Genomic DNA, 57,671 nt, shown 5'->3' with positions numbered 1-57,671 from the left:
TCAAGAGATATTAATCGGTTTTTTATATCGTCTAGTGAAAACCCCAAAAACTTCATAGATAAAATCTGATGAAGCTTAACCATATCTTTATTGCTATAAAGCCTCCTACCACCTTCACTTTGTGCAGATGGTTTTAACACCCCTTCTTTGTCGTAGTATTGCAAGGTACGAACGGTGGTATCCATTTTTTTTGCAAGTTCGCCCACCGTCATAAGCTCTTTATTTTGCATTATAAATCACCTCTACATAAATTGTACTATATGACGCTGCGTAACAAACAAGTAGTTTTGACTAAATTAATTTGTATAATTATATTTTAAAAAGTTAAATTGTTAACTTTTCCTGTATTTGAACCAATATCAGCAATAATTGTATTATATTCCTAATAGATATACTATAGAATCATAGACAATATTAAACTTGATGTCATATTGATAAGTATATGAGAAATCATAACTGGAATAATGCTTCCATTACTTTTTCTATCCATAATATATCCAAATGTGTATCCTAACAAAAAAGCATTTATAATTCGTACAATGATATCTAATAATGATGCTGAACCTCGTATTACGAAATGTGGTAAAGCAAACACGACAGCCTGAACAACATTTCCCTTTGAAAATCCAAGATTTTTAATAAGTTTCTTTGCAACAAATCCCCTAAAAAAAACTTCTTCAGCTATACCTGTTTTCAAGCCATAGAGCAAAAGATATATGAAAAATGATAATAATGTGAATTCATGTGTATTAACAATACTTCTTCCACTATACCCTAATTTAATTACCAAAACATTAGCTAATAATGTTACTAAGTATACTGCAGCAATAATAATAATCATCGCGAAAAGATTCATTTTCTGAGGCTTATAAATACCTATTGAATAGAAAAATCCCTTTGATGATTTTTCTCTAATTATATACCAAACAAGTGGTATAACTGAGAACAACAAAACATTAGATGTAACACCAATAAATTCATTAATGAGTGTATTGATTACATTCATATTCATCCTCTTTCCTACATATTTAATTACAGTTTTTCACTAATACCATTATACATCAACAGCATAATTTTCCATATGCTTACTTTAGCTGCGTGCGATAATTACATCTTATTAGTTATATAAAAAGAGCAGATAAAGCCTTCAATTACGCTTTGCCTGCAGATATGTTTCCATCTATTTCACCTATCCAAATAGTAATTAGGTTAATCTCTGGTTTCATCATTGTGTATGGTTATTAGCAATATACTTTCTAAGAGCATTAATGTGCATAGGATAAAATTTTTCAGGTTTTGCTATAAGCATGGCTTCTAGGTCCGACAATAACGCCCATCGAATGTTGCTTGTCTCGTTTGTTTTCTTTAATAATTCACCTTCTGCATGGCAAATAAATGTCTGCAATATTATAGAATACCCGCCTGATAAGTTTTGTGTGGAACAAAAGGGCATGTAGCTAATTGTTTCATAACCGGTGTCAAATGAAACTATTTTCTCTTCTTCTCCTTCTATTTCAACTACCTTTAAGCCAGTTTCTTCTGAAACCTCACGCCTTAAAGCATCAAATATATTCTCATACTCTCTTACCTTCCCTGCTGGAATTTCAATCATTCCAGTTTCAACAGTTTCATTACCCTTGTTCCTGTCTTGAATTAAAATATATTTTCTATCATTAACTGTTTTTTCAATTATTGCACCTGCTGCTGGTTTAGCAAATATTTCTTTCATATATATTACACTCCTTATAAACACTATAGAGATAAATTCTAATTTTCAAGAGTAATAGACCATTCCTTATCATTATCTTTAGAAATATTAATATTTTTTGCTCCGTTCCTATTATGATTGAAGCTAGCAGTAATTTGTTTGCTGCGAATAATCTGTTTATTTGCGTCCTCAAACTCTACTACAAAGGTATAGTTATCCTGTACCCCCATATCAAAATAACATTTTTGGTTTGATTCTAATTTACTTCCCATAACATCTGTTTGATTCCCTCTTTGAATAGCTAAGCTGTTAATAATTTCTGAACTCTTATTTGTAATAATTAGATTATTAGTATTCTTCTTAGTGCAACCAGTTAATAAAACTGTGATGCTTAATATTGCTAAAACAATTAAACACAATACTTTTTTCATCATAAATGCTTCCCTCCAAATTATAACATTTTACTATAATGAACTTTTGATATTTCAAAAGTTACTAGTTGCAGAATTACTATACAAGTTAAAGCAATAACTATTCCGCTTTTATCCTTTAAAAGATAATATAAAATGCATAGATTAATTGCAAATAAAGTAATATCATAGGTTAAAGCCTTTGCTTTCACTTTAATTAATATAGTTCGTTCATCTTTATTATCAATGCTATTTGTTTTTTTGTACGTTTGATCAACTGCTTCTCTGGCTTTAACAATTAAGTTATATAAGCCAACCACCATCAATATGGCACCAACACAAAACCATACAATTCCTTTGCCTCTTGTAAAAACATTTAAAAATATAAACATCCCTGTCAATGTAACTCCAATATGTATGTAATTTAATCTCTTCATCTTATTCCTCCTCGTAAATAAAAATGTCTTCTATGGCTAAGTTAAAGTATTTTGCAATTTTAAAAGCGAGTACAATTGAAGGGTTGTATCTTCCGTTTTCAAGTGAGCCTATTGTCTGCCTTGAAACTTCTAAAGCCTCTGCCAATTCTTCCTGCTTAATTCCTCTTATCTTTCTTAACTCTTCTAATCTGTTTTTCAAACCATATTACTCCTTTTTATAACTTATGGAAAGTTTACTTTCCATAGATAATATAACTCCATTTTTTGCATATGTCAAGTTCACTTTCCATTTTTCCAATGATATATATTTGAATTTGTGCAATACGATAAAAAACACCGTAAAATTCATATCTGAATAATACGATGTTTTATAAACTATTCGGTTTGCATTTCTAAAGGCTAGGAAATTGATATCCGTCTCTGCAGCTTTAGTTATCTTATCTTACATTCCACTTCAATCAAGTATTTACTTTTCAAACCTCTTATTTGTATTAGCATAAATTACCCCACAAATTATAGTAACAATAAATAATATATTTACGCATACCAGGATACTTCTAAAGTTTTCAAAGCCTAAGAGTCTAGAAACTGGGATAATTAATTGAATTAAGCCTAACACGAAAAGAAACTTACCCATAAACTTAGATAGCGCTTTTTCATCTGTTTTATCTTTTTCTTCCTGTGTAGCAGTATTGTAGCCTGCTATTAGGAAATTTGCTTTTCCCGTATTAATTATTAGAGCCACCATCCATAACAATATAGGTGTCACAAATGACATAATCGTCTCCATAATCCTCCTCCTAATTCTGATTAATATCTGAATCATTTTTCAACTATTTAATTTTATATTGCACATTTTTATCAATAGGTCTTATCTGAGTCTTGTTCATTAAGAATTCTTTTTAATATAAATTCTTAATGCCTTAATTAACAAGTAAATTATATATGGAAGTAGACCAATTAGAGCTAACCAAATCATCAACTTGAATATTCTTGTAAAAGCCATTAAAAACACTATTTCTCCCCCTTTTTATAACACACATAATTGCCCTAGATTACAATTCCTAATTAAATATATTATACATCAACAGTATAATTTTCCATATACTTACTTTAGCCATATGCGTTAATTTCATTTCATTAATTATATAAAAAAAGCAGTCAAGGCCTTCAATTACGACTTGACTGCTGCTGTGAGAGAAAATTCTCATCAACTTCATTGATTATAAATTATTTATCTCTCGGTTTAAAACACTTTTGAATATTATTTCTTTATGCTTATACCATGAATTATTTCATGAATACCTTTCTTCTTTTACATATTCTTCTGTTGTTTTAAAAATCTTTTTTATTTACTCATCATTTCATGATAGCAGATTTATATATAATACCTCTACTAAGAACTCTTTATATTTCTATAAAATTTTATATTAAAATATAGTGCAAAGAATGCTAAAACAACAAAGGTTGCTATCTTTGTTACAGCAGCTGCAAGTGAAAGAGGGATTTCTGCTTTTAGCTGAAATACTGTTTGAATAGGAAGCATTATCCCAACAACAGTACATACTGTAAGCAGCAGTGCTAGAAGAATATACCCTATTTTGCTTCGTTTCTTTAACTCATATATGCACATTAAAGCGGTTGGAGCAATTATACCCATATCTAACACATAGGTTATTTGCGTTGTGTAGATTTCAATTAGTTCTAAAGATCGTCCTAGTGCTAAAGACTTAATTATGTCTGGTAGCCATGCCACAATAAGTGAAATGCCCGTTAGCAGTAAAAATACATATATGCCTTTAAATGGCAACTTATCTCCCGTGCTGTTTTCAATTTGCTCTTTATCTATAGTACTGATTGCAATAATCAGTCCAAAAAGGCTGGAGGAAAATAGCGCTATATATATCAAGTGTAACACATTGTAAGTTACTCCGAATGCAATGCCCGTAGAGTAATAAGTAAATAGAGAAATAATCGAGATTAAAAATATACGATGCTTTAGCCCTTTTCTTTTTATATCCAATACTAGTGCAGTAATTAAAATTGGTATAGCAAAAAATAAAATTGTAAAATCTGTTCCACGAAAGATAGGTGCCATGAAATACGAATCATGTGCGTATAATCCATCCCCATATATTTTTACTGTATCACCATATTGGTTCACAAAGTCATATGCTTTTCCTCCTGTTTTATATAGAAGGCCCATGGATGATGTTATAATGCTAAAAATAATAATTAATAGAGTTACTAAATGCAAACTCTTGTCTCTGTTTTTACTCATAAATATCCCCCATTATTTGTTTTACTTAGGCGCATCCTTTACCATTAATATTTTTTAGCAGCAAAATCATGCAATAGAATATAACCAAGCTAAACGTAGGGAACATAATTATCTCTACAATCCCCATTGAAACACCTGAAATGTATTGGCTTATTATCATAGCTGTCAGAGCTGCCCCCATAGTAAAACCTTTCATAATTACTACTGAAGAAAGAAGGTAGCCAAAGGGTTTCCTTTTAATTAACAGCACACCGGATAAAAGTGCTATAGGTACTATAAATCCCAAATCTAAGCCTTGGACAACAAGGGTTGTATAATGCTCTAAACCTACAGGTACAGTTCCTTTTGTTATTGTAGGTATTAACTTACCCATCCAAAGCAACCATAATGCCGCAGCAAAGAATATTTGAAAGCCGCCCAGAAATTTTACTGGCAGCTTTTTATTAAATGCTGAACTTAAATTTTTTATATCAAAGGACATCATTAATAAGGTAAATGCAAAGAAACTTGCTGACATCAGCATTACATACACTATAAACATTGGGTTGTACATCCATAAAAAAACATAAGAAATATAGGTGTATAAGAAATAACCTAATGTTCCTGTAAGCAGCAACCTACCTTTCAAAGAATCCTTTATTGCAAGATAAAGTGATGCAATTAATAGGGGAACACCTAACGCAACTGTTACTATATCTTGTGCTATACCCTGCGCTGCTACTGCTACTGAATCATTCCTATACAAACCTTTTCCATAAATTTTAATTGTTTCACCTCTAAATGATTCAATTTCTTTAACTCCCGAACCAGCATTAGAGAAAATGCCAACCACCGATGCAAACACTGATAATATGATAATAAACCCTATAAGCAAGCTAATTGGCTTTTTATATTTCATTTATAACCCCTCCACCTAATTAAACGACATTCATTTCCTGGGCAAACTTATGAATATTATCCTTTAATATATTTGATTTATCAGAGGATACCTTTGATACCATTTTTACTATCAGCTTTTCCATAAAGCTCATTTTATCAAGTATAAATTCCCCACCAAAATATCCCTTTGCTGCTGCAATATTTAAAAGCTCTGACGGAAAGTTCTGATTTAATTCAGTATTGATTGCCTCACTTTCCTGCATTCCACAAATAAATAATCCAATTCCTTTTGCTTTTAACTTATCTAAATTCTTTGAGCAAAATTCTGTAACTTCCTTTTGTATTCTACCAATATAAATTGATCCGCCAACAATAACCTTGTCATATTTTGAAATATCAATATCCCCTGCATTCTTTAAATTTTTTATGTCTACTTTATCATTAAGCTCCTTAACCAAAAGCCCTGCGCATTTCTCTGTACATCCATATTTGCTTGAATAAACTATCAAAGTATTCATTTAATTACCCCCATTTTAATTATTTAAAACATTTTTTAATGATTCCGAATTATCTCTTCTACCTATTTAATTGTATTATCCTTAGCTATTCTTAATACTATATCTTTTGAATAAAAATCAATTAACCTTTGTCTTTGTTCTTCACGTAGGTCTCTTTCTATAGTGAGCTTCATAATAAGACCTAAGGTTGCCACTGCAATCATCTGAGCAGTTAATTCAATTGTATTTTCATCTACCTCTTTATCTTTATATATCTCCTGCAAGCATTGGCATAGTGCAGCTAATGCAGGCTTTTCTTTTGAAGCTCCTTTAAATAGAGAGGATGTATGCTTTAAGGCTTCTTTTGATTTATTTAACTGAGCTGCCATAAATTCATCAGGCATATTTAGTGCCGCTTCTATATAATTTCTAGTCATTTCTACCAGTCTTTCTTCAGGCGAAGCATTTTTCATCTCCGATGAAGATACAGCTGATATTATTTTCTTATAGCCTCTTTGCATTACGTTGTTTAATATTTCTTCCTTATCATTAAAATAATGATAAATAATAGCTGGAGAGTATTCAATTTTTTTAGCTATCTTCCTAATTGATAATTTTTCAAACCCCTCTAAGGCTATAATATCTCTAGCTGCTGAAAGAATAAATTCCCTCATTTCTTCTATTTCTCGTTCTCTTCTTTTTTCCATAGTCATTTTGTTATCCCTCGCTTTATTGAACACTGTTTTATTATTAAACACTGTTCAATTTAACGATAGCACTTTGTGTTTTAAATGTCAATAAAAGGACTAAAAAATAAAAAACAGGCAAGATTTTTAATTAAATCTTGCCTGTAATTCATAAAATAACCAACTATTTCATTCAATAATAAATTTTTTCCCTAAAACTTAAAACAATCAGGATCTGGTCCTACTCTTTTAAATTGATTAAGTTCATTAATTTTCATCATATCCTCATAAGTTAGATTAAAATCAAATACTTCTGTATTAGATTTGATGCGCTCCTTATTTACTGACTTGGGTAATGGAATAACGTTTCTTTGTAAATGCCAACGGATTATTACTTGTGCGGCACTTTTATTGTATTTTTTTCCAATCTCATTTAAGCATTCATTCGATATTATATTTGTTCCATTGCCACCCAACGGGCTCCATGCTTGAACCGTTATTTTTTGACTTTGACAGTAGTCAATCAGCTCCTGATTATTAAACATAGGATGGGATTCTATTTGATTAATCATTGGTTTAATCGTAGCTACTTTATCTAAATCTTCCAAATGATTTTTATGAAAATTACTTACGCCAATTGCTTTTATTTTTTTCTCGAAATATAATTCCTCTAAAACCTTCCACGCTTCTGCATATCCATTTACAGGCCAATGAATCAAGTATAGATCCACATAATCAGTCTGCAGCTTTTCTAAGCTTTCATAAAATGCTTCTCTAACATTTCCAGCTCGTATATCATCATTCCATAATTTTGTGGTCAGAAAAATATCTTTTCTTGATAAACCACTGTTTAGAATTGCATTTCCAACACTTTGTTCATTTCCATAAATCTTAGCTGTATCAATATGTCTATATCCGCTTTCAAAGGCCCACTTTACAGCATTTTCTGTCTGTTCCCCGAGCTCTGCTTTAAATACCCCAAATCCTATCACTGGAATATTAACTTCATTACTTAGTTTTATTTTATCCATTTTAATTATCATTCCTTTCGCTTTTAGTATATCACCAGTTCCTATTGTTTACCAAAGTGGATAAGGGTCACACTATCCCCTTTCAAATTTACTATTTATTGAGTTCTTTTATATATTTCATACATCATATTTTTTTTACAAGTTCTCACTAATCTAATTATACATCAACAGTATATTTTCCCAAGTACTTACTTGAAATTTTCGTACAGTCATATTCATTAATTGTAAGCTTATCTTCTAAATAAAAAGGCAGTCAAGGTTTTAGTTGAACCTTGACTGCAGTTCAGTATAGAAGAAATATTTTTCTCAGCGCGACTATAATCTAGATGCACACTAATCTCTTAAAACGCCCCAAAGTCCTCGCAGTACGAAAAGTTAAATTTTAAAAAAGTTAACAAGTTACTTTTTTTCTTCTGCGAGGGAATAAGCTCACTTACTAATCAGCATTCCTAATGCTATAAAACATATAGCGGAAAAGCATCAAAGTTTTTGAGTTTAATATTCTTCATACAAACTCCCCATTCAATTTGCTAAATCTTTTCTCTAATTAAAGGCATGCTCATGCATCTTGGGCCGCCTCGACCTCTAGATAATTCATAGGATTCAAACTCTAACACTTCTATATTATTTTTCCTTAAGGTTTCGTTGGTTACATGATTTCGATTATAACAAATTACTTTGCCAGGTGCTACAGCAAGTGTATTACTTCCGTCATTCCATTGTTCTCTGCTTGCTGCAATACGATCGCCATTGCCGCACTTTATTAGGTTTACTGCGGTTAGGTTTAGATGTCTTTTCAATATGCTAGATAAATCCTCATGCTCATACTTTATTTTTATTTCATCATTTTTTCCTCTATAGATACTGTATACATCTAAAGGGTCCTCGATGCCTGAAAATATAGTAAACTGATCATAATCCACCATAGTAAATACTGTGTCTAAATGCATATAGGCTCTAGTTTTAGGAATATCAAAAGCTAAAACTGTTTCAAAAGTCTCCTCTGAGCTTAACAGCTTATGTGCTAATCTTTCAATTGCTATTGATTCTGTTCTGTCGCTTATTCCGATAGCTAAAACCTTGTCTGAAAGAACTAAAATATCTCCGCCCTCAATTGGATGGGTTTTGTTTCTGTTATACCACCTTGGCACATCCTTGAACCTAGGATGATTATCAAATATGTATTTTGCAAATATAGTTTCTCTATTTCGTGTCTCATTGGCCATAACATTTAAAGAAATACCCGACCCAATAGATGCAAAAGGGTCTCTTTGAAAATACATATTAGGAATAGGATCCAGGTAAAAAGGATATGGATTTTTAACCATATCGCCAAGAGACTTGGGTTTAATATGATGAAGCTCCTCTTTTCTAATACCAGCTATACATTTTCTTATTATTTCCTGTGGTGAACATTGGCTAAACAGCTCCAAAATAGCTTCCTGAAGCCCCTCTGTAACAACTTTTCCTTCCTCCATAAATTCTTTTAGAAATTCAGCTCTAACCTTAGGGTCTTCTAAAATATCTGCCATAAGCTCAGTAAGATAAAGAACTTCTACACCTTCCTTACGTAAAATATCTGCAAATTGATTATGCTCCCTTTTTGCCTGTTTTAAAAAGACAATTTCATCAAATAATAATCTTCTTAAATAATCCGGAACTATATTCTCAACCTCTTCTCCAGGGCTATGAAGAAGGACACACTTAAGATTTCCTATTTCACTGTAAACAGAAATATTAGAATTAGAAACCACAAAATTCATCCCTTCCTTTAGTAATCTAATCCTTAGTGTTCCGTTTTTCTTTAAAAATTATGTTTTTGAAGTACTTTATTTGTATAATGGTTAACCGTATAGAAACAACTTTACAAGGTGAGTTTCATTAAATTATCTGTCTGTTCATCATCACCTAATTTGAAAATGTGTGTATCAAATTTTTGAAATCCTAGTTTCTCATAAAATTTTATTGCATTTATATTGTTTTCCCATACACCTAGCCAAATGTAACTGATATTATTACTAAGACCAATTTCTATAGCCTTTTGTATCAATAATTTACCGATATGTTTACCCTTATATTCCTTTAGGACATAAATTCTTTGAACTTCTAATGAGTTATAATGTCCTGCCTCTGTTTGCGCCTTGTCAAAATTAAGCTTCATATAGGCTACTACTTCTTCCTTCTCTTCAACTATATAAAATCTTGAATAATCATTTCTTATTTCATGCTCTAACTTCTCAAATGAAAAATGGTCTCTAAGATAGTTGTCCATATCTTCTTTCGTATTCTCATTAGAAAAAGTTTCATAAAAAGTTTTTTCACTTATAAATTTAACTTTTTCTATATCCTTTAAGCTGCACTGCCTAACTACTAAATTGTCCATAGTTTTATCCCTCCTATTGCTCCCAAATCATGGTATAATTGTATTATAATACATTAAGTGAGGTGATATTATATGAGTATTTTAACAAGTTGTATCATTGGATTGCTTTTTGCCTTATTTGGATTGGTGTTAATGAAATATCCACCAGAGCATATAAATAATAGCTTGGGATATAGAACACCCTTTGCAATGAAAAATAAAGAAACCTGGAATGAAGGTAATCGTTTCTTTGGGAAGGCGCTGTTGATTTGCAGTATTGTTTTTACATCCTTCTCTATATTACTTAGATATTTATATAGCAATAACTTAGCTTTATCAATGAAAATATCATCATCGGGTGTGGCTATCATCGCTATAGGGTGTATTATCTTTACTGAAATACATTTAAGAACCATATTTGATAGGTCTGGAATAAGAAAATAAGGCCATTGATAATTATACTTCTTTGGCCTTTCATCAATTCCGATTAGTTTATTTTTATCTACATTTTTAAAGAAGTTTACTTATAAAGTTATATGCAACCTCATCTTCCCATTGAGATATCTTAACATGCCCCACTCCCAAAGCATTAAAGTTTAGAAGCTCCTTAAGAGAGCTGTAATGCCCTTCTCTGTCTATTGGAATTTTGCTTAATAAAAGTTTTTGAACACAGGGCTTACTGTTTGCATCTGAAGGCAGCATAAGCATCGCTAACCCTCCAAGATATCTATCTTTATTAACATTTGGTTTAATCATGCTTATACAAGCAGTACCATTGCTTTGACCCTGCAGATTAAAAAATATTAGCTTATCCGAAGTGCTATATCCTCCAGAGAAGCATTTAATCACCTCTCCATTAGCCAGTATCTTAAATACTACAGAATTATTAATAATCTCAACAACACCTTCATGTATAGCTCCTCCCCTGGCTATATTAGTCACCAAGAAATAAGCATAGTATTTTTCTTCAAAAACCTTGATATCTACATCCTGACTGTTTTCCATATTTTCAATATCTATTGTTGTTAAAGGCAATGCTACAAGCTTTTCCATGCTTATACCATATATCTCACATATGTAAATTAAAGTTTCTATTGATGGAAAAGCCTCTCCTGATTTGTACTTAGAAAGCAAATCCTCTGATACACCTATTTTCTTAGCAAGATCCTTTTGAGTTGCTTCAAGCTTGATAAGCCTCTTTAGGTTATATACAAAGGTTTTAGAAACTTTTTCATATATACTGTTTTTTAAAGCCTTTACTTTATTAACATCTTCAAGTGCGCTATTTGAACTGCTTTTGATAAAATCCAGTTTATTTTTTACCTTTTCCTCAATTTCTATAAGCTCATGTAACTCTCTTTTCATTCTCCCATCTCCCTTGTGTTTCTCTGGAGTTAGTTCGTATTTTTCTATAATAACGCTCAAGTTAGTTGAATAATATTCAACTAATTATTTGATATTTTTCAACTAAATTTGATACTTATACATACTTATTGAGTCCTTACAGTTAATATATTACCATAATCATGAAGCTTCCAAAATATTTAAACAAAAATAAGGCTGGTGTTCATATTGAGAAAAATTGTTTATGCTATTTTATTAGGTTTTTTATTGTCTTCCATTATTGGGACAATACTTATTCCATTATTTAAAAGATTAAAGCTAGGGCAGAATATTCGTGAGGAAGGTCCTAAGAGCCATTATAAAAAAGCCTCAACCCCTACCTTTGGCGGTATTGTATTTATTCTCTCATCTATAATCGCAATGTTATTTTTCATAAAGCAGTATAACAAGGAAATTCAGTTTGTTTTCTATTCCTTAATAGTCTTCGGTTTCATAGGTTTTCTCGATGACTTTTTAAAGAAGGTACATAAAAAGAATGAGGGATTAACCTCAAAACAGAAGATGCTGCTATTACTTTTTGCTTCAACAACTTTTGCAATCTATGCATATTACAATCCCAGAATCGGGTCAACAATTATCCTTCCCTTTGGCGGAAGAATGATAGACCTTGGATTATTGTACATACCATTTATTATATTTATTTATGCAGCCACAACCAATTCAGTAAACTTGACGGATGGGTTGGACGGTCTAGCTGCATCAGTTACCCTTCTGGTAATGGTGTTCTTTGCTTTAGTAGCTTTTAATCTTGGTTATTATACCTTGTCAATCTTCTGCGGGTGCATGTCAGGTGCATTACTAGGCTTTTTGAGATTCAACTCTTTTCCAGCCAAAATAATAATGGGAGATACCGGCGCCTTAGCCCTTGGTGGAATGGTAGCAACAATAGCTATAATCCTCAAAACTCCATTTATCATTGCAATAGTTGGAGGAATATATGTTTTAGAAGCATTGTCTGATCTTATTCAAGTTATTTCCTATAAGACTACAGGCAAGAGAGTTTTTAAAATGGCGCCCATCCATCACTCTTTTGAACTATCAGGATGGCATGAAGCTAAAATTGTTTCCTTATTTTCAATAATAACAACAATTTTATGTCTTATAGGATTTTTATCTTTCTAAAAAACCATTTACTATATTTATGTGATATATAGAAAGTAATAAAGAATAAAGTCCAAGTTAAAAACCAATTCCAGCGTATATATTCAATAACATTGGTATATCTTTCTTCAATTACTTCGATAATTGTCAAAGTAGTGCAGTAATAAAAATAATACTTTAATTTTTGAATAGCACTTTTCTTTTCCGGATAATTAACAACAAATATAGCACAAATAGCAGGATATAAAAAGAATTCAAATAGAAATGTTGCTCTTGTAGCATATGGAAAAAATCTGATAGGGTATTTGATGAATCCATACTCTACAACTACTAATCCAAATGACCATGTTATTACAAGCTTAAACAAATAAGCTACATGTGCTTCACGAATCTTTTCTTTGGGAATATACCGAAATAGCAAAAATATTACTAAAATAGACTCAAGGGCATATATAATATATTCTATTATCAAAAGTTCATCTCCACCTAACTTAATAAAAATATATTTTTATTAATTATTAACTGCGTCTAATTTTCTGACCCCAATGGCCTTATGTGTCCAAAGAATATACTTTATCATTTTTGTCTGACCCTCGTAATTACTTTGATAGCAGTAAATGTCCCATACTAGGAAAAGCTACCGACCAAGCAGCAATTACAAACGGATTTTTTAAATGTAGTTGTGTTGTTTCTAATAGGCTTAGATAGGCAACCGTTCTTCTTGTCGAGGTTTTACCATATTTTAAGCCACTCATATTTAACTCCCTTATTGGTGTACTCTCTTAGATTATTGACATATTTTTATAATTAAAACTTACTCCTATTATATTCTAATAGCAGCAGCTCCGAAGTTTTGTATCCAACAGGTATAAATTATTATTTCCTCTTATGCTTGACACCGTATTTAACACGTTGTATATTATACTTGTTGAATATATACAAAATGGAGGTGTTAAAATGTCACTTAAACATGGTTTGCTAGGACTTTTAAACTACGGCCCTATGACAGGATATGAACTTGATAAGGCCTTTAAGGCTTCTCTTTCATTTTTCTGGCAAGCAAAAACCAGCCAGATTTATCGCGAACTGGATGCTATGGAACAGTGCGGCTGGCTAACCAGTGAGCGAGTTATCCAGAGCGAAAAGCCAAACAAAAGAGTATATACCATTACAGACAGCGGAAAGGCGGAACTTACCAACTGGCTGTCCCTGCCAGAATCAGATATTGCCAATGCAATGAGCGTTAGAAGCGCATTTCTGATGCGCGTATTTTTCGCAGGAGAAACAAGTACCGAACAAGCACTGGAACTGCTTCGTGCCTACCGCGAAAAATGCCTTGAAAGAATTAAGGGAATGAGCACCGCTTATGAAGCAATCTCCGAATACGGAGCTGTTATTAGCGATAAGAAGAAAGCAAAATATTGGGAAATTACTGTGCTTTACGGAGATTTGTTTTTCGATGCAGGGCTTGCTTGGGCGGATAAAGCAATAGCTCTCTTAGAGGAGGAAAAGTGATGAAAGTCTTAGTTTTGAACGGTTCTCCTAAAAGTGAATACAGTAATACCATGCAGCTTACACATGCATTTTTGGACGGAACCCAATGGTCGGACACAGAAATTATAGATGCGGCAAAGACTGACGTGAAGAGCTGTTTGGGATGCTTCTCCTGTTGGAATAAAACGCCTGGAAAGTGCATCATAGATGATGAAATGAATGAAATTCTTGCTAAAATGATTGCTGCTGATGTGATTGTTTGGTCCTTTCCCCTATATTATTTCGGCATCCCCGGAGGGCTTAAAAATCTCATAGATAGGCAGCTTCCACTTGAACTGCCATTTATGGCAAAAGACGCTGAGACCGGAGGGCACCCACCTCGTTATGATTTGAAGCATCAAAAACATATTGTCATTTCTACTTGCGGCTTTTGGACTGCTAAAGGCAACTATGATGCTGTAATCCCCATGTTTGATCGCTTTTACGGAAAAGGCAATTACACGTCAATCCTTTGCGGACAGGGAGAACTGTTTCGCGTACCGGAGCTGAAAAGCGGCACGGACACCTATCTGGAAATTGTCCGCCGAGCGGGTGTAGAATATGCTGCCGGAAGAATTCAGCCCGAGACACAAGCACTTCTTGCAGAGCCCTTATATCCGCGTGAAGTATTTGAAAAAATGGCGGATGCTTCTTGGGGAATTGCCAAAGGCGAGGATATGGCAATTCAGGCAGACGATAGCCTTAGCTTTACAACGCAAATGGCAGCTTTATATAAACCAGACGGTAAGGAACGTGTGCTAGAGTTTTATTATAGCGACCTTGATAAGACCTATCAAATACTGCTGACCAAGCAAGGCTCTAAAGTTCTAGCCGACAGTTTCAAACCCTATACCACAAAAATTGAAACTCCTTACTCAATCTGGCGTTCCATCGCTCGCGGCGAAATCTCAGGGCAAGATGCGCTATTTCAACGACTTTATAAGGTTCTTGGCGATTTTAGCCTGATGCTTAAATGGGATGAGCTGTTTGGCGGGTGCGTTCCGCCAAAAGCGGCTGATGCAGCCCTTCAGCATAAAACCAACATGATGCTTCTTCTATTACCGTGGACAGTAATCTGGATAGCAATGTCGCTAAATCCTATTGTTGGTGCTTCATTGGGAATTGCTACGGCGGCATGCGTTCCATTATTATGGATCAAATTCCGTTCGGTAGCTTATGAGCAAATTAGCATCCCCATTGTAGCCGGGCTTTCATTGTTGGTTATATTGGGTGCGGATATAAGGCTTATCATTTCCAGCAGCTATCTACTCTTTGGTTTGATGTGGACAATAGGTGCATTTGTCAAAATACCACTGACTGCCCATTACAGTGCAGCGGGCTACGGCGAGGAAAGAGCCTTTGAAAATCCACTTTTTATAACTACAAATCGCATATTGACCGCCTCTTGGGGCGCACTATATCTTGTTACACCCATTTGGACTTATGTTCTGTTAGGCACCAGATTTTCTCCCTACATAGGTCTAATCAATTCCGTCCTGCCTGCGCTTATGGGCGGATTTACAGCATGGTTCCAAAAATGGTATCCACAACGATGGGCCAGAGGATAAAAGTCAGAATAAACGAGCAGAGAAAACTAATTTTCCCATGCTCGTTTTCTAAGAAAGTCAGAAACGTTTATGTATAGCTTTTAATTATAGTATTTAGTGCCATAATAATTGAAATCACATTTAAAGAGATAACTATAGCCAACAAAGCTATCCCAGCATCTCCGTAAGAAGGCAATGTTAAGAAGTACATATATCGCAGAAGGCACCCTAAAGGAAATGAGAAAAAACTAAGTAAGATGCTAGGTAATAATTTTTTCATTTTAAAATCCCCCCATTAAAATTCTCATTCTATTTCGCAAGTTCTCACTGATTTTATTATATATCATCAGCACGACTTTCCACATACTTACTTTCGTCCATATTAATTGATAAATCCTTATCTGGCAAACAAAAACAGACAAGGCTTTTAGTTAGCCTTGTCTCACATCCTGAAGGAATACCACGAATTAAATTAACTTCATATTACTCTTATAGCAGGAGGTTACTCTAAATCTTGAACATTCATTTTTTCAAGTTCATTGTTTCTGTTTATTTTTTCTCTACAAGCAAAGTAAATAGCTAAAAGAATAATGGTAGGTATATTTGTTACTAAGAATGTTGGAGTGGCCATAGCAACCATTTTTCCAACGCTTGGTTTAGCTATATTATCTTCAACTTGTGCCTCTTTAATTAATACCTTGTCAACAGTTTCTGTTCTACTAGTTTTAATTGTTGTATACATGGACATTGAAAGCACAAACATTATTGAAAACATAATACAAATCATAGGGGTAACTAAACCAAGCCATTTATTTTTCTTCTTCGATAAAAAGACTTGCAGCCAAACGATCCCTACTAAAATTAGCAAAAGTGTTAAGATGATAATCAACGCATAATTCATTTACTTTCGTCCTTTCTTGATTTTTTATATTCACTAATCAAAATTTTGGCAGTATCAAAATCAATTTTTTCATTTATTGCAAGCCGCTTAATCAAGGCTACATATGGTTCACTTGCAGTATCTTCAGTAATTTGGATTTTTTGAATCAGCTTATCAAGTCTAAGTCGTACAGTGGGATAAGTAACACCATATTCTTTTGCAATCTCTTTTAAAGATCCAGATGCCATTATAAATTTTTTCATAAATGAAATATCTTCGTCTTCAAGATTGACCATCCATTCAGGAACTACTTCTATTGACATACTAAAACCTCCTTTAATATTATTAATTATAACCTTTAATATTATTGAAGTAAATACTTAATTTTATCTTTAATAATATTATAATTTGACCAAAAAATTTAGGTGTCGCAAACTACTTAACATAGTTTTGCCACACCCTTCCCTGAAATTCTAATTTAATTTTTATTATATATAATACTATGAGCATATTTAACTGGCTTGTTATTATAAGTTGTATATCCAGATAATTTAGTTTTATCATACTTATAATTTTTTGTTTCTGTAATTTTATCTATGGTAGTAACCTTCCACTCATTGTCTTGCTTTAAAAATGAAAATCTTTTATATGTGGTAATTTCTTCGTTTCCAATCTCTATAATACATTTTGCAAAAACATATTTAAATTGAAATGGATCCTTTTTGCTATAGTATGCATTAGATATACTAACGGAGCTGCTTTTAATCTCTGCTGACCCACCAGGTTTGTTAAGTGCCTTTTCACCAAGCTCTTTATATTCCTTTAAAGACATACCTACTAAATCTTTAACTTTATATAATTTCCCATTATATACAAGCATGTCATCATCATCTTTATTAAAATATGAAGTCACAAATTTTTGTGTATTTTTCTTGTAATCATCATAGATAATTTGAAAGGTATTTAACTTGTAATCATAGGTTTCTATCTGTTTTCTGAATTTACAAGTTTACTATTATCCTTATCACTTGTCTTTAAAGAACATGCTGTTAAAATTATGCATATCCCTAGTACTATTCCAAGTATTGACCAATTTTTAATTTGGCCACCCTCCATTTATTTCATAACCTCCAGATAATAGATTATAACTAAATTATTATATTATATGGTGCTACATTGCATATAGTACCTCCTTGCCCATTAGTACTGCACTATATTTAAACTCTCCTTTATTAGAGCCATATTAATTCGATAGAGCCTTATCTTTTAAATAAAAAAGCAGACACAGCTTTTAATTAGCCTTGTCTGCAGTTAAATAGAGAAGCAAATATTTTTTTCAGTACAGCTGTTAGCCGGTTCCATCCAAATACTTTACGAAGCTCAAAATCTCTCGCAGAGAAAAAGTTAACTTTTTCTCTGCGAGAGAATAATGTCCTTGAGTTGGTTCGAACGACTATAAACTACTGTTGCTTGGTGTTTTACTATTTCATACTAGATGAATATTATATCTTATTTTATATTCTCATTCAATTTCAAGGCTAATCTTTGAATTCCAAAGAGTTCTGTGAAAGTATGACTCCCAATGATAAGATTTATCCCTTTAAACTGAGCATATCTTATACAATAAAAAGTGCCGCCAAAGCTTTAATTTACGCCTTAGCATCAGCTAATATTGTAGTAAATATTTTTCAGTACGCCTAAGCTATTCATATAGTTGATAACCGTTTCCGGCACCTTTTGGGCATATTAACATTCCATACACCCATAAATTTATATATTAATGCATTTTTTCTCAGCAAATGTAGGTTTATCTATTATCAAAAGCAATACCGTCGTCAACCCAAACAACAAAATTTCTACTACAAATAATTTTATGTTAAATCGATTCCAAAGAAAAATATGTGAGAATAAATTAAAACAAAAATGTTCAAGAACCATCAAAGTCATATTTTTATCAGTTTTATTAAAAATCCAAGTCATAATTGCGGAAACAAATACAATACTTATTGTATATAAAATAAACCCGAAAATTCCTCCAGTGAAGTTTAGATGCCAAGCCCCCCATAATACTCCAACTATAATGGAACTCTTAAACAAAGGATATTTTTCTTCTACAAGCGGAAGTAAGAGCCCTCTCCATCCAACTTCTTCAGCTGCACAACAAATAAGCATAGCAATTGCTTCAACAATATAAAAAATAACCATTCCTTGCCATGGTATAAATGGCTCACCCCATAGAGCAAGGAGAAAACTGCAAAGAAAAATAATTACAAATGTGTAAATAATCATGCAAATAACCCAGTTCATAAATTTTTTAACTCTAAAGCGACTACGAATATCCTCCAAAATATATTTTTCTTTTGTAATTCCGCACCAAATAAGCAATCCACATGCTGGTCCAAATTGAGTCAGAGAGAATGAAGGAGTTAAAATCACTCCAAATATAAGATGCGGTATTAACAGCAGGATACTAGCAATCATTGTTGTTAAAAAATATGCAATGATTGGATATCGCTTAAACGTCATTTTCACAGTCTAGCCTCCTTTACATCATTTTAATAATCTTTGTTGCACAATATTTGACTATACTGCATCATGCCTTTAATAACAAGGCTGCAATTCATTTTCTTCTGTAATTATAGGTATTACATTTGACATTATATTTTTCACTCTAATCGCCCTTTCTGCACCTGTGGCTAATATATCCTGTTTTTCAAATTTTCACTAACTACATTATATAGTATCAACATAGTTTTTCAAATACTTAATTGAGAATAAGCTCATCGACTTGAGCTAGTATAAATTGTTACTTCCTGTGTTAAAAGAACAAGAAATTGATAACCGTCCTTGGCCCTGGCACCTTTAAAGTATTTTTACTTTCATCCATATTAATTGTATATATCCTTATCCGTTAAACAAAAAAAGACAAGACTTTTAATTAGCCTTGCTTCAGTTCAGTAGAGAAGCAAATATTTTTTTCAGTACAGCTGTTAGCCGGTTCCATCCAAATACTTTACGCAGCTCAAAATCTGTTGCTGAGAAAAAGTTAACTTTTTATATTTTTAAATTTTTAAAAAGTTAACTTTTTCTTCTGAGAGATAATATGCTCATCGAATTGATTCGAACAGGTATAGATTACTGATGCTTGATGATTTACTATTTTATTCTCAAAGAAGATTACCAACTATTTCGAATTATAAACAAATAGCCAACTTATACCTTTTGTAAATATTTATTCAAGCTAGATCTACTGCTTTCAATAAATCTTTTATAAATAATGTATCCAATGTATGCCCCGATAGTATTAAGTAAAATATCATCTACGTCGAAAGCTCTTCCAGCATTTCCAATATAAAAAGAAATAAGTTGCAGGACTTCAATACTTAAAGATAAACAAAAGGAAACGAAAACTGTTTTAACCGCACTGTTAAACCTACTCCATAATATTGGTATTAGTATACCTAAAGGAAGTAAGAGAATTAGATTACCTCCTATGTTTTTAATCCAAAATTTTATCATAAAGCTATACATATTAGGATTATCTGTTATATTTATTATATCTTTTATTGTACGCATAAATGGTATTGCATTTACTGAAACCCAAATATAATCTCTATCAAAATTTATCCTCAATGGAAATAAAGTAACGCCTATTAAGCAAAGTATGTATATGAAAAATACATTTAGAACAACTTCTCTTTTTAATGAAAAGTTGCCTCTAGCCCTACATAATCGAAATGCAATCAGTCTTATTACTATCCAAATTGGTAATAACAAAATAAATAAAATCTTACTTTCTAAACAAATACCCATTTTAAAATACTCCCATTACTAACCTAAGTTAGTTATTTTTACAACTCTTCATCAGGTCTTTAAGTAAGCGGTTAATAACTTGTCACCATGACAAGTTATTAACCGCTTATTCTTCTACTAATTGACTCCATTCTTCCTTTGATCTTCTTTTCATCATAAAAATTACCCCCTATATTTCTATAGGATGATTATATCACTAATTTACAGAGTGTTTACAAACCCCGTATAGATTTATTTATGCGGGGTAAAATTTTACCTTTAGGATTATGCGGTAGCATGAAACATTGGAATTTATGATAAAACAAGGATTGGCTTCAATTTGAAAAGAGACAAAAAAAGTGCGATAGCACTGAGACTATCTTTTTCATATTCTGAACTGCTGCTGTAAGTAAGCAATGTTCGCTTACTTTGGACAAACCACGCATGCGGTAATAGCGAAGTCCATGCAGTTCTTTTGAATCAGCAAGGCTTCGTTCTATTGTTTCTTTTCTTCTTTTTTAGCTACATATTTCTTATACCCCTGTCTTGTTGTTGTTTTATAGTACATTGGTCTTAAATCTGGACAGACATATAAGTCTTTTTCCTTAACATATTGAAATCTAAACTTTGTATACTTTCCTTTTTCATAAGGTCCCAAGCGATAGGCAATTACTCCTTGAAGTTTTTTTACAGCATTTTAGCATTTATGTGTAATATCGCAATGAACAATGGAACAAGTAAGTTGAAGATAAAATATTAATTCATCTCCCTTAAAGAATGCAGAATGAGGCATAAGCAGTTTGATTCAGAAAATATCTGACATAAGTAATCTGTAAAATGTGATATAATGTAGAATTAGCAATATCATTTGAAGCTATAATAACAAGATAGAAACTGTAGTAAGGCAGGTGTTAATAGTGACAAGAAACATGAAAATCATTCTATGCTTAGCGGCAGTGCTGGTTTTACTGATTACACAGTGGGGGACTAGCTCTAAGAATTTAGCATATATAGATTTCAGTGCAGAGGATTCTTCAGACAGTGTTGAGATAAGAAGCTTGCAGACTGACGAAGGAGAAAGACCTTTACGTATAGCAGTATGCCCCATTATATCCAGGAGCAATACGATTGAATCCTATCGTGTGATTACCGATTATATCAGCCAAAAATTGAAAAGAGAGAATGTTTTAATCCAGCGGGAAAGCTATGCAGAGATAAGCTCATTACTTGCAAATGGAGGTGCAGACATTGCATTTTTTGCAAGTGGAGCATATAACTCCTATGAAGGTTCAGAGAAAATAGAGCCCCTGGTAATGCAGGTTCGTTTTGGAGTTCCATACTATTATTCCTATATTATCGTTTCAAAGGACAGCAATATCGAAACACTGGAGGATTTGAAGGGAAAAACCTTTGCTTTTACTGATCCTCTCAGTTTTTCAGGTTATCTTGCTCCTACACAAATGCTGAGACAAATAAACCAAAAGCCCGAAAACTTCTTCAGAAATTATACCTATACCTACAGTCATGAAAAAGCCTTGCAGGCTGTTGCAAATAAAGTTATAGACGGTGCTGCTATTGGAAGCTACGTGTACAATTACTCAAAGGAGAATAAGGATGGTCTCACGGAAATGGTAAAAATAGTGGCAACTTCTGAAAAGAACGGTACTGGTCCTGTGGTGGTAAGAAAGAGTCTTGGTGAAAATCAAATCAAAGCTCTAAGGGATATTTTTCTTAACATGCACAAGGAAACTGAAGTGCAGGCTGCCTTGGAAAACCTGCTTGTAGACCGATATGTTGAACCGGAGCCAGATTTGTATGAGTATCAACGAAGTATAATAAATGAAATGGGAACAGAAGAATGAAATGGTTTGCAGAATTGAACATCTATAATAAAATAATAAGGATATTCATTTTAATACTTGTGCTATTCAGCGTACTTGTGGGGGGTCTCATGTGGAATTCTCTTAATACAGCTATGTCTGAACAATTTGAAAAGCGGGGTATTGAAATAACAAAGCGAATAGCGTCTTCGTGTGCAGGGTATATACTTGTAAACGACCTTATTTCACTTCATGAAGTGGCAAATGAAATGAAAAATAGTAATAAGGATATCAGATATGTTTTAGTTACAGACCATAAAGGAGGTCTTTTGGCTCATACCTTCACAAATGGCATACCTAAGGGACTATTGAACATAAACTCAAGGCTTAATGTTTCAAATTACAACATAGAAGAAATAAATACTAATGAGGGGTTGATGCTGGATATTATTGTACCTATAGAGGGTGGTAAGGTCGGCTTTGCCAGGGCAGGTATCATGGAGGAATATATAAGAAGCCTGATTAAGGAAAAGCTGAGAGCAATTATTCTCATTACCCTACTAGTATGTGCAGTTGCGGCCATAATGACGGCAAGACTTACGGCAATGTTCACAAAACCAATCCAGGACTTGGTGAAGGCCTCAAGGGAGATTGCCTGCGGCAACTTAAGCAGCCGGGTAGAGGTAACCACAAATGATGAAATAGGAGAGCTTGCTACGGATTTTAATATTATGGCAGAAAGCCTTATAAAGATAAACGAAGACAGGGATAAACTGGTGGAGGCTTTACAGGAAAAGGAGCGAATGAGGGATATGCTTCTGAATAAGCTGATTACTGTCCAGGAGAATGAACGAAAGCGCATATCTAGGGAACTTCATGATGAGACAAGCCAGGCATTAACGTCCCTTATAGTGTCCATGCGGCTGCTTGCAGATAGTGAGACCGACAGTGAAAAAAGGGAAATGATACTTGGAGTCAGGGATGTGGTAGCAGATATCATAAGAGGGGTTCGCAATCTTGCTGTTGAATTGAGGCCCCCTGTTTTAGATGATTTGGGACTTGTGGCAGCCATGGGAAAATATATTTCCAAATATCAGGAGCATTTCGGGATTGCAGTAGATTTTACACACAATGTTTCCGATTATCCTATGGATAACCAAATTGTATTGGCTTTATATAGAATTATGCAAGAATGTCTGACAAATATTGTTAAGCATTCAGGAGCAAGAAACGTAAGAATAAACCTAGAAAACAGTGGAGAGCACATTGTTCTTGTTGTTTCAGATGACGGCAAGGGTATCAATAATGAAGCCTTAAGAAGGACTAAAGAAGAAAATCGAATAGGCATATACGGAATGCAGGAGCGGGCAGAGCTTTTCGGGGGCACCTTCAATATGGTATCTGACAAGGTTGGCACTACCATCAAAATAACAATCCCCACTATAGTTCCTGCTGGAAGGGAGAACAAGTTTTATGATTAGAGAGACTACAATAGTACTTGCTGATGATCATGTATTGCTTAGGTCTGGTCTCAAGCTGCTTTTGGAGAGAGAGCCCTCTTTCAAGGTGGTGGGTGAGGCATCAGATGGTGAAGAAGCTCTCTTGATCCTTCAGGAAAAAAGACCTGATATTATCATTCTTGACATATCTATGCCTAATATGGATGGGTTAGAATGTATAAAAGAGATAAAAAGCCGTGGTTTTAAAACCAAGATAATTGTGCTTACCATGCATGACGATGAAAACTATATCAAGGAGGTTATGCGTGCAGGTGCTGTGGCATATGTGCAGAAGGGTTCTGTTGATACTGAGCTGTTTCTTGCCATAAGTGAAGTGAACAAGGGAATGATTTATCTAAGCCCTAAAGACTCCATGAGCCTTTTGAATATGCTGATTACAGAACCAATGAAGGAAGTGCAGGAAGATGATCCATACACCCTTCTAAGCTCAAGAGAAAGAGAAGTACTTAAGCTTTTGGCATGGGGCTATTCTCTTAAGGAAATAGGTGATAAGCTTTATTTAAGTATAAAAACCATTGATACCTACAAGACCCGGATAATGGAAAAGTTGAACTTCACAAAAAAGAGCCAGATAGTCAGTTATGCATTGAAGTACGGGTTTATTTCAGAGGATAAAAATACTAAATAAATACAAAACAGTAAAGTATAGCTTCTAAGCCATAATAAATTTTTATCTATTACACCCATTTTGGGTGTTTTTTCTTACCTTTTTATAGGAATTTATCTGACAAAGGAAGTAATAAAATCTTACTTTAAATTAAGGAGAATACCGACATAAAAACTTTCGGTATTTAGCTACAATGTAAGTACAGACAGCTAATAGGCTGTATGGGTAAGGTTTACATAAACTTTTAAAAAGCGGGGGGAAAGAAAATGGAACAAAAAGACATTTATCAAAGAAGCAATCCTGAGAAATTTGCTACGTTTTTGAAGAGACAAAGAATGGTATTCGTAGTTGCCTTTATTGGTTATATTTGTGCTTATTTAGTAAGAAATAACTTTAAGCTAATGTCTAAAGTTATAATGGTTACAAACAACTGGACTAAACAAGATATATCAGCTTTACTTTCTTGTTTGACAATATCTTATGGATTATCTAAATTTTTTATGGGAGCATTAGGGGACAAGGTTAATCTCAGAAAACTATATGCTGGATGTCTATTTTTAAGCGCAATTATTTGTATAATTATAGGCTTTTATCATACATCAGCCATAGCATTAGCAATTTTATTAGTACTTTGTGGAGTGGTTCAAGGAGCACTTGCACCGTCATCGCAAAATATGATAGCTAATTATTTTCCTAATAAAACCAGAGGTGGAGCTATAGCAGGATGGAATGTTTCACAAAATGTTGGAGGTGCTTTGTTACCTTTAATAATAGCATCATTGACTAGTATGGGGTTAGTTGTACCTAAAACTGGAAACGTATTATTGGCATTTTTAGTACCAGCTATTTTTGTTATTTTAGTTTCTTTATTTTGTTGGAAATATGGTGGGGATAGCCCAGAAGATGAAGGGTTAGATTCACTTAGAACAATGTATGGTGATAAGGGTGAATCCAATATCGCAACTGAAGAAGAAAAGGTTAATTTATCTTATGGACAATTAATTTGGAAATATGTATTCTGCAATAAAGCATTACTTTTAGTTGCAGCAGTTAATATAGCATTGTATTTTGTAAGATTTGCAATAGAAGATTGGATGCCAATCTATTTGCATGAAGTTGCAATGATTCCAGATGCACAAGCACAGCTAGCTGTTTCAATATTGGAATGGATAGCAATTCCAGGATCTTTACTATTTGCTTATTTTGCAGTTAAGTTCCCTAATAAAATGGCAAAAATAGGAGCAATAGGCTTATTCTCTATGAGTGCATTTATTTTAATATATGAAAGGTTAACATCAAGTGGTGCACCAAATTACTTTGCTTTCTTGGTTATCTGTGGTGTGCTAGGTGCTTTGATTTATGGACCTCAACTTATAGTAAATATATTGACAATAGACTTCGTACCACTTAATGTTGCTGGTACAGCAATTGGATTTGTTGGAGTAACAGCTTATTTAATTGGTAACCTTGGAGCAAACTGGTTAATGCCAATAATTGCAGATAATTTCGGTTGGTTCTGGTCTTATATAATAGTTGCTATACTTTCAGCCTTTTCTGCAATAGGATATTTAATCCTTTCTAAGAAAGAAGAAAAGGTTATTAAGGCTTAATTGTTAGTAATTTATCTCAAAGCCTAGGGTGGTGGACCTTCTTTTATCCATTCTATAGCGAAGCAGTTTTATAAGCAAGCGGTTAATATCTCGTCACCTTGACAAGTTATTAACCGCTTATTCTTTAATCTCAATGACCTTTCTCTAACTTCTTTATGTGCTTTAGGCTGGTCTATTGATAGTCCATCAATAGATTTTCTTAAATCCGTTGATCCGCAAGCTAGATATGTTTGGTTGGAATTAAATAGGTTTAGCATAAATTCATCACTACACTTAAGATTTCTGATAGAGTCTTTGTATCGAATCCATTTTTTATATGAATTACAATAGTTCCTATCTTTAATAAAATTGTTGATAATTCATTCATTTTAGGAATTGTTATTTCACCCCATTTGGGTTCACTTACTGACGTCACACCGGATTTATAGTATTTTTTTATATAAGCATAAATAGAACTTTTGCTTATGTTTTTTTCCTTATACCATACAACTAAAGTTAAGCCACTTAATATGTATTCTTCTACTAATTGACTCCTTTTCATTCTAAAAAGTACCCCATAAATTTCTATAGAATGATTATCTCACTAATTTATTGACTATTGTAGGTGATGAATTATTTTACGTTTACGTCTTTAATAACAAGGCAATAATTTCAATTTCTGTGCTTATGGCTAATATAAATTGTTACATCCTCTCTTAAAAGAATAAGAACTTAATGGCAAAAAGAAAAATCACCCATCCGGCAAAGAATAGTGCTTTAGACTCTTAAATTTATATAATAAATTTTATTCAATAGCCCTAAAACAAAATAAATATTCTAAGCTTTTCTTATTTATATTTATTATTTAGCCTTGGAGACCAGCGGATTGTCGTTCCATATTTTCTACAACAATATCATGAATATCGCCTAATGAAGCACAATACTCAAGTACTTTCCATGGAGTATTTGTGTGATAATGAATTTTAATCAATTCTTCATCACCAACTGCAAGTAAACAATCACCTTCAATGTTTTTTGTAATATACTCGTTTATATTATCTTCTGAAAGATTTTCCCCTTCAATTAATAATTGCGTGTCAAATCTGTATTCAATCATAACTATTCTCCTTTTCCCTTATCAAATTGCTATTTGTCTAACATTTAAAAATTATTTTCATTTTTATTATAACATACTTTGTTAATTAATAATTACTTGTGATACCGTATTTTCACCTATAGTTGTTTATGTAATTAGATTAATTCTAAACCATAGTCTTTTTATACATCATTTAAAAATTTTTAATCTCAATAATATAAATTGGAATTTGTTATTTCCTGTTTGGTTTTCTCGTTAGAAACAATAGTGGATAGGCAGTCGACTTTGTCTACTTTCGAACTGGTCTGATATACTTCCAAAACCGCGCTGGATCATGATAAAAGTAAATTATTCTACCGGGGAAAGTATCAAAGCAGTAACCGGTGCCTGCAAAATCAAAAGTTATCATTGCCTTTTCAATCTTTTCCTCCACACTTCGGTTTTCCTGCTCGTAATTGAATGGCCCATGTTCAAAAACAATGTACTCGGCTTCGGGAACATCAATCATAAGCATTTGTTGTGGTACTTCACCTTTATAATCAAAAGGAAGACGTACACCATAACACTCTGTACGTGGAATCCCCCAATCGCAGAGTCTGCCGTCCAGGTCATTAATGTACGCCATAATCTGACCGCTGCTGCTATTAGATTCGCTCCCACCATCATCATCCAATTTGCCCTTGATACTATCGAGTAAGCCGCAAATTGTTTCACAGTCCTGTCCCGGAATAAGGCTTTGTTTTTGCCAAAAATCCCAATACCCATTACTCTCATAGTTTTTAATGTGCAAAAACTTGTGTGCGGGAATGGTTACAAAATAAATCTTAAGATCATCTGTAGATTTCATCATATCAATCTCTCCAAATCCTAAAAAGTAGCGGTGGAAAGGGTTTATTTTTGTACGAAGAATGACAGGATTAGGCTTTTTCCGGTATTCACTTGGATAGAATAGTGAATAAAAGATTACCCTTGCGACTCAAAACAAGAGGCTTATACCCTAATCCATTATGTCATTCTATACTATAAGTCACATTCTATTTTAATACTCCCAAAATTCTTTTAAAACATAATTATACACTTCTTGTTTTTTAGCCAAGTCATTATACAAGTCAAGTTTATGCTCTGCACCTACTAGAACAACCAACTTCTTCCCAGGAAAGTCATTGATATACTTTAAAATGTTATTTACCATAGCATTGTTTCTAATAGTCCATATATCAGAAACAGATTTTTTAAAATTTGAATAAGCTGATAATTCTGGTGTAAGCTCAATTATTTTTTCTGTACATTTGAACCAGTAGTAATGTTCGATAGACACAAACTGCATTGACAGATTAGAGTTTACAACTTGTGGTGTTTCCTTTACCATCGCCAGTTTTGCTTCAAATAACTTTATCCATAATTCATAATAAAACTTACACTCATCAGTAAATTTATTTTCTTTATACAACTTTTCCATTGCAGCTTCAACTTCACGTTGAGTATCTAAATATCCTACTTCTTTATAAATCTCATTTCTACCTTCTAAATCGAAAGGTCTGAATTGAACATTTCCGCTGATATTTTTATACTCTAGAGCGGCTTTAAATTCCTGCCAATTATTTAATACATCTCTGTCCAAGGCAATATTATTATTCTCATCCATATATTTTGAGTATATTTCTAATAAGATAACATCAGGTTTTATAGACTTCAGCATGTTTACTATATCGTCACTACAATACATATTCGTATCATGATGTACAGCCCCAATAATACACAATTCTGTTTTCATAAAAACTCCCCCTTTATCTTACAACTCTGCAATTGATTTTCTTCTATAATCACAATCCTATTTCTAACCTTTAAGCCTCCAGCAATGTACATAACCCCTAGCAAAAGCAAATCTTACAATTAGAAAATAAAACTTTCAAGCTAAAGTTTAATCACTTATTTAGCTATTCTATTACGATATAGAAGCAAATTAATTGAATTTAAAATAATGCTGACAATTAGAAATACTGATACAACAAATACTAAAGCTCCTGTTGTATCTATAAGAGCGGTCCAATCACTAATTTTAACCAAATGATAGTTATAAAAAATCTGAAAGCATATTGAAATGGCACAAGCACTCATACTAATGAAGGAGAGATTGACCCAATTTCTATTATTATGCTTCTTATATTTTATAAGGTTAATGACAGGGCATATCCAAGCAATTAAACCAAGCAAAAGACTTCCAAGATTAAGTAATCCAAACATAACCTACTCCTTTATTAAAGATAAATATTTCGGTATAAATTTATTGTGCCTCCACACTGCAGCCTTTAAAGTAAATTTGCAAAAAACTCTACTATCACTTTAATTGGATTTTTAGACCTATACAGTAAACCTGTAACTATTAGCAGTACGCCTATTGTCGTCAATGCCCATCCTAATATTCCGTCAAGTTTCAAAAGATTGGTTTCTAGCAGCAGAACTATCACTCCTAGAATCATAAACATTACATTTGCCCTTATTTGCTTCATTATAATCTCCCCTTTCGCATTTATGTCTAATATATCCTGGTTTACAATTTTTCACTAATTACATTATACAGTATCAACATAGTTTTTCAAATACTTGGTCAAGAATGAATTCATTGACTAGAACTGATATAAATTGCTATCCCTCCAAATATACCCTATAATTTGATATAATATATATCAAACAAGTTAGGCAGGTGTTTTTATGAAAGCACAAAAACGAATAAGAGATTATGGCATATCAATTGGCAGAATGAAGACAGGCAAGCTAAATGCTATTACGGACATTAAAGGCGTTAAAGTTGGTCATGTTACACTTAATGAAGGTGAAATCAAAACCGGCGTCACTGCTCTGCTTCCACAGGGAGGCAACCTTTTTAGGGAAAAGGTCATGGCTTCCTGCTATGTGATAAACGGTTTTGGAAAATCTATGGGATTAATTCAATTAGAAGAACTGGGTACTGTTGAAAGCCCTATAGTCTTAACAAATACCTTTAGCATTGGCACTGCTTTTGACGGGGTTTTAGATTATATGCTGGAGAAAAATGAAGACATTGGTGACACCACAGGAACTATAAACCCTATAGTTTGCGAGTGCAACGATGGTTATTTAAACAATATCAGAAAAAGAAAAGTGGAAAAGTCTCATGTAATAACTGCAATTAAAAACGCAGAAACAGATTTTGAAGAAGGCTCTGTTGGTGCTGGAACAGGCATGTCTTGTCTTGGACTTAAAGGCGGCATAGGCACGGCTTCAAGAGTTGTAACCCTTGATGGTAATGGCTATATTGTTGGAAGTCTTGTTTTATCAAACTTTGGAGCCTTGGAAAATTTCATGCTGGATGGTGTTAAAGCTGGCGAAAGTATAAAAGCCTTGCTTTCAGAAAGTTCCCAGGAAAAAGATAAGGGTTCTATTATCATGATAATAGCTACTGACGCTCCCCTTAGTGAAAGGCAGCTTAAGAGGGTGTGCAAACGTGCAGTAATTGGTCTTTCAAGGACAGGCTCCTTTATTGGAAATGGCAGCGGAGATATTGCTATTGCTTTTACCACCGCCAACAGAATCAAGCATTATGAAGAAAAGGATATCTGTGAAATAAGGGTTTTAAGCGACAATAAAATAGATGAGGTTTTTAAAGCAGCTGCTGAGTGCATAGAAGAGTCTATTTTAAATTCTCTTATTTGTGCTGATACCACTGTCGGTAGGGATGGACATACAAGACATTCTCTTAAGGAATTTATTGATGCTATTGTTTCAAACCACTAGTTTATATTTAGAAGGAAGGTTAATAGCTATGGAGTATGAAATTGTACATTTGCCAAAAGATAAATGGGCTGGAACCATAATTCCAATAAGATACACAACAGATAAATATTATGATGTTATAGTAAATAAAACAGATAAAGGCTTTGCAATTGACATAGAAAAGAAGGCTTTTAGCGTGCCTGTAACCCATTCACCAGAGGAATATGATTTTCCAGATAAGCTATATGAAGAGCACAGAGAAAATGCTTATGCCTGGGGGGTGCTAGTTAATGAGGAATTGGCTGCTGCAATTGAAACGGATCAGGAATTATGGTCTAATCGTTTAAGAATTACAGAGCTTTGGGTAGCAGAAAAATATCAAAAGCAAGGAATAGGACATGCATTGCTTGAAATGGCAAAGGAACAGGCAAGGAGAGAACGCAGACGTGCCATTATACTTGAAACACAATCTTGTAATGTTAATGCAGTAGATTTTTATCAGCATGAAGGCTTTACACTGATTGGTATGGATACTTGCTGCTACAAAAACAATGATATGCAAAGAAAAGAAGTAAGGCTGGAATTTGGTTGGTTTCCAAAAGAAAAAAAGAGATTAAAGCGTGAAGAAGTAGAAATCAGAATGGAAACAAAAGAGGATTGGTACAAGGTAGAGCTAATGACTCAGCATGCATTTTGGAACAAGCACCATCTTGGCTGCGATGAGCATTACCTTGTTCATAAATTGCGCCAGGATAAGGACTACCTTCCGGAATTAAGCAGAATAGCAGTTAAGGATGGAGAGGTAATAGGCTGTATAATGTATTCAAAGGCACGAGTTGTTGATGGTACACATGCGCATGAAATTGTAACCTTTGGGCCTCTTTGTGTTGCGCCTGCGTGGCAAGGCTGTGGAGTTGGCGAGCTGCTGCTTAAAGAAACCATGAAGCAAGCTTTAGATAACGGCTACAAGTGTATTGTGATTTATGGAGAACCAGATTACTATCCTCGAATAGGCTTTAAAACCTGCGACAATTTTAATATTACAACCCCTGATGGCAAAAATTTTGATGCGTTTATGGGAATTGAATTAGCAGAAGGAAGTATAAAAGGAATAGAAGGGAAATTCTACGAGTCTGAGGTTTTTACAAAGCTTCCAAAGGAAGAAGTGGAAGAATACAATAAGAAATTTCCAAAGCTTAAGAAATTAAGATTTCCTGGGCAATGGGATTAATTAATAGTGTTTTGCTTCTCGATATGTTACAAGTCCTCGCAGTGCAAAAAGTTAAATTGTTAAAAAGTTAACTTGTTAACTTTTTCTGCTGCGAGAGAAGTAGCACACTGAAAGTAAATTTATCTTTCCAGATTAGTCTTTATATTTTTTTCAAAACAGTCTTCATATACTCTACTATTAGTTTATCAAGATATTGACTGATAAAAAGCTTAATTTCTTCTTCATCAGTTGTTACACTAATCTCATTAAGGATTTCCTTAAGTTCGATAATACGCTTATCTAATTTTTTCAATCTGTCCTGTATTTCGTCCATGCTACACCACCGTTAATAGATTAATCGTCTTTCTGCGTGAAATAATTTGAAATGACAACCTTGTTTCTTCCTGTACGTTTTGCCTTATAGAGATTTTTATCAGCACAATTTATTAAGCTCTCTGCGCAAACTTCCTCTCCCTCTTCATTTAGGCAGCACACGCCTAAACTCACAGACAATTTCACTTTATTGCCATTTAGGCAAAATTCATAATTTTCCACTATAGTTCTTATTTTTTCTGCTGCTACCCTTGCCTTCTCTATGCTGGTATTGTTTAAAGCTATTAGAAATTCTTCTCCACCGTACCTAGCCACCCAATCTGTGGAGCTTCTAACTGAGGAAATCAATAATGTTCCCAGTTCCTTTAATATTTTATCTCCAGCAACATGCCCATAGTTATCATTAATATTTTTAAAAAAGTCAATGTCCCCCATTATTACAGTAATAGGTTCTGACTGAGTATAGCTTGAATGAATATCCGCAGGCAGCCTTTCATTTATATATCGCTTATTATATAGCCCTGTTAGTTCATCAGTTATCACCAGACAATTTAGCTTATCTAATATTTTATTTGTTTTTGCTATATCACTAACCTTAGTATCAATTAGTGAATTATTTTTTGTAATATCCTTTAAAAGTTCAACAATATAGGTCCTGTCATTTAGAGTAAAAGGACTTGCAGTAATAAGGTATATCTTGCCACCTTTATATTCTAGCTTTACAAAGGTATCATTTTCATTAAAAGCTCTTACCGAAACACAATTACTGCACATCATGTCTTTTTCCCATAGACCATAGCACAAGCTTTTAACTTCGCTGCCTTCTAACTTATCCACTTGCCATGCTGTCTTATTTATTGGATCTACAATTCTAAGATAATCATAGAAATTTTTAAAGCTTGCTAGTCTATTAGTTATATCTTCTATTACTTGCCTGTTCATATAATTACCTCCTCCATATATGTTTTTAATAAGCTTAATTAAAACTACGGTTTTAAAGCTTAAGAACTCTCTTTTCTAGTTCATTTATGCATGAAGGCTTGCCTAGATAATAGCCTTGCAAATAATCACAGCCCATAAGAGTCAATTCTTCCAGTTGTTCTTTTGTTTCTATGCCTTCTACAGTAACCTTCATGTTTATCTCGCTTGCCAGCTTAATAATCCCATTAACAATAGCTCTGCTGTTGCTATTTGTACATATATCATCTATTAGAGTTTTATCTAACTTAAGGTTGTTGCATGGAAGCATTTTTAAATATCTTATTGAAGAGTAGCCTGTCCCAAAATCATCAAAAGCAATATGTATTCCCATGTCCTTCAATATATTTAACGTTTCTATATTCTTTTCGTAAGAATCCATAAGTGTGCTTTCTGTTATTTCAAGCTCCAAATATTCAGGGGACATTTTTGATATATTCAATGCCTCCTTTACTGTAGCTATGAAATTATCGTTTTGAAACTGCAAAGGAGATACGTTAACACAAACTACATTCTTTATTCCTTTATTAATCCATTTAGAATTTTGAAGGCAAGCATTTATTAGTACCCATTTACCTATTAAGTCTATTTGATTAGTTTTTTCAGCTATATTTATAAATTCATCCGGCCTAACAGATCCAATTTCTTTACTATTCCACCTAAGAAGAGCTTCATAGCCCCTCAGTTCTAAAGTTTCCGTAATATATTGCGGCTGGTAATACAGTTCGAACTCATTGTTAGAAATAGCAGTCCTTAGCTCTCTTTCAATTTCAGTTCTCCTGTAAACCTCGTTTGCAATATTCTTATCAAAGAATAAAAACTTGTTTTTTCCTAGCTCCTTAGCTTTATACATGACTGTATCGGCATTTTTTATAAGAATGTTTATATCCACTCCATCATTAGGAATTAAAACAATACCCATGCTGGCAGTTATATTTACCTTTTTATCAAGAATTTCAATTGGATTATTAAGAGAGCTTAACACACGGCTGCAAGTTTCTAAAATTATCGACTCATCAATCAATTCAGGCATAAATATTATAAATTCATCTCCGCCGAATCTTGCAACAACATCTTCTTCTCTAAAGCTTGCTTTTAATATCTGCGAAAAAGCCTTTAATAGTATATCACCGTAATTATGACCCCAAGTATCATTTACTTTTTTGAAATCATCTAAATCAATAAATATAATTGCTGCTCTCTTGTTAAGAATATCTAAGCTGCTTAAGTATATATTTGTTTTTGTAATAAATAAGTTTTTGTTTGGAAGGCCTGTCAAGGTATCGTAATAGGCAATTAGCTCTATCTGCTCTTCGTGTTTCTTTCTCTCAGTAATATCTGTAATAACGCCTAATAATCGTCTTATTTTTCCCTCTGGGTTTCTTAAGCCCTTTCCCCTAATATAAAACCATTTAAGTTCACCGGTGCTGGTTATTATTTTGAAATCGCAGCTTAAGCTGGAGGTTATCTGATTATCATATTTATCAAAAGCTTCCATTATAATGTTTAAATCTGAGCTTTTTAAAATCGAACTAAAAACTTCCTCAATTTTATCGACACTATTTAAATTATAGCCGGTTAGCTTCAGCCATTTATCAGATAAGAATAAACTATTGTTCTCCAAGTCAAATTTCCATACTATATCATTTGAACCGTCAATAAATAATTCGTATTCATTATTCTTTTCCAAAAGCTGCATTTTTACCTTATTTAGCTCTTCAATAAGGTTGTTCTTCTTGTTTTCTCTTGCTTGTTTTGCGATAAAAATATTCCATATTATATTTAGGAGAATCAATACTAAAAAACTAATAACATAAATGCTGTTTTCTCTTTTTTCATTAGAAATTCTAATTTTCCAGTTAGTATCTTCTATATTAGCTGCCATAATGGTTGATATTTTTGATTTTTTAGTTTTACTACTGCTGAAAAAAGTTTTGTCATTGGAATCCATAAGGTTAAAGCTATATGTTTCATATTCGTTTTTTGAAAAATATTGCTGCATGGTTTTATCAAGATTAACTACAGCTACAAAAAAGCCTTGAAAATCGTCTCCTTCAAATATGGGTTTCCTAATTATTACCCCATTAACATCTTCACCCACATTTCTTAAGATATAGGGGTCATTCACCGTAACTTTTCTTTCTCTAATTGCTGAACTTACTGCAGTGCTCACTTCATCTCTATCAATAAGTGATCTTCCTAAGGTTTTTTCATTTCCTTCTAAGGGGTATACCATATCTGTGTAGGTATATTTATCTTTATGCTGTAGAAAAAATATGTTTGGATTGCTTTCAATAATTTTCTTAGAAACTGCATTAAAACCTTCTATAGTAATGTTTTTATCTGAAAAGTGAATCATTAGTGTGTCTAAGGATGCTTTATTAGTTTCTATAACTTTTTCTAAATCTCGGATTGCTTTATTCCCAATTATATTTATGTCTGCCTTTAATTTGTGAATTTGAACAAGCATTAGGATACCTGTTAAAAAAAATGAAACTAAAAACACATATATGTACTGAGATTTAAATTTTTCATTCCCACCGCTTTTCATACTTTTCCCCCATTTTTAAAAAATGTTATCTCATTTAACCTTACTTTTCAGCTGCATATCAAATATTAGAATTCCCTTTGCTTAGTCAAAATCCATGGGCATTTATATAACGTTCGTTATATACCTTATTAATAAAGGTATAATTGATTTTTTGCCTCACTATACTTTATTTACTCGTTCTAAATTAATAAAAACTTTATAAAACACATAAATATGTCATTTTATGTTATATAAAGTTTAGTTATACTAAGGCTGTTATTTAATTTAAAGAAACTATTTTACATTTAAAAAAAGTTTCCCATGTGCTTTCCAAGGTTTCACCAGCCATAAGATTCTTATAAAACGCTCGATTAGTAATTTGATTAAATATAAACATTTCATATCTTGTTAAACAGGTATCAAGGAGCTCTTCCTTAATAATATTTTCCTCACTAGCCTGTTTAAATACTTTCCTTATGACACACTTTCTTTGTCCATGATAATACAAGCTTTTATTGTCTAATTCTTCCTTTAATTCAATTGGTGGAAACATCATATATCTTAATTGAAATTTGAAATCTTCTTCATGATTTGATAGATATTCTACATCTTCTTTAAACAATAAAAATAATTTTAGATCAGCACTAATATCCATATTAAATACTTTTCTATTCTCAAAATTATTTAAATAACCTAACCAACTGTTATCATATAAACCGTAAAATAGCTTTTCTTTAGATTCAAAGTGATAATATAAGGTTGGAAGTCCTACTCCAACTTCTTTACATATATCTCTTATGTTTGTAGCTTCATATCCTCTTTCAAGAAATAACCTCCAGGAAACCTTAAATATTCTGTCTGCCGTATTCATCATAGCGCCTCTCTTTGTATAACCATCGTTACTGTGTGGTTATACACTGTTCGTCGATTATTAACAATTTCTTACAAATAACAACATATTTCTTGTATGTTCTGGATATATTGTATAATATTTTACACAAATTCACAATAATATTTTTGTATTTTATGTATATATTTTAATCATATCCAAAATCCCCACAAAACCAATAATTTATATTGTTAACTTTTTCTTCAGCGAAAGTAAAAGCCACAGGAACTATTAAAATCCCCATGGCTTATTATTAATCGGTCATATACTGGTTAACCAGCTCATAGCATCTTTTCTTAGTTGACTCGTATAAGGAAGAATAGTTTGCAACAAACTCAAAGGTTCCGCCTTTATACTTCTCTGCTGCCTTCTTTGCGTCAGCTTCCTTCTGCGCAATCCATTTAACCTGCTCAGCTTGCAGCTTTTTCATTGTTTCCTGGGATAGCTGCTTCTTTAGTAAAGCGTAAATTTCATTTAGAGCTTTATCATACTCTTCATAGGACTTTCCGTAATAGCTTCTCATAGCGTTTGTTACTCCTGCGTCAGAATCCTTCTTTACTGGTAGCGCATCCAGCTGCTTTTGTATATTGTCCAGCTTTCCTATAAATTCTTTTCTTTTTCCTTCTATTTTAGCTGCATTATTTACAGGCTTTGCTGCTGTAGCTTCCTGAGCACTTTTATCTTCTTTGGCATCCTTTGTTGATGCCTGTGAATCTGTTTTGCTTGTATTATCAGCTTTATCTTGATTAGCCTTCTCAGGCTGACTTTGTACTATTTTATTTGTAGAACCTTCATTTTCCTTACTGCCTTTTGTACATGCTGACAATGCAAATATTGATAATGCTGCAAGCATTAAAAGTACAATTTTTTTATTTTTCATTACTCTTCTCCTTTTGACTTTTTATAGTAATATTTGACTGGTTTTAAAACCCTGCCAAACACTCCTATCTTACCATAACAGTTATAAAACACCAACCCTAGTTCTTCATGTTTTATAACTGTTATTATATCATTTCTAATTTCCTCAATAACTTCTGCTACACCTTTACGAAATATGAAATGGCTTATCCAGCCTAAAATACCATTTATAAGCCGCCCTCACAAAGTAAATAAAAAGAATCATAGTAATAAAGGTTGTGTACCAAGCCCAGTGAAGGTACTCTATTATGTCTGTGTACTTTTCTGTGAAATATTCTGCCAAGGTGAAGGGTCCTAGTATAGTTATGTAATATGAAAGCTTTCTAAAAAGATTTTTATTTACAGGATAATAAAGATTAAAAAATATGCACATAAAGGGCAGCACTAAAAACTCAAAGCTGAAGCTGGTTGCATTAGCTCTGGACAGTTCTCTCACAGGGTAAGCAATAAGCCCTGCCTCTACAACCACCAAACCAAAAATCCAAGAAGGAAGCTGAGAAAACATGAAAATAAAATAGGCCTCGCGATACTTTTGCTTGGGTATGAAAAATGTTGAAATTAAGGTTATAACCCATACGCTGCTTATTATAAACTTTTCTCTTAAATGCATTTTTCATACCACCCTATGTTTGTTTTCTTTCTTCAAAAACCAAGTTACTAACAGATGACATAAGCCATACTGCAAAAAGTTTCTTATGTAGCCATTTCTAACAACTTTAAAATCACAAGTATTTAAGTAACGGTTTATCAAGGTATATTTATGAGCGAAACAAATAAACCATACCATAATTGATACAAAAATTACGTAGTGTATAACTTTCATTAAAAAGCTTCGGTCTTTTGGAAAAAGCAGTACAAACCACATGAAAATACAAGGAAAAAACATAAACTGAGGTATGAAATTTACATTTGTCGCCTTCGTAAACTCCCTTACAGGATAAGTAATTATTCCTGTTTGTACAAGCGTAATGGAGGTAGACCAGGTGGAGGCTTGAAAGGTTAAAAACGAAATAAGCGCCTTTCTGATGTCTTCCTTTTTAATGTATAAAGTTGATACTGCTGACATTAAAGCTATTGCAAGGTATATAAACTTTTCTATTGTCATATAGGCTCCTTGAAATGGAATTTTCTTGTTCTTATTATCTTCAAGAAAATGGAACTTATGCGGTGAAATTAGCTCCACACAAGCAAAAGCCACCCAAACATTCTATTTGCCTGGGTGACTCTCTTAAATCAATTTCTAATTTATACTGCACTCTTAATACTAGTTAGATAATCAAATATATCCTCTAAGCTATCATTTTCTACTCGTTTCATTAGTTCAGAGCCTATAATAACACCATCTGCTTTGCTTTCTGCTATCATTGCTGCATCCCTTGGAGTGCTTATTCCAAATCCAACCTGAATTAATATGTCGCTATGGCTTTTTATTTTTTCTATTGTTTTTAAATAGGCTTTTGGAATTTCGCCTTTGGCTCCTGTTTTCATAACTCCGGTCATAACATAGGCAAACACCTTGTTATATTTTAGCCTTTCAGCTATTTCAGCCTCTGTCAATTGTTCATTATATATCTGAATCCTATTTACTTTATTGTCCTTTATAAAGTTCTCCGGGCATAATATGCCATCATAGTAATCTTTATAATTATATAGATTATAATTTGCAATACCATCGCTATAGGTCATTAATATTAATTTAACTTCTGGCAGGTTCTTCTTAATATATAACAATATTTCCTGTAAATCCTCTTCTGTAAAGCCTCTTTTAGTTACGAGCTTATGCGCATTTGCAATAACTTCTCCATCCATAAAAGGATTTTCACAGGGGATGCCTAATTCCAAATAATCTACTTTAGCTTTTTTTACTTCCTCTAATACTTTATAAAACTTTTCCTTATTAGGGAAATTAGCAAGCAGGTATACAGTTATTAATTTTTTTACTTTGTTCAAAATATGCCTCCTTTAAAATAAACCTAGTAACCAACCAAATAGAGGACCAAAGAAAGCATAGTCAGTTTCACAGAGTACTCTCATTACAGGCTGAAAGCCTCCAACGTATTGAAGTAAAAATGCTTGACCAAAAATTAATATAAGTCCGTTTACAAAGGATCCAATAATAGCACCTCTTCTTCCACCTGTTGCATTACCGAATATAGCGGTTATTGCTCCTGTGAAAAAGGTTGGTATAAGTGCTGGGAACACAAAAGTAGGATATTTTATAAAACCTAATATAGTCATTCCAATTAAACTTGCAATTAAGCTTGATAAAAAGCCAACTATAACTGAGGTAGGGTACTTAGGGAATAATAATGGTATATCCAGACCAGGTTTTGCGTTTGGCACCAGCTTATCTGAAATACCATGGAAGGCTGGTACAATATCTGCCATCATCATTCTTACTCCAGTAATTATTACAGTTATCCACAAACCAAATTGTATTCCATTTAATATTGAAAAAGTAATTATATCTTTACCCTTGCTTACATTCTCCATTACAAAGGTTGGTCCTGCTATTAAAGCTACTATTGCAAAAACCAAGGTCATTACCACGGTTAAGGCTATAGTTATTTCCCTTAGGAACTCAAAGCCCTTTGGAAGCTTCAGCTCTTCAAGGTCCTTGTCTTTATTGCCAAGAAGCTTTCCAAGCCCGGCTGATATTAAGCAGCCGATAGAGCTTGAATGAGCTATAGTAAAGCCTTCGCCGCCTTTAACATGTTTCATTAAAGGGTTCATATAGGCACAAGTAAAGGTCATATATATTCCTAAAAGCATAGAGCCTATTACTACTATCATTACAGTTGACAAGCTTGTCATAGTTCCAAGAATTGCAGAAATAAGTCCTGCATAGAAAAATGATACGTGTGCTGATAAATGTATATATTTAAACCTTGTAAATCTTGCAATAAGTACATTTAAAATAAACCCAAAGCCAAAAATCAAGGCAGCTGAGGCACCTATTGAGCCCATACTGCTTCCAATGGCAGCTCCAACATCCATTACTTCAGAGGATTGTCCAAATATATGCTGAAGCATTGATTGCATTGGAGTTAAGGATATCCCCATTGATTGGGCCCCTGTTGTAATAAGAGTAAAGCCTACCATAGTTTTAATTATTGCTGATATAATAGAGCTTAGTTTTTTCTTTTGAGCTATAAGCCCTACAAGGGTTACTCCACCAATTAGAAACACAGCTTCATTAAAAACATTAGTTGCTAGATACATAAAAAAATCTTTCATTTCCAGTCCCCCTTATCTCATAAATTATAATTCTTTAATTGCAGCTAATAATTCACTTTTTAAATAGTTTTTGTCCATTAGGTTGTCAATTCTAACTATCTTAGCTGTACTTTCTCTTAGTACATTGGCAAAATCCGAGGTAGTAATAACAATATCATATTCACTTGCATTTACTGAGCCTATATCTGCAGCATCTATTTCAGCCTCAATATTCTCAGCTTCAATTATCTGTTGTGCAAACACTCTAAGCATCATACTGCTTCCTACCCCTGCTCCACACACTGTTACAATTTTTATCATAATCTACACCTCTTTTATTAATTTTATAATTTTATTTGGATCCATCTCACTTAATATATACTTAACCTTTTCCTCATTTGATAAAATATCCATAAGTTCAGATAAAGCTATTAAGTGAGAGGAATGATCAACAGCACATAAACTAATAACTAAGCTTACTGGGTCATTTACAGGGTTTCCAAAGTTTATAGGGTTTTTTAAGGTTATGAGGCTTAAGCCTATATCCTTTGCTCCTTTTTCTGGTCTTGCATGAGGCATGGCTATCTTAGGTGCTATAACAATATATGCCCCGTTTTCTTCCACATTTTGTATCATTTCCTCTATATATCTTTCTTCAATTTTTCCTGCCTTAAATAATAACTGCCCGCCTATCCTAACTGCTTCTTTCCAATCCTTTGCTTCTACATTTGTTAAAATCTCATTTTCTGTTATAACTTCCTTTAACATTGGTTTATATCTCTCCTTTATCATTATTTCATCTTTATAATTCAATAATTTCCTTAAATCATAAATTAACCTTTCCTCATCATTTATAGTGCAGCTTTTTCTTATAGTCTCAATAAAACTTTTTATTTCTCTATCTTCTTCCTCTATTTCTTCAATAGCTTCCTTCAGAAGCTTTATGTCATCGCTTGAAATAATAGGGTTAACTATTATTGTTTTTATCTTTGTATTTAACTGAATAGTTGATATTATTAAATCCACCTTATTCTCAGCTATTACCTTATGAAGATATCTTTTAGTAGTTACCTCAACTATATTAACCTTAAACCTTTTCACAATAGTCGATACAATCATTTGCGAGGTTCCAATGCCTTCAGAGCAAACTATAACTACATTTTTTTTACTGGATTTAATAGTTTTATTTCTTTCTAAGGCTGCAGCAAAGTGTATTGTTAAGTAGCCTAATTCAGATTCATTAAATTTACAGCCTAAAGCTTCCTCCAATAAATATACACACTTTTTAAGCTCTAAAAATATCTTTGCATACTTATTTTTTATTTCCTCCAAAATTGGATTTACTAAAATAATATTATTTTTCATTCTATAGATTGCAGGTCTTAAATGATTAACTATTCCTAAAAACAATTGCTTGTCATTTAATAAATCTATTTCTTCCTGCAAGCTTATAGCTTCTATAAAATCTTTTACAATTAAATTTATTTCCACCCAATTTTCACTTATTCTCTGATTACAATTCGTTAAGCTACTTCCTAGTAGTTCAATAGCAATGAATTTAATTTCCTCATTATTGATTTTAATTTTATATTCATCTTCAATTTTTTTGCTTAATCTCTTTATAACTTTAAATTCTTTTGTTTCTATAATGCTGTCATGATTTTTTGTTTCTACTATTGATTTGCCTTCTTTTATGCGCTTTATTGAATATGCAATATTTATAAACAAATTGGTAAAGGCTTCATCAGTTAAGACGATTTCTAATTCCTTTTCTGCATTTTCTAAAAAGGTTTTTATTAAATCCAGATTAATTTCTTTAAAAAATTCTTCTACTTCCTTATAAAGAGAGAAATTAAATCTAGTATTTTGGCTCTTTTGAGGATTTCTTTCATAGGTATCAATATCTATTGAGTTAGTTATAACCTCTAGCAAGGCCTTTCTTATAAAGTACTCCTTGCCTTCAACTATAAAGCCTTTTTTAGGCACAGCAGTTAGCTTAATATTTTTTTCCTTAAACCATTTCTTTATATATTTTATGTCATTAGATATTGTTGCCCTGCTGGTTTGAGTTTTCTCAACCAAGCTGTCTATCTTTATAAAGTCTCTAGACTGAAGTATTTGGCTAATCATTATGTTAATTCTTTCTTCCTTACCTAAAGCATAAAAAGATAATTCTTGGTTTCCTATTATTTTTACTATCTTATTTTTTTTATTTATATCCTTAACAAACCCTACTCCTAATTTTTGTTTTCTTACCAATAACTCACAATTGTTATCCCTTAAAAATTCATCTATAGTATCTAAATCGTATCTAATTGTCCTTTGGGACACATTAAACATGCTGCTTAGTTGGCTTATAGTGATATAATCTTCGTTATTTATAATGGATAATAAAATCTGATTACATCTTTCATTCATAATTTTGCCTCCTTAATTTTATTATAGGTATGTCCTTAGTTTTGATAAAGTCTAATTGTTTTCAAACTTAATGTGGCAATATTATCACCTATAATAAAAGCCTTAGTCTATTTATATATCAAACTATAACATAAGCCAATGACACTTTTAATATCATTGGCTTACTCATTAGGTTTTAATTATACTCTTCCATTTTTTATTATTATCAGGTGAATGTTTATATTTATTTACCAGGTAAAAATACAGAAAAAGTTGATCCAGTCTTATTGGAATAAACCTTAATATAGCCTCCATGCCTTGATACTATTTCTCTTGTTAAGTATAAGCCTATTCCGATTCCTTCAATTTCGCCTACGTTTTTGCCTCTATAAAATCTCGAAAAAATTTTAGGCATTTCATCCGCTTTAATTCCGATACCATTATCTTTAATATCAACTCTAACAAACATTTCGTATTGCTGCACGGTTATCCTTATAACTTCACTTGTATCAGAATATTTCACTGCATTTTCTAAGATATTAAAAAATGCTTCTGACAACCAATTTTTATCATGAGTAACTTTTACTTTATCTATTTCCTTTAACTCAATCTCCATATTTTTAGCCTTGGCTTTTTTCTGCACTTGATTTATTGCTATCAATATAGTATCAATTAGATTATTCATTTGCGGTTTTAATTGAATTATCCCGCTCTCTAGCCTGGACATTTTAATCATACTTTCTATTAAAAAGCTTAATCGATTTAATGAAAGCATAATTATTTTATTAAATTCCTCTTTATCTTCTTCATTTAAGCTTTCATCTTGAAAAAGCTCTACATACATTTTTAAGTTGGTTAAAGGTGTTTTAAGCTGATGAGCTATATCGGAAATTAAGGATTTAATTTCATTTCTATCAGTTTCTATTTGTTTGTTTTTTTCCTTTAATATGTTGGTCAGCTTAATAGTTTGATGCTGCAGCTTAGACAGCAAAGTATCTTCCGCAGTAGAAAATGCTTCCTCATCTCTCATATCTATAATAGCTGCTAGCATATCGGATAGCTCTACAAACATCTCTTCCATATAATTTTTATAGAGTCTTTCATAAAAAAACATTCCACCAACTATAAATGCAGAAAAAAACAGCAAAATTATAGCTACTTTATTGTTTGCTTCTATAAAGTAAACATAAGTATTTAAACAGATAGTCATCAATATTGTAGCTGCTTTATAAATAAAGCTTGCCTTTTTAAAATTAATTCTCATATACTTACTCTCCAAAGGTATATCCAATACCAAACACTGTTACTATGTATTGCGGATTTTTCGAATCCGTTTCTATCTTCTTTCTAAGCCTTCTTATATTTACACTTAAAGTATTTTCGTCAACGAAATTCCCGCTATTATCCCATAGCTTTTCTAAAAGTATTTCTTTTGTAACCACCTTTCCTTTGTTTTTTGCAAGCAGTTCCAACAGCTTATATTCCGTTGCGGTTAAATTTATTTCTTTTTCAGCTACTGCTACCAGCATCCTATCAAAATCTATTTTCAAAGCTTTATACTCAAACACATTTCTATTCACCATATTGCTTCTTTTAAGTATTGCATTAATTTTATGTCTTAATAACTCCACTGAAAAAGGCTTGGCTATGTAATCATCACATCCAGTTTCAAAGCCTTTAACCATATCTTCTTCTGTATCATTAGCTGTAAAGAACACTATTGGAAAACCTGCTTTATCCCTAACTTCCTTGCAGAGCTCTAAGCCATTTCCATCAGGTAAATTTATATCTATAAGTAAAAAATCAATTTTTTCATTAAGTATCATTTGCTTTCCTTCAGCTTTTGAATAAGCAGAAAGTATGTCATAGCCCTCTTTCTTTAATGCAAAGGACACACCTTTATTAAGTATCTTATCATCTTCTATTATTAGTATTTTCTTCATTTCAAATCACCTACTATATTATACCAAAAGCGGTAGATAAAGAATATCTACCGCAATTTTTTAGCTCTCTATTTCTCTAATTCTCTCTATTACACTACTTTTTGAGGATTGCTTAAATACAATTGCAGGAGTAATTAAACATACTGCAAAAACAAAGGCTATTAATATTGTTAATGTAACTGTTGGAAATACAAATTCTGCATAATCCGCAATTTTCTTTGTAAGTTCTGCAATTGCATAAATTATTGCCATACCTATAGTTGCTATGAATATAGCTATTATTCCGGCATAATATAACCCCTCACAGGTTAACATCTTTTTAATCTGCTTCTTGGTCATGCCGATGCTTTCCATTATAGCCAACTCTCTTAATCTGACATTTACCCCTGTTATCATAACATTAATAAAATTTAATATTCCTATTAATATTAGAATAATTGAAATGCCACCACCAAGTATATTCATTACCATTTGTGTCTTATTAAAAGCTTCTGTTTCATCACTTCTTGATTCAAGCCATAATCCCCGATTGCTGGCAATATTCTTTAATTCACTTTCAATTTGCTCCTCATACTTATTATCTACATTAAGGAATAGAAAATGATTTACCGCATCGCTGTCTAATTCTTTCAATGCTGAATTGCTCATATAAATTGTTGGAATTCCTAAGGGAGCAGGTAGTCCTGAAGGAAATGCATTGTTCTGATCCTTTACTATATCAACATTGAAGCCTGCAGAGGTATTTTTTCTAGGATTTTTTATAGTTAACTGGCCATTTATATCCTTATAATCCTCACCATAATACCATGAATCTAATAAGATTAATCTACCGCTTTTAAAGGCCTCTATATCTATTTTTTCTTTAGCTTCTTCATTAAAACCTTCTATAAGCTTATCATCTATTCCTACTACTGAAGCATTTAATAAGCTTGGATTTTCTTTTATATTTTTTAAATATTGCTCTAAGCCGCCCTTAGAAGAATTTACTCTTTTGTAGCCCTCTTTTAAAGCTGGCAATAATATGTCTTCATTCATCTTTAATTCTAGCTTGCTTGAGGTTACTATATTTATGTGTTCAATGCCTTTCATAGCTTTTATTTCATTTATAATATCAGCATCAATTTTTCCTTGGGCAGCCTTAACATTTTGTATTGTGAAATCATTTTTTACATATCTTTTTATATAGTTTTCAGCGCTTAAACTGCCAAGAAAGGTATTAACAGTTAAAAATGTCATAATCCCCATGAATAATGACAGAAACACTACTATAGCTCTCTTCTTTTCCCTAAATACATTATACCAAGCCATTTTATACAGCTTTCCGCCATTAGTTGTATTTCTATTTTTCTTTTGCTTTTTGGTCTTGCTTCCTGTATAGCGTAAAGCTTCTGTAGGTGAGATATTGCCTGCAATTTTTGCTGGTTTCCTGCAGCTTAGGGTAACTGTTAATAATGAAAATAATGCTGCTGCTATAAAGATTACTGGATTAAAAGAAACTTTGCCCGGCATAGCACTTGCAGTTGCATTATCAAAAAATGTTCCCATTGCTAATGGCACAATTACAAAAGACACTACAGCTCCTAAAATCAGTCCTATTGGTATTCCAGCAATGGAAAGTCTAAACACTTGCCCTTTTACTATCTTCTTAATCTGCTTTGGGGATGTTCCTATAGTTTTAAGCAGCCCATAGAAATTAATATCTTTAGTAACTGATATATAAATAATGTTGTAAATAAGAAGATACCCGCTAAGAACTATAAATAATGCTATTATCACTATCAAAACTGTAGTTGCTAAAGCTGTACTTGATAAATCTTCTGTTCTATCAAAGCTATAAGAAAATTTTTGATTTCCATTAAGAGAAATCTTTTTATCTAATATAGCTGGTGCAGTTTTCTTGAGCTCTTGTTTTAAAGTCATAAGAAGTATTCCGTTGTCTTTTAAGGTTAAATTATTTTGTTCTGCAAATTTTTCAGAAACTAATAAGTAGCCTGTATCTTGTATCACACCATAGGTAGTGTAAGTGCCGCTTAACACAAATTCTTTATTTATTACCTTGCCGTTAATTTTACATGGAATTTCTATTTTATCCCCTATTTTAGCAGCACTTTTTTCTAAAAACTCCAAAGATTTTTTAGAGGCTATTATCTGATTTTCCTCTGTAGGATAAGCTCCTTCAATATCGCTTACACATGGGGTTATTTGTTTTTGAAAGTTATCCTTATTGCTATATTTAATTTGTATGTTTGTTCTGTTTTTTTCTAAGCTGTCAAGAACAACCATTCCAACATTTATTTCATAGCCTATACTGTCTAACAAATTTAAAGACTCTATCTCTTTAATTTGATTATCTGTAGGATTTGCTAGAGCAGCTGTTGCTGTATTTCCTTGCAATCTTAAATTCATTGTCTTATAGTTCTTAACAAAGCTTATGCCTATACTAAAAACAGATGAAATCATAAAAGTTGTGAGTATTATTGCAATAACAGTAAATATATTTCTTATCTTATTTTTCTTTAGAGATCTTTTAGTCACTCTTTTTATAACTTCTTTATTGTTGTTCTCAAACTGCATTACTCATCACCTCTAACTACAACCTTACCGTCCTCAAGCCTTATAATTCTATCTGCAAGCTGAGCAATTTCTTCATTATGGGTAATCATAACCATGGTCTGATTAAATCTTTTACTTGTCATCTTCAATAAACCTATTACATCCATGCTTGTTTTACTGTCTAAATTTCCTGTAGGCTCGTCAGCTAATACTATAGCTGGCTTTGTAGCCAATGCCCTTGCTATTGCAACCCTTTGCTGCTGTCCTCCTGAAAGATTACCTGGCATATTTGTTAGTTTTTCCTTCAGCCCTAATGCATCAACAATAGAATTTACATATTCTTTATCTATTTTTACCCCATCTAATTCTATTGGCAAAACTATATTTTCATAAGCGTTTAATATAGAAACTAAATTATAGTTTTGAAATATAAAGCCTATATTTCTTCTTCTAAAAATCGTTAATTCTTCATCCTTCATAGTGCTGATACTTTTATTAGATATAGTTACTTCTCCATCGGTTGGTTTGTCTAGTCCTCCCAGCATATTTAACAGTGTTGATTTCCCGCTGCCAGAGCTTCCTACTATTGCAACAAATTCTCCTTCATTAATTGCTATACTAACCTTATCTAATGCTTTTACTATATTAGGTTCTTGTCCATATATCTTTATCAAGCTGTCAGTTTTTAAAATACTCATTTTATATCACCTCAAAAGTTATTGTATACTTTGTATTTTAAATGCAACTTCTTACAATCTTATGACAGAAATTAATTAAATTTAAAAAACAAGCAATACCAAATCAGAATAGTAAAAAACTGCAGCAACCTTTTAAGCTTACTGCAGCTTTATATTACTTTAGACATTTTATAGACCTCAGTATTAAACAGAGGAATTTGTGCTGGCAGAAAATACATTTTCCAAGGATCATGTTATCCCTCCTTTCACTCGGGCACTGGGCACCTTAGCTTACTCGTTTCCACTCGCAAGTCGCCCGTTTAAGTCCATTTAGGACTTAAACCTCCTTTCACTCGGGCACTGGGCACCTTAGCTTACTCGTTTCCACTCGCAAGTCGCCCGTTTAAGCCCATTTAGGACTTAAACCTCCTTTCACTCTTTTGGATTCCAAGGTTTAATCAGCCTCAAGGAATCCGCCTATGAAGCCAACTACGCCTCCAAAGGCACCTCCCACTGCAGCTCCGGTGCCTTCACCAACTACAGCACCAAATATTGTTCCAGCTGGACCAAAAACTGAACCGCTGGCTGCTGAAACTGCGCTGAATACGCTTCCTACAACTGAAGCGCCGGCACTTCCCCCAAGAGCTGCACCCTTTAAACCGTTTGATAGTCTGTCTGTGAATTTCATCCACAACACTTCCTTTCAGTTTTTTTTATTGTTATAATGTTTTTATGTAATCTTTGCTGCCTCTTTAGTGGGCTGCTGATTACATTTTTTATTATATCAAGGCGCTTATATACAGTCTTTTCAAAAACTATGCGAGGTTAATATATGGGTAAAAGTCAGTACAATCCTTTTATAAAACATTATGATACTATAAGAGAAATCCTAAGAGACTTTTATATTTATGGCTGCTATACAAGGGATTACTTCTCTTCAAATAAAGCCAGCGGCAGAAAATATGATAATGAGCGCAGGCGTATTTTAAGCTACATAAATAAAATGCATATAGCTGAGAAAAACAGAGGTCACCAAAAATACATAAGCTTATCCTATGACATGTACAGCTGTACAAGAAATTTTCTGTCAGACTCTTTTCTATCAAAGAGCTTTAGCAGAAATGATATTATGCTGCACTTTTATCTTCAGCAGCTGCTTATAGAAAATGCTTCACCAATGTCTTTAGATGAGGTTGTTGCTTACCTGGATGCCTTAACTAAGGATTTGCCTTATTATAATGAAGGCTTCGATAGAAACACAGTTAGAAGAAAGCTTGAAAAGCTTGTTTTAGAGGAAATACTTGAGACAGAAAAGCACAAGACCAAAAAGCTTTATAAAATGTCAGAGGACTTTTTTGAAGACTTTGAGCCTGAGGAGCTTAAGGACCTTTTATATGCTGTAGAGTTTTTTTCAAATACAGCCTCCGTAGCCTTGCCGGGATATTATGCTGTGGATACCTTGAAAAATTATATTAAGCAGGAACGAAACCTTTCTTCCTTTACAGAGGATATTTTTATGTACAAGCATAATCATCTTCAAAGGATTATAGATGATGAGATAGTATGGGACCTTTTTGAGCTTATTGAAAGCTCAAGCCTAGCCTGCTTTAGCTATATTAAAAAGCACAGGAATAAAAAAGCTAATACTGAAGAATACAATACTAAAATAGTAAAACCCTTAAAAATTATTATAGATTTTCAGTATGGAAGACAATATCTTTTATGCGTTGAAGGCAGCAAGTCTTTATTGTCTTTTTACAGAATAGACCGCATAAAAAATTTAAAAGCCTATAGTGATGAAAAGCTTCAGGAGAAGGTTGAGAAAGTGCAAGTTGAGCACTATGACAGGTGCTGGTGCGCTTCCTTTAGCAGCAAGGCTCAGGAGGACATAACTACAAAGGTTGAAGTAGAATTTTTATTTGATGAAGAAAGCAAGGGCTATATTTTAGACAGGCTTAAAAGAGAAGGAAAATGGGGAGAGCTTGAAAAAATCTCTCAGAACAAATATTTATTTACTATAGAGGTTACTGATCCTGAAGAAATGCTGCCTTGGCTTCGTTCCTTTGGAGAACACATAAAGGTAAAAGCAAGTGACAAGCATAAGCTTAATGAAAAGCTCGTGGATAACTGGAAGGAGCTATTGATTAAATATGGAGATGTTTAATGAAACTAAAAACCGGTATTTTTACGTTGTACAAAATATAATAAACCGCGCTAATACAGAAGCTCTTACAGAAAAGAATATTAATGAAATTTTACAGGAGCAAAGCTTTAACGAACCTGATTTTGAGTTTGAGGCTTCTTTTTTAAATAAATCAAGAGATGAAGCAGACAACCTCTTTTTAATAAAAAAAGAAGGAAATGTTTATAAGCCTCATATTAATAGTAAAGTTCCAATCAGGCCTTCAGCTTTGGAAAAAAAGTGGCTTAAAGCTATGACTGAAGAAGATGCACTTGAACTTTTTCTAAAGGAGTCCACTATAGAAAAGCTTAAGCTGAAGCTTCAAAACACTGAAAGCCCCTTGAAAAAAGACTTTGTTGAATATAGAAATATAGATAGTCCGGATTTTATAAAAGAGGAAGCCCAGGCTCTTTACAAACAGTACTTTAAAAGAGTATATAAAGCCTTAAAAGAGCATAGGTTTATAAGCTATACCTATGTTTCAAACAGCGGAAGGCTTTATGAAAAGTTGAAGGGCTACCCTTTTAGAATTGAATATTCCACGAAAAATCATAAGTTTAGATTGTCCCTTTTGCCTTTTGATAGGAGCAGGCCAATAAAAATGAATATAGATGGCTTAAAGGCTGTAGAAATTCTTGAAACAGCAGATTCTAAGTACAGAGAAGCTGCCATGGAAAAAATTCTAAAGAAAAAGGTTGAAAATCCTATTACTTTGGAAATAGAGAACAAACACAATGCCATAGAAAGATGTTTTTCCTTATTCTCCTACTATGATAAAGAAGCTTATTATGACAGCCAAAAGGGTAAGCACTATATAAAGATATTTTATTATGAATTTGATGAAAGAGAGCTAGTTAGAGATATTTTATCGCTGGGCAGCTCTGCATTAGTAATTTCTCCAGATAATATTAGGACTGAAATAATAAACAGAGTGAGAGAGGCGTTAGAGAAAAATTGTTAAAGGGGTGGACAATTCCACCCCTTTTTTTAGTTTGCACCACAAGAATATTTTACTTATTTTTTTCCGCTTTAAACTTTTTATAAAGAATATCTTTTAAAACCAAAACAGTGTCCTGGTCATTAAAATCAAACTCCTTTTTGCAGTCATCATAGAGCTTAGATATCCTTTCAACATAACTTTCTATTCCTTGTGTACCTTCATAAGTGGCTAAAATTGGATACTTTTTACTCCATGCACTAGTCCAATCAATTTCATCAACTATCATTTCGATGCTTGTAATATCCCCGCTAAGATTACTTCCGCTTATAAGATAGTCATAACTTACATTATAAAGCTTACTTAGTAATTTCACTTTAATTAATTCGGGAACTGTTTGGTCAGTTTCCCACTTGCTCACTGTTTGTCTGGATACATCTAATTTGTCCGCAACCTCTTCCTGAGATAACCCTGCTTTTTTACGCAAATCTAGTAATTTATCACCTAATGACATAATATCACCAACCTTTCAATTATTTTAGGTTAACCTGTAGCTACAGTATACTTAAAATAATAATTGTTTTCTACCAAGTAGAATTGGAATTTTGTCAACTAAACTTAACATCTTTACTAAACAAGATTATTAAATAAGGCAATGCTAAAGAATAGTGTTGAAAATCAAGATGCTCTTATATACACAATTATCCATGTTAGGTATAATTATGTTAACATGCAATTGTATATTAAAGCGAAAGTTATTTATATATTAAGAAACTTAAATGGGAAAGGCTGATAGTTATGAAGGAATTAGATTTGGAATATAAGATTATTGGTAAAGGTAAAACTGTACTTGTAATAGAAACAGGAATAGGCAGCTCATTCTATGATTGGTATTCTATTGTACAACAGCTAAAAGAAGACTTTACTATTGTTTTATATCATAGATGTGGCTATGGGAATAGCCAAGTTCCCAAGACCTCACGAACTACAAAGAATATTGCTGAAGAGCTAAATTGTCTTTTAGATAAGATAGAGATAAAAAACAAATTTATATTAATTGGGCATTCTTTTGGAGGATTATGTGTACAACATTATGCAAAAATGTATCCTCATAGGTTAAAAGGTATAATGTTAATTGACTCTACTTCCTTCAATTTCAAAAAACTGTACATGCTTGATACACCTGTGATGAACTCTCTAATTGCAATAGATAGTATGATAGAGAGTAATATTAATTCTTCAAAGAAATCAAAAGAAGAATTAAAGCATCAGAATAGAAATATAATTTCGTCTTATGAAAATCGTTTAAGTGATGCAGACATGAAATCTGTAGAAGAATTTTTCACGAACTCCACGCTTCATAAAACTATTGCAGAAGAATTTCAAAGTTGGGATATAGATAGTAATCAAATTAAGAGTATTACTGAGTTCCCTAATATTCCACTTATAGTAATATCAAGGGATAGTAAGATAGCTAGAAGAGGATGGGTGAAATATGGTATTCCAGAGAAGGAAGCCATTTTATACGAAGATGAGTGGTGTAAACTACAAAGTGAGTTATCAAAACTTTCAGACGAAGGAAGATTAATAATTGCTGAAAATAGTGACCATGAGATTTACTTAGATAGACCTGATATAGTAATCCATTATTTAAAGACATTACTATAATACAAGAACTTTTAAGTAATGAGTGTATATTGTCTTGAATTGGTTGCTTCACATTTTTCTTTAAGGATGAAACAGTAAAACACCAAGCAGCAGTAATTTATAGCTGTTCAAATCAATTCAATGAGCTTATTCTCTCGCAGCAGAAAAAGTTAACAATTTAACTTTTTTAAAATTTAAAAATATAAAAAGTTTACTTTTTTCTCTGCGAGAGATTTTGAGCTGCGTAAAATATTTTTAAAATGGTCAACAAATGAGAATAGTTGCAGTAATTTCCATGTTTTGCAATTACGTCATTTTCATCTGGATCTCAAATTCCAAGATAAGATATGTATACTTAAAAAACATTAATGAACATATTCTTTTATAGCACAGTAGTAAATTATTCCTGAATTAAGGAGTCTTTGTTATGACGAAAAAAGGATTAATATTTATCATTCTTTTAGGAATTCCTTTAGTTTTTTATATAGCAAGAAACAATCCAAATTTTTTTTATTCTATAGCTGAAGATACTGTAAAATCAATATATTGCGAGTACTATATGGAAGGCACTAAAATCCTTCCAGTAAATGAAGCAGATAAACAGATTATTATATCCGAAGTAAGCAAAGCTAAACAAACAAGAAAAATAAAGGCTCCAAAAATTGTAGATTAAGGTGTAATAAAAAATTTTAGTGGAGGTATGTATGTTTCAGTTTTTAGAACTTAATGACTTAAAAGATGATGAAATTAAATTAGTTTTGAAAAGTCAGGACTTGCCTGATTATGAAAAGGGAATTTTACCAAGATACGGGTTTTCAATAATACATATCAACAATAATGAAGATATTGGCGTAATTTATTTCGTAGTAGACAATACACGGAGACAATATTTAAGAGGTCATCTTAGTTATGGTATTTCCCCTTATTATTTTGGGCATAATTACGCCATGAAAGCATGTAAACTTATTAAGCAAGTTGCATTGGCTCATGGATTTAAGCGTTTGTTTATAGGGTCTGGGCATGATAATACTGCATCAAGAAAAACAATAGAAAAATTAGGGGCCACGCTTATTACTATAAATGATGTTCCTGACGATGAAATTATACAAAACTTGCATGCAGAGAAAATAGATATGTATGTTTGGGATATTATAGCATAAGTATTATTTTTATTACGCCTTATTTAAATATGGCGCAATTGTAAATTAATATGCAATAAAGATATGATAGTTAGGAGAGAACTATGGTTAAGTATTACATTGGAATAGATTTAGGTGGAACCAATATTAAAGGTTGTATATTTAATAAGGACCTGAACGTAGTGTATGAGCAAAGGCTTTCAACAGAAGCCGATAAAGGGTCTGAACATGTACTTAATAGAATTCATAAATTAGTTACTATAATGTTAAATAATACAGGATTAACAAATACAGATATTGCATGTATGGGCATAGGTGTGCCAGGATTATTGGATATTAATGAAGGTGTGTCAATGTTTTCACCAAATTTTTCGGACTGGGAAAATGTGCCTATAGTAAAATGGTTTGAGGAAAAATTACATATGCCAGTATTTATAGATAATGATGTTCGTGTTAATTTGTATGGCGAGTGGTATTTTGGGGCTGGGAAAGGAAGTAAAAATGTTGTTTTACTGACATTAGGAACTGGCCTTGGTTCTGGGATTGTTATGGATGGACATGTTTTATATGGAGCAACAGGGAGTGCAGGAGAAATCGGGCATATGAACATGTACCGTGAAGGGCGTCCTTGTAAATGTGGAAGTTCAGGTTGTTTAGGTCGTTATGTTTCAGCCTTAGGGATGTTACGTACACTAAAAGAAAAAATAGAAGGTGGGCATTACAGTATTATTTGTGAATGGGTTCATAATAATTTATCAGAGATCACTGCAAAAATGGTCTCCGAAGCATATGACTTAGGTGATACAGTTGCAATTGAAACCTTACATGAAACAGGAGAAATACTCGGATTTGGGCTCGTTAATGTCATTAATTTATATAATCCTGAAATAATAATTATTGGGGGCGGTATGGCAGCTGCTGGCGAAAGGATTTTACAAAAGACCAGAGAAACTATAAATAGTCGTGCTCTTAAAATTCCCAATGAAAAGTGTACCTTAACAACGGCACTTTTAGGAGATTCTGCTGGAATGGTTGGCGCTGCGATTTATGCTAAACAGAAATTAGAGAATAATATGTAATTGAGCTAGTTCAGAATATTATCATATGATTAGCTAGCTCAATACATAGGTTAGGAAATCATTATAAAGTTATGTGAAACTAACTTGTTCTTGTAAAGGGGGAATTATGGATAAGTATAAAAAGTTACCTTTTTCCTCTGCGAGAGATTTGGTGCTATATAAAATATTTTGATGTATCTGGCTAATAAATGGGCTAAAAAGTATTTTGAATTTTTTAAGTGGATGGCAGTCATGAGCTTGACTTTTAATTTCAATATTCTTCTTAAACATAACCTTAAATAAAAACCTGAGGTACGTTAGGATATTATTTGTCCTAACGCACCTCAGGTTTTGTGTTTAATTAAAGGCTTTTTTAAAGCTGGCAATATATAAAAGCGTTAATATATCCTGCTTTCCAGCGCTGTCTAGCATAGTATTTTCCTCGTGATTGTAGCCTACCACGGGAATAATATTATCCATATCGTAGTATGGGAAATACATAGTGTGCCAGAACATTTTGTATAGATAGTCGCTGAAGCAGTTGTTTTTCTTTCCTATATCAGTAAGAACTTCATACATATTGAGGCTAGACAGCTTTTTCCTATTTTCCTTAATTATATTATTAAGAGATTTTGTAATTAGCTCATCTATGCCTTCAGGTTTTGTCTTAGAAATTGCCGCTTCAAGCTCTGCAAGGCTTTTATCCTCTGCTGCTGAAATTTTTACAAGTGATTTTTCCCAAGCTGAAACAGCATCAAGGTTCTTTCCAAAATAACTTCTCATAAACAGTACAAAAAGAAAAGCCATATCCTTCTCATCAAATTCAGATATTCTGGAATGAGCTGTCCAATTTCTAACACACTTGAGAACTGCAGCTATGCTGCACTGCAAAAGCTTCTTTCTGTCGTATCTATTTATCTTTGGTTGAGACACAAAGGCCGCTTCATAGGGATGACTTAATTGTTTAATAATCTGCCTGTAAAGCTGCTTTCTTCCGTTTTCCTCTGGCTCTCTTAAAGGCAAAGCCTCCTTTAGCCAATAAAGCATGTCCTCAAAATACTCTATATCATATATTTCCTTCTTTTCATTGGAGAAAATCTCTTCTTCTATATAGTTATATGCTTCGACACTATACCTTTTTCTAAGCTTTGTATTATGTTTTCCATCAACAATTTTATAAAAAGGAAGTATGCCTTCCATAGTATTGTTAATATCGTTCTCATAATTAAAGATCAAACCTCTCAGCTTGCTTTTACCATAGGAATAACTGTTTCTATAGGGTTTATATTCTTCCACAAGCTGAGCATTAAAATCCTCCTGCTTTTGCTTAAGCATAGCCTTAGCCTTATTAAGATAGCTTAAGTATTCAATACAGCCCTCGATTATTCCGGAGCGAAGGGCATAATAGCTGTTTTTATCTAAATTCTTGAGCCATTTAACAAGCCCTTTAGCCTCTGTTTTATCGCTGGTTGCATAATACTTATTTGCACTCTTGCTGAATTTTCTTTCTGAAGGAATATTTATGCCTGCCTCGTGAAAGGCCTTAAAGCTTTTTTCTATATTATTTTGTTCCTTTGTAGCTTCAGCTGCTGCAGATATTTCCTCTAAAGAATTAGAGGAGCTGTTGTTTATACTCTGAAGGCCTTCAAAGGCATCCTTATAAAGACCTGCCTTAAGCTGCTTTATTACATTGTTTATCGGATATTTCAGCGCATTAACAGTGCGAAGATAAGCAAGGCTTAGATATACCTGCTGCTCAATTTCGGCAAAGCTTTGTGCTGCACCGGTTTCCTTCAGCATACCGCTGCTTGCCATAAGCTTAAGAAGCTCATTAATCCTCTCAGCATAGCCCTTTATGTCATCTTCATTAATATAAGCGCTTAAAAAAGCTATTCTATTATTAGGAAAGCCCTTGTCCAATAATTTAAGGTATATATAAAAGCCGCCGTCTGTACTGCTCCCATTTTTAAGCCTTTCCTGAGTTACTATGCCTTTAAGCTTATCTAAATAATCATCATTTTCAATTGCTATATTTATATCCAATATGGCAGCATCAAATTCTCCAAAATTATTATCTATAATATCCAGAGCCTTGTTAAGGGTGTCTGCATAGAGCACCCTTTCAGGCTCA

At 32.8% G+C, this 57,671-nt stretch carries 61 protein-coding genes and 2 pseudogenes (2 of these 63 running past the window's edge); 16 read left to right on the top strand and 47 right to left on the bottom strand.

What is annotated here, in order from left to right:
• From NBE98_RS17545 to NBE98_RS17480, 14 genes are all read right to left on the bottom strand, one after another.
• Positions 1-230: the 5' end (the start) of a MerR family transcriptional regulator gene (locus tag NBE98_RS17545; protein ID WP_250816310.1), read on the bottom strand. 562 nt of this gene lie to the left of the window's left edge; 230 of the gene's 792 nt are visible here — the first part of the coding sequence; its start codon is at positions 228-230; its stop codon lies off the left edge, out of view.
• Between the two features lie 164 nt (positions 231-394).
• A complete protein-coding gene (locus tag NBE98_RS17540; RefSeq protein ID WP_250816309.1) occupies positions 395-1,006 on the bottom strand; it encodes a CPBP family intramembrane glutamic endopeptidase in 612 nt (203 codons plus the stop codon).
• Between the two features lie 219 nt (positions 1,007-1,225).
• A complete protein-coding gene (locus NBE98_RS17535) occupies positions 1,226-1,729 on the bottom strand; it encodes an NUDIX hydrolase (RefSeq protein ID WP_250816308.1) in 504 nt (167 codons plus the stop codon).
• A gap of 38 nt (positions 1,730-1,767) precedes the next feature.
• Positions 1,768-2,142, bottom strand: coding sequence for a hypothetical protein (locus NBE98_RS17530; protein ID WP_250816307.1), 375 nt, complete (start codon positions 2,140-2,142; stop codon positions 1,768-1,770).
• 17 nt (positions 2,143-2,159) lie between these two features.
• On the bottom strand, positions 2,160-2,555 hold the full coding sequence (locus tag NBE98_RS17525) for a DUF2178 domain-containing protein (RefSeq protein WP_250816306.1): 396 nt from the start codon (positions 2,553-2,555) through the stop codon (positions 2,160-2,162).
• Position 2,556: 1 nt separating this feature from the next.
• Positions 2,557-2,754: a helix-turn-helix transcriptional regulator gene (locus NBE98_RS17520; RefSeq protein ID WP_250816305.1), complete on the bottom strand. Its 198-nt coding sequence runs from the start codon at positions 2,752-2,754 to the stop codon at positions 2,557-2,559.
• A gap of 267 nt (positions 2,755-3,021) precedes the next feature.
• Entirely contained in the window at positions 3,022-3,345 is a 324-nt protein-coding gene (locus tag NBE98_RS17515; protein ID WP_250816304.1) for a DUF3784 domain-containing protein, read from the bottom strand.
• Positions 3,346-3,951: 606 nt separating this feature from the next.
• Complete coding sequence (locus NBE98_RS17510) at positions 3,952-4,836, bottom strand: hypothetical protein (RefSeq protein ID WP_250816303.1); 885 nt, start codon at positions 4,834-4,836, stop codon at positions 3,952-3,954.
• 25 nt (positions 4,837-4,861) lie between these two features.
• A complete protein-coding gene (locus tag NBE98_RS17505; RefSeq protein ID WP_250816302.1) occupies positions 4,862-5,734 on the bottom strand; it encodes a hypothetical protein in 873 nt (290 codons plus the stop codon).
• 19 nt (positions 5,735-5,753) lie between these two features.
• A complete protein-coding gene (locus NBE98_RS17500) occupies positions 5,754-6,233 on the bottom strand; it encodes a flavodoxin domain-containing protein (protein ID WP_250816301.1) in 480 nt (159 codons plus the stop codon).
• Positions 6,234-6,295: 62 nt separating this feature from the next.
• Positions 6,296-6,925 (bottom strand): TetR/AcrR family transcriptional regulator, encoded by a 630-nt coding sequence (locus tag NBE98_RS17495; RefSeq protein WP_250816300.1) that lies wholly within the window; start codon positions 6,923-6,925, stop codon positions 6,296-6,298.
• 185 nt (positions 6,926-7,110) lie between these two features.
• Positions 7,111-7,929 carry an aldo/keto reductase gene (locus tag NBE98_RS17490; RefSeq protein WP_284703656.1) on the bottom strand — a complete coding sequence of 273 codons (819 nt, stop codon included), beginning with the start codon at positions 7,927-7,929 and terminating at the stop codon, positions 7,111-7,113.
• A gap of 530 nt (positions 7,930-8,459) precedes the next feature.
• Positions 8,460-9,683 carry an arginine deiminase gene (gene arcA, locus NBE98_RS17485; RefSeq protein ID WP_250816298.1) on the bottom strand — a complete coding sequence of 408 codons (1,224 nt, stop codon included), beginning with the start codon at positions 9,681-9,683 and terminating at the stop codon, positions 8,460-8,462.
• Positions 9,684-9,793: 110 nt separating this feature from the next.
• Complete coding sequence (locus NBE98_RS17480) at positions 9,794-10,312, bottom strand: GNAT family N-acetyltransferase (protein WP_250816297.1); 519 nt, start codon at positions 10,310-10,312, stop codon at positions 9,794-9,796.
• 72 nt (positions 10,313-10,384) lie between these two features.
• On the opposite strand from NBE98_RS17480, the gene NBE98_RS17475 reads away from it, so the two are divergent.
• Entirely contained in the window at positions 10,385-10,735 is a 351-nt protein-coding gene (locus tag NBE98_RS17475) for an SdpI family protein (RefSeq protein ID WP_250816296.1), read from the top strand.
• Between the two features lie 66 nt (positions 10,736-10,801).
• Here the strand turns inward: NBE98_RS17475 and NBE98_RS17470 are convergent, their stop codons facing one another.
• The gene (locus NBE98_RS17470) at positions 10,802-11,656 is read right to left on the bottom strand and encodes a helix-turn-helix domain-containing protein (RefSeq protein WP_250816295.1); all 855 of its coding nucleotides are present in this window, start codon (positions 11,654-11,656) and stop codon (positions 10,802-10,804) included.
• A 207-nt stretch (positions 11,657-11,863) separates the two neighbouring features.
• Between NBE98_RS17470 and mraY the strand changes: the two genes are divergently transcribed.
• On the top strand, positions 11,864-12,817 hold the full coding sequence (gene mraY, locus NBE98_RS17465) for a phospho-N-acetylmuramoyl-pentapeptide-transferase (protein ID WP_250816294.1): 954 nt from the start codon (positions 11,864-11,866) through the stop codon (positions 12,815-12,817).
• On the opposite strand, the gene NBE98_RS17460 is transcribed toward mraY, so the two are convergent.
• Positions 12,795-13,268 (bottom strand): CBO0543 family protein, encoded by a 474-nt coding sequence (locus NBE98_RS17460; RefSeq protein ID WP_250816293.1) that lies wholly within the window; start codon positions 13,266-13,268, stop codon positions 12,795-12,797. The two genes, mraY and NBE98_RS17460, sit on opposite strands and share 23 nt — an antisense overlap.
• Before the next feature lie 485 nt (positions 13,269-13,753).
• Here NBE98_RS17460 and NBE98_RS17455 point away from each other — a divergent pair, with 485 nt between their 5' ends.
• A complete protein-coding gene (locus NBE98_RS17455; RefSeq protein WP_250816292.1) occupies positions 13,754-14,311 on the top strand; it encodes a PadR family transcriptional regulator in 558 nt (185 codons plus the stop codon).
• Positions 14,311-15,897, top strand: a complete 1,587-nt coding sequence (locus NBE98_RS17450) for a flavodoxin family protein (RefSeq protein WP_250816291.1) — start codon at positions 14,311-14,313, stop codon at positions 15,895-15,897. Before NBE98_RS17455 ends, NBE98_RS17450 begins: the two co-directional genes overlap by 1 nt.
• Positions 15,898-16,378: 481 nt before the next feature.
• Here the strand turns inward: NBE98_RS17450 and NBE98_RS17445 are convergent, their stop codons facing one another.
• From NBE98_RS17445 to NBE98_RS17420, 7 genes and pseudogenes are all read right to left on the bottom strand, one after another.
• Entirely contained in the window at positions 16,379-16,777 is a 399-nt protein-coding gene (locus NBE98_RS17445; protein ID WP_250816290.1) for a hypothetical protein, read from the bottom strand.
• Positions 16,774-17,079 (bottom strand): DUF2089 family protein, encoded by a 306-nt coding sequence (locus tag NBE98_RS17440; RefSeq protein ID WP_250816289.1) that lies wholly within the window; start codon positions 17,077-17,079, stop codon positions 16,774-16,776. Before NBE98_RS17440 ends, NBE98_RS17445 begins: the two co-directional genes overlap by 4 nt.
• Positions 17,080-17,234: 155 nt before the next feature.
• Positions 17,235-17,636, bottom strand: a complete 402-nt coding sequence (locus tag NBE98_RS17435; protein ID WP_250816288.1) for a hypothetical protein — start codon at positions 17,634-17,636, stop codon at positions 17,235-17,237.
• A gap of 104 nt (positions 17,637-17,740) precedes the next feature.
• On the bottom strand, positions 17,741-17,872 hold the full coding sequence (locus NBE98_RS22475; RefSeq protein WP_284703655.1) for a hypothetical protein: 132 nt from the start codon (positions 17,870-17,872) through the stop codon (positions 17,741-17,743).
• Positions 17,873-18,526: 654 nt separating this feature from the next.
• Positions 18,527-19,282, bottom strand: coding sequence for a CPBP family intramembrane glutamic endopeptidase (locus NBE98_RS17430; protein WP_250817615.1), 756 nt, complete (start codon positions 19,280-19,282; stop codon positions 18,527-18,529).
• Between the two features lie 687 nt (positions 19,283-19,969).
• Positions 19,970-20,569 (bottom strand): VanZ family protein, encoded by a 600-nt coding sequence (locus NBE98_RS17425; RefSeq protein ID WP_250816287.1) that lies wholly within the window; start codon positions 20,567-20,569, stop codon positions 19,970-19,972.
• 314 nt (positions 20,570-20,883) lie between these two features.
• Positions 20,884-21,236, bottom strand: a pseudogene (locus NBE98_RS17420) (transposase); the annotation flags it as partial.
• Between the two features lie 229 nt (positions 21,237-21,465).
• Here NBE98_RS17420 and NBE98_RS17415 point away from each other — a divergent pair.
• The 4 genes from NBE98_RS17415 (at position 21,466) to NBE98_RS17400 (ending at position 26,105) form a co-directional block, all read left to right on the top strand.
• Entirely contained in the window at positions 21,466-22,410 is a 945-nt protein-coding gene (locus tag NBE98_RS17415) for a substrate-binding domain-containing protein (RefSeq protein ID WP_250816286.1), read from the top strand.
• The gene (locus tag NBE98_RS17410) at positions 22,407-23,849 is read left to right on the top strand and encodes an ATP-binding protein (protein ID WP_250816285.1); all 1,443 of its coding nucleotides are present in this window, start codon (positions 22,407-22,409) and stop codon (positions 23,847-23,849) included. Before NBE98_RS17415 ends, NBE98_RS17410 begins: the two co-directional genes overlap by 4 nt.
• Entirely contained in the window at positions 23,842-24,516 is a 675-nt protein-coding gene (locus tag NBE98_RS17405) for a response regulator (RefSeq protein ID WP_250816284.1), read from the top strand. Before NBE98_RS17410 ends, NBE98_RS17405 begins: the two co-directional genes overlap by 8 nt.
• 245 nt (positions 24,517-24,761) lie before the next feature.
• Complete coding sequence (locus NBE98_RS17400) at positions 24,762-26,105, top strand: MFS transporter (protein ID WP_250816283.1); 1,344 nt, start codon at positions 24,762-24,764, stop codon at positions 26,103-26,105.
• A 250-nt stretch (positions 26,106-26,355) separates the two neighbouring features.
• On the opposite strand, the gene NBE98_RS17395 is transcribed toward NBE98_RS17400, so the two are convergent.
• The 6 genes and pseudogenes from NBE98_RS17395 to NBE98_RS17370 all read right to left on the bottom strand — a co-directional run bounded on the left by NBE98_RS17395 (position 26,356) and on the right by NBE98_RS17370 (position 29,690).
• Positions 26,356-26,646: a hypothetical protein gene (locus tag NBE98_RS17395; RefSeq protein ID WP_250816282.1), complete on the bottom strand. Its 291-nt coding sequence runs from the start codon at positions 26,644-26,646 to the stop codon at positions 26,356-26,358.
• Between the two features lie 303 nt (positions 26,647-26,949).
• A complete protein-coding gene (locus tag NBE98_RS17390; protein WP_250816281.1) occupies positions 26,950-27,201 on the bottom strand; it encodes a kinase to dihydroxyacetone kinase in 252 nt (83 codons plus the stop codon).
• 268 nt (positions 27,202-27,469) lie between these two features.
• Positions 27,470-28,123: pseudogene (locus NBE98_RS17385) on the bottom strand (AraC family transcriptional regulator); the annotation flags it as partial.
• 96 nt (positions 28,124-28,219) lie between these two features.
• Entirely contained in the window at positions 28,220-28,954 is a 735-nt protein-coding gene (locus NBE98_RS17380) for a hypothetical protein (protein ID WP_250816280.1), read from the bottom strand.
• 155 nt (positions 28,955-29,109) lie between these two features.
• Complete coding sequence (locus tag NBE98_RS17375) at positions 29,110-29,424, bottom strand: hypothetical protein (protein ID WP_250816279.1); 315 nt, start codon at positions 29,422-29,424, stop codon at positions 29,110-29,112.
• Between the two features lie 65 nt (positions 29,425-29,489).
• The gene (locus NBE98_RS17370) at positions 29,490-29,690 is read right to left on the bottom strand and encodes a hypothetical protein (protein ID WP_250816278.1); all 201 of its coding nucleotides are present in this window, start codon (positions 29,688-29,690) and stop codon (positions 29,490-29,492) included.
• A 202-nt stretch (positions 29,691-29,892) separates the two neighbouring features.
• On the opposite strand from NBE98_RS17370, the gene NBE98_RS17365 reads away from it, so the two are divergent.
• The gene (locus NBE98_RS17365; RefSeq protein ID WP_250816277.1) at positions 29,893-30,954 is read left to right on the top strand and encodes a DmpA family aminopeptidase; all 1,062 of its coding nucleotides are present in this window, start codon (positions 29,893-29,895) and stop codon (positions 30,952-30,954) included.
• 28 nt (positions 30,955-30,982) lie between these two features.
• Positions 30,983-32,164 (top strand): GNAT family N-acetyltransferase, encoded by a 1,182-nt coding sequence (locus NBE98_RS17360; RefSeq protein WP_250816276.1) that lies wholly within the window; start codon positions 30,983-30,985, stop codon positions 32,162-32,164.
• A 139-nt stretch (positions 32,165-32,303) separates the two neighbouring features.
• Here the strand turns inward: NBE98_RS17360 and NBE98_RS17355 are convergent, their stop codons facing one another.
• The 16 genes from NBE98_RS17355 to NBE98_RS17280 all read right to left on the bottom strand — a co-directional run bounded on the left by NBE98_RS17355 (position 32,304) and on the right by NBE98_RS17280 (position 49,265).
• Positions 32,304-32,477 (bottom strand): hypothetical protein, encoded by a 174-nt coding sequence (locus NBE98_RS17355; RefSeq protein ID WP_250816275.1) that lies wholly within the window; start codon positions 32,475-32,477, stop codon positions 32,304-32,306.
• Between the two features lie 20 nt (positions 32,478-32,497).
• Complete coding sequence (locus NBE98_RS17350) at positions 32,498-33,418, bottom strand: GGDEF domain-containing protein (RefSeq protein WP_250816274.1); 921 nt, start codon at positions 33,416-33,418, stop codon at positions 32,498-32,500.
• Positions 33,419-33,470: 52 nt separating this feature from the next.
• On the bottom strand, positions 33,471-36,005 hold the full coding sequence (locus NBE98_RS17345; RefSeq protein ID WP_250816273.1) for a bifunctional diguanylate cyclase/phosphodiesterase: 2,535 nt from the start codon (positions 36,003-36,005) through the stop codon (positions 33,471-33,473).
• Positions 36,006-36,264: 259 nt separating this feature from the next.
• A complete protein-coding gene (locus NBE98_RS17340) occupies positions 36,265-36,858 on the bottom strand; it encodes a TetR/AcrR family transcriptional regulator (protein WP_250816272.1) in 594 nt (197 codons plus the stop codon).
• 268 nt (positions 36,859-37,126) lie between these two features.
• Positions 37,127-37,753 (bottom strand): lysozyme inhibitor LprI family protein, encoded by a 627-nt coding sequence (locus tag NBE98_RS17335; protein WP_250816271.1) that lies wholly within the window; start codon positions 37,751-37,753, stop codon positions 37,127-37,129.
• A 165-nt stretch (positions 37,754-37,918) separates the two neighbouring features.
• Positions 37,919-38,401 (bottom strand): CBO0543 family protein, encoded by a 483-nt coding sequence (locus tag NBE98_RS17330; RefSeq protein ID WP_250816270.1) that lies wholly within the window; start codon positions 38,399-38,401, stop codon positions 37,919-37,921.
• Positions 38,402-38,404: 3 nt separating this feature from the next.
• On the bottom strand, positions 38,405-38,974 hold the full coding sequence (locus tag NBE98_RS17325; RefSeq protein WP_250816269.1) for a CBO0543 family protein: 570 nt from the start codon (positions 38,972-38,974) through the stop codon (positions 38,405-38,407).
• Positions 38,975-39,036: 62 nt separating this feature from the next.
• Positions 39,037-39,741: a tryptophan synthase subunit alpha gene (locus NBE98_RS17320; protein ID WP_250816268.1), complete on the bottom strand. Its 705-nt coding sequence runs from the start codon at positions 39,739-39,741 to the stop codon at positions 39,037-39,039.
• Positions 39,742-39,753: 12 nt separating this feature from the next.
• Positions 39,754-41,028, bottom strand: a complete 1,275-nt coding sequence (gene ulaA / locus NBE98_RS17315) for a PTS ascorbate transporter subunit IIC (protein WP_250816267.1) — start codon at positions 41,026-41,028, stop codon at positions 39,754-39,756.
• 24 nt (positions 41,029-41,052) lie between these two features.
• A complete protein-coding gene (locus tag NBE98_RS17310; protein WP_250816266.1) occupies positions 41,053-41,328 on the bottom strand; it encodes a PTS sugar transporter subunit IIB in 276 nt (91 codons plus the stop codon).
• Positions 41,329-41,331: 3 nt separating this feature from the next.
• Complete coding sequence (locus NBE98_RS17305; RefSeq protein WP_250816265.1) at positions 41,332-43,425, bottom strand: BglG family transcription antiterminator; 2,094 nt, start codon at positions 43,423-43,425, stop codon at positions 41,332-41,334.
• Positions 43,426-43,648: 223 nt separating this feature from the next.
• Entirely contained in the window at positions 43,649-44,668 is a 1,020-nt protein-coding gene (locus NBE98_RS17300; protein WP_250816264.1) for a sensor histidine kinase, read from the bottom strand.
• Between the two features lie 4 nt (positions 44,669-44,672).
• On the bottom strand, positions 44,673-45,347 hold the full coding sequence (locus NBE98_RS17295) for a response regulator transcription factor (RefSeq protein WP_250816263.1): 675 nt from the start codon (positions 45,345-45,347) through the stop codon (positions 44,673-44,675).
• Between the two features lie 60 nt (positions 45,348-45,407).
• On the bottom strand, positions 45,408-47,921 hold the full coding sequence (locus NBE98_RS17290) for an ABC transporter permease (protein WP_250816262.1): 2,514 nt from the start codon (positions 47,919-47,921) through the stop codon (positions 45,408-45,410).
• Positions 47,921-48,598 (bottom strand): ABC transporter ATP-binding protein, encoded by a 678-nt coding sequence (locus NBE98_RS17285; protein ID WP_250816261.1) that lies wholly within the window; start codon positions 48,596-48,598, stop codon positions 47,921-47,923. The genes NBE98_RS17290 and NBE98_RS17285 overlap by 1 nt, the downstream gene beginning before the upstream one ends.
• Positions 48,599-49,031: 433 nt before the next feature.
• Positions 49,032-49,265: a hypothetical protein gene (locus NBE98_RS17280; RefSeq protein WP_250816260.1), complete on the bottom strand. Its 234-nt coding sequence runs from the start codon at positions 49,263-49,265 to the stop codon at positions 49,032-49,034.
• 144 nt (positions 49,266-49,409) lie between these two features.
• On the opposite strand from NBE98_RS17280, the gene NBE98_RS17275 reads away from it, so the two are divergent.
• Positions 49,410-50,741, top strand: a complete 1,332-nt coding sequence (locus NBE98_RS17275) for a helix-turn-helix transcriptional regulator (protein ID WP_250816259.1) — start codon at positions 49,410-49,412, stop codon at positions 50,739-50,741.
• Complete coding sequence (locus tag NBE98_RS17270; protein ID WP_250816258.1) at positions 50,728-51,720, top strand: WYL domain-containing protein; 993 nt, start codon at positions 50,728-50,730, stop codon at positions 51,718-51,720. Before NBE98_RS17275 ends, NBE98_RS17270 begins: the two co-directional genes overlap by 14 nt.
• A 49-nt stretch (positions 51,721-51,769) precedes the next feature.
• Here NBE98_RS17270 and NBE98_RS17265 read toward each other — a convergent pair whose 3' ends face one another.
• On the bottom strand, positions 51,770-52,210 hold the full coding sequence (locus tag NBE98_RS17265) for a helix-turn-helix domain-containing protein (RefSeq protein ID WP_250816257.1): 441 nt from the start codon (positions 52,208-52,210) through the stop codon (positions 51,770-51,772).
• A 284-nt stretch (positions 52,211-52,494) separates the two neighbouring features.
• On the opposite strand from NBE98_RS17265, the gene NBE98_RS17260 reads away from it, so the two are divergent.
• The 4 genes from NBE98_RS17260 to NBE98_RS17245 all read left to right on the top strand — a co-directional run bounded on the left by NBE98_RS17260 (position 52,495) and on the right by NBE98_RS17245 (position 55,561).
• Complete coding sequence (locus tag NBE98_RS17260; protein WP_250816256.1) at positions 52,495-53,364, top strand: alpha/beta hydrolase; 870 nt, start codon at positions 52,495-52,497, stop codon at positions 53,362-53,364.
• A 406-nt stretch (positions 53,365-53,770) separates the two neighbouring features.
• On the top strand, positions 53,771-54,016 hold the full coding sequence (locus NBE98_RS17255; RefSeq protein WP_250816255.1) for a hypothetical protein: 246 nt from the start codon (positions 53,771-53,773) through the stop codon (positions 54,014-54,016).
• A gap of 31 nt (positions 54,017-54,047) precedes the next feature.
• Positions 54,048-54,503 carry a GNAT family N-acetyltransferase gene (locus NBE98_RS17250; protein ID WP_250816254.1) on the top strand — a complete coding sequence of 152 codons (456 nt, stop codon included), beginning with the start codon at positions 54,048-54,050 and terminating at the stop codon, positions 54,501-54,503.
• An 83-nt stretch (positions 54,504-54,586) separates the two neighbouring features.
• Positions 54,587-55,561, top strand: a complete 975-nt coding sequence (locus NBE98_RS17245) for an ROK family protein (RefSeq protein ID WP_250816253.1) — start codon at positions 54,587-54,589, stop codon at positions 55,559-55,561.
• Positions 55,562-55,897: 336 nt separating this feature from the next.
• Here NBE98_RS17245 and NBE98_RS17240 read toward each other — a convergent pair whose 3' ends face one another.
• Positions 55,898-57,671, bottom strand: partial view of a hypothetical protein gene (locus NBE98_RS17240; RefSeq protein WP_250816252.1) — the 3' portion only. 65 nt of this gene lie beyond the right edge of the window; only the last 1,774 of its 1,839 coding nucleotides appear in the window; its start codon lies beyond the right edge, outside the window; the stop codon is at positions 55,898-55,900.

It is taken from the genome of Clostridium swellfunianum, assembly GCF_023656515.1.
Lineage (GTDB): Bacteria > Bacillota > Clostridia > Clostridiales > Clostridiaceae > Clostridium_AT > Clostridium_AT swellfunianum.
The sequence above is the reverse complement of the archived record's forward strand: the minus strand, read 5'-3'. Positions and strand labels throughout refer to the sequence as shown.

Coding starts and splice junctions, on each gene's coding strand:
- NBE98_RS17400 (WP_250816283.1), top strand. CDS start 24,762: ATGGAACAAAAAGACATTTATCAAAGAAGCAATCCTGAGAAATTTGCT.
- NBE98_RS17330 (WP_250816270.1), bottom strand. CDS start 38,401: ATGCATTTAAGAGAAAAGTTTATAATAAGCAGCGTATGGGTTATAACC.
- NBE98_RS17310 (WP_250816266.1), bottom strand. CDS start 41,328: ATGATAAAAATTGTAACAGTGTGTGGAGCAGGGGTAGGAAGCAGTATG.
- NBE98_RS17540 (WP_250816309.1), bottom strand. CDS start 1,006: ATGAATGTAATCAATACACTCATTAATGAATTTATTGGTGTTACATCT.
- NBE98_RS17510 (WP_250816303.1), bottom strand. CDS start 4,836: ATGAGTAAAAACAGAGACAAGAGTTTGCATTTAGTAACTCTATTAATT.
- NBE98_RS17455 (WP_250816292.1), top strand. CDS start 13,754: ATGTCACTTAAACATGGTTTGCTAGGACTTTTAAACTACGGCCCTATG.
- NBE98_RS17515 (WP_250816304.1), bottom strand. CDS start 3,345: ATGGAGACGATTATGTCATTTGTGACACCTATATTGTTATGGATGGTG.
- NBE98_RS17360 (WP_250816276.1), top strand. CDS start 30,983: ATGGAGTATGAAATTGTACATTTGCCAAAAGATAAATGGGCTGGAACC.
- NBE98_RS17380 (WP_250816280.1), bottom strand. CDS start 28,954: ATGAAAACAGAATTGTGTATTATTGGGGCTGTACATCATGATACGAAT.
- NBE98_RS17255 (WP_250816255.1), top strand. CDS start 53,771: ATGACGAAAAAAGGATTAATATTTATCATTCTTTTAGGAATTCCTTTA.
- NBE98_RS17295 (WP_250816263.1), bottom strand. CDS start 45,347: ATGAAGAAAATACTAATAATAGAAGATGATAAGATACTTAATAAAGGT.
- NBE98_RS17280 (WP_250816260.1), bottom strand. CDS start 49,265: ATGAAATTCACAGACAGACTATCAAACGGTTTAAAGGGTGCAGCTCTT.
- NBE98_RS17275 (WP_250816259.1), top strand. CDS start 49,410: ATGGGTAAAAGTCAGTACAATCCTTTTATAAAACATTATGATACTATA.
- NBE98_RS22475 (WP_284703655.1), bottom strand. CDS start 17,872: ATGGAGGGTGGCCAAATTAAAAATTGGTCAATACTTGGAATAGTACTA.
- NBE98_RS17505 (WP_250816302.1), bottom strand. CDS start 5,734: ATGAAATATAAAAAGCCAATTAGCTTGCTTATAGGGTTTATTATCATA.
- NBE98_RS17260 (WP_250816256.1), top strand. CDS start 52,495: ATGAAGGAATTAGATTTGGAATATAAGATTATTGGTAAAGGTAAAACT.
- NBE98_RS17470 (WP_250816295.1), bottom strand. CDS start 11,656: ATGAAAAGAGAGTTACATGAGCTTATAGAAATTGAGGAAAAGGTAAAA.
- NBE98_RS17395 (WP_250816282.1), bottom strand. CDS start 26,646: ATGAAAAGGAGTCAATTAGTAGAAGAATACATATTAAGTGGCTTAACT.
- NBE98_RS17500 (WP_250816301.1), bottom strand. CDS start 6,233: ATGAATACTTTGATAGTTTATTCAAGCAAATATGGATGTACAGAGAAA.
- NBE98_RS17440 (WP_250816289.1), bottom strand. CDS start 17,079: ATGTCAATAGAAGTAGTTCCTGAATGGATGGTCAATCTTGAAGACGAA.
- NBE98_RS17410 (WP_250816285.1), top strand. CDS start 22,407: ATGAAATGGTTTGCAGAATTGAACATCTATAATAAAATAATAAGGATA.
- NBE98_RS17495 (WP_250816300.1), bottom strand. CDS start 6,925: ATGACTATGGAAAAAAGAAGAGAACGAGAAATAGAAGAAATGAGGGAA.
- NBE98_RS17365 (WP_250816277.1), top strand. CDS start 29,893: ATGAAAGCACAAAAACGAATAAGAGATTATGGCATATCAATTGGCAGA.
- NBE98_RS17375 (WP_250816279.1), bottom strand. CDS start 29,424: ATGTTTGGATTACTTAATCTTGGAAGTCTTTTGCTTGGTTTAATTGCT.
- NBE98_RS17340 (WP_250816272.1), bottom strand. CDS start 36,858: ATGATGAATACGGCAGACAGAATATTTAAGGTTTCCTGGAGGTTATTT.
- NBE98_RS17530 (WP_250816307.1), bottom strand. CDS start 2,142: ATGATGAAAAAAGTATTGTGTTTAATTGTTTTAGCAATATTAAGCATC.
- NBE98_RS17425 (WP_250816287.1), bottom strand. CDS start 20,569: ATGGGTATTTGTTTAGAAAGTAAGATTTTATTTATTTTGTTATTACCA.
- NBE98_RS17535 (WP_250816308.1), bottom strand. CDS start 1,729: ATGAAAGAAATATTTGCTAAACCAGCAGCAGGTGCAATAATTGAAAAA.
- NBE98_RS17435 (WP_250816288.1), bottom strand. CDS start 17,636: ATGCTTGTATATAATGGGAAATTATATAAAGTTAAAGATTTAGTAGGT.
- NBE98_RS17475 (WP_250816296.1), top strand. CDS start 10,385: ATGAGTATTTTAACAAGTTGTATCATTGGATTGCTTTTTGCCTTATTT.
- NBE98_RS17250 (WP_250816254.1), top strand. CDS start 54,048: ATGTTTCAGTTTTTAGAACTTAATGACTTAAAAGATGATGAAATTAAA.
- NBE98_RS17265 (WP_250816257.1), bottom strand. CDS start 52,210: ATGTCATTAGGTGATAAATTACTAGATTTGCGTAAAAAAGCAGGGTTA.
- NBE98_RS17450 (WP_250816291.1), top strand. CDS start 14,311: ATGAAAGTCTTAGTTTTGAACGGTTCTCCTAAAAGTGAATACAGTAAT.
- NBE98_RS17350 (WP_250816274.1), bottom strand. CDS start 33,418: ATGAACAGGCAAGTAATAGAAGATATAACTAATAGACTAGCAAGCTTT.
- NBE98_RS17370 (WP_250816278.1), bottom strand. CDS start 29,690: ATGAAGCAAATAAGGGCAAATGTAATGTTTATGATTCTAGGAGTGATA.
- NBE98_RS17335 (WP_250816271.1), bottom strand. CDS start 37,753: ATGAAAAATAAAAAAATTGTACTTTTAATGCTTGCAGCATTATCAATA.
- NBE98_RS17285 (WP_250816261.1), bottom strand. CDS start 48,598: ATGAGTATTTTAAAAACTGACAGCTTGATAAAGATATATGGACAAGAA.
- NBE98_RS17405 (WP_250816284.1), top strand. CDS start 23,842: ATGATTAGAGAGACTACAATAGTACTTGCTGATGATCATGTATTGCTT.
- NBE98_RS17305 (WP_250816265.1), bottom strand. CDS start 43,425: ATGAATGAAAGATGTAATCAGATTTTATTATCCATTATAAATAACGAA.
- ulaA (WP_250816267.1), bottom strand. CDS start 41,028: ATGAAAGATTTTTTTATGTATCTAGCAACTAATGTTTTTAATGAAGCT.
- NBE98_RS17245 (WP_250816253.1), top strand. CDS start 54,587: ATGGTTAAGTATTACATTGGAATAGATTTAGGTGGAACCAATATTAAA.
- NBE98_RS17355 (WP_250816275.1), bottom strand. CDS start 32,477: ATGGACGAAATACAGGACAGATTGAAAAAATTAGATAAGCGTATTATC.
- NBE98_RS17270 (WP_250816258.1), top strand. CDS start 50,728: ATGGAGATGTTTAATGAAACTAAAAACCGGTATTTTTACGTTGTACAA.
- NBE98_RS17445 (WP_250816290.1), bottom strand. CDS start 16,777: ATGAATTATGCGTTGATTATCATCTTAACACTTTTGCTAATTTTAGTA.
- NBE98_RS17525 (WP_250816306.1), bottom strand. CDS start 2,555: ATGAAGAGATTAAATTACATACATATTGGAGTTACATTGACAGGGATG.
- NBE98_RS17345 (WP_250816273.1), bottom strand. CDS start 36,005: ATGAAAAGCGGTGGGAATGAAAAATTTAAATCTCAGTACATATATGTG.
- NBE98_RS17490 (WP_284703656.1), bottom strand. CDS start 7,929: ATGGATAAAATAAAACTAAGTAATGAAGTTAATATTCCAGTGATAGGA.
- NBE98_RS17480 (WP_250816297.1), bottom strand. CDS start 10,312: ATGGACAATTTAGTAGTTAGGCAGTGCAGCTTAAAGGATATAGAAAAA.
- NBE98_RS17290 (WP_250816262.1), bottom strand. CDS start 47,921: ATGCAGTTTGAGAACAACAATAAAGAAGTTATAAAAAGAGTGACTAAA.
- NBE98_RS17300 (WP_250816264.1), bottom strand. CDS start 44,668: ATGAGAATTAATTTTAAAAAGGCAAGCTTTATTTATAAAGCAGCTACA.
- NBE98_RS17430 (WP_250817615.1), bottom strand. CDS start 19,282: ATGACGTTTAAGCGATATCCAATCATTGCATATTTTTTAACAACAATG.
- NBE98_RS17390 (WP_250816281.1), bottom strand. CDS start 27,201: ATGATTGAATACAGATTTGACACGCAATTATTAATTGAAGGGGAAAAT.